This is a genomic window from Anaerostipes stercorihominis (assembly GCF_057535655.1).
Genome location: NZ_BAAJCL010000009.1, coordinates 57,672 through 98,991, shown reverse-complemented (window position 1 = coordinate 98,991; position 41,320 = coordinate 57,672). Strand labels below are relative to the sequence as shown.

The 41,320-nt window shown below is 39.8% G+C and carries 36 protein-coding genes and 2 pseudogenes (1 of these 38 running past the window's edge); 34 read left to right on the top strand and 4 right to left on the bottom strand.

Translation table 11 applies throughout. The features are described from left to right. Positions 1-274: 274 nt before the first annotated feature. Entirely contained in the window at positions 275-859 is a 585-nt protein-coding gene (locus tag AC27EF_RS09610) for a xanthine phosphoribosyltransferase (RefSeq protein ID WP_487110535.1), read from the top strand. 76 nt (positions 860-935) lie between these two features. Here AC27EF_RS09610 and AC27EF_RS09605 read toward each other — a convergent pair whose 3' ends face one another. Further along, positions 936-1,235: a TetR-like C-terminal domain-containing protein gene (locus tag AC27EF_RS09605; RefSeq protein WP_487110534.1), complete on the bottom strand. Its 300-nt coding sequence runs from the start codon at positions 1,233-1,235 to the stop codon at positions 936-938. Positions 1,236-1,371: 136 nt separating this feature from the next. On the opposite strand from AC27EF_RS09605, the gene AC27EF_RS09600 reads away from it, so the two are divergent. Beyond that, a complete protein-coding gene (locus tag AC27EF_RS09600) occupies positions 1,372-2,025 on the top strand; it encodes a Crp/Fnr family transcriptional regulator (RefSeq protein WP_487110533.1) in 654 nt (217 codons plus the stop codon). A 14-nt stretch (positions 2,026-2,039) separates the two neighbouring features. On the opposite strand, the gene AC27EF_RS09595 is transcribed toward AC27EF_RS09600, so the two are convergent. Further along, positions 2,040-3,143 carry an iron-containing alcohol dehydrogenase family protein gene (locus tag AC27EF_RS09595; RefSeq protein WP_487110532.1) on the bottom strand — a complete coding sequence of 368 codons (1,104 nt, stop codon included), beginning with the start codon at positions 3,141-3,143 and terminating at the stop codon, positions 2,040-2,042. Positions 3,144-3,336: 193 nt separating this feature from the next. Between AC27EF_RS09595 and AC27EF_RS09590 the strand changes: the two genes are divergently transcribed. From AC27EF_RS09590 to AC27EF_RS09560, 7 genes are all read left to right on the top strand, one after another. Then, positions 3,337-5,976 carry an NYN domain-containing protein gene (locus tag AC27EF_RS09590; RefSeq protein WP_487110531.1) on the top strand — a complete coding sequence of 880 codons (2,640 nt, stop codon included), beginning with the start codon at positions 3,337-3,339 and terminating at the stop codon, positions 5,974-5,976. Between the two features lie 376 nt (positions 5,977-6,352). Beyond that, entirely contained in the window at positions 6,353-7,012 is a 660-nt protein-coding gene (locus AC27EF_RS09585) for an amino acid ABC transporter permease (protein ID WP_487110530.1), read from the top strand. Then, positions 6,993-7,670, top strand: a complete 678-nt coding sequence (locus AC27EF_RS09580) for an amino acid ABC transporter permease (protein WP_487110529.1) — start codon at positions 6,993-6,995, stop codon at positions 7,668-7,670. The genes AC27EF_RS09585 and AC27EF_RS09580 overlap by 20 nt, the downstream gene beginning before the upstream one ends. A 15-nt stretch (positions 7,671-7,685) precedes the next feature. Next, a complete protein-coding gene (locus AC27EF_RS09575) occupies positions 7,686-8,426 on the top strand; it encodes an amino acid ABC transporter ATP-binding protein (RefSeq protein ID WP_487110528.1) in 741 nt (246 codons plus the stop codon). A 50-nt stretch (positions 8,427-8,476) separates the two neighbouring features. Next, positions 8,477-9,358: a cysteine ABC transporter substrate-binding protein gene (locus tag AC27EF_RS09570; RefSeq protein ID WP_487110527.1), complete on the top strand. Its 882-nt coding sequence runs from the start codon at positions 8,477-8,479 to the stop codon at positions 9,356-9,358. 141 nt (positions 9,359-9,499) lie between these two features. After that, on the top strand, positions 9,500-10,144 hold the full coding sequence (locus AC27EF_RS09565; RefSeq protein WP_487110526.1) for a GPP34 family phosphoprotein: 645 nt from the start codon (positions 9,500-9,502) through the stop codon (positions 10,142-10,144). Positions 10,145-10,160: 16 nt separating this feature from the next. Further along, positions 10,161-10,721 (top strand): SGNH/GDSL hydrolase family protein, encoded by a 561-nt coding sequence (locus AC27EF_RS09560; protein ID WP_487110525.1) that lies wholly within the window; start codon positions 10,161-10,163, stop codon positions 10,719-10,721. 8 nt (positions 10,722-10,729) lie between these two features. Here the strand turns inward: AC27EF_RS09560 and AC27EF_RS09555 are convergent, their stop codons facing one another. Further along, positions 10,730-12,427: an ABC-ATPase domain-containing protein gene (locus tag AC27EF_RS09555; RefSeq protein ID WP_487110524.1), complete on the bottom strand. Its 1,698-nt coding sequence runs from the start codon at positions 12,425-12,427 to the stop codon at positions 10,730-10,732. 295 nt (positions 12,428-12,722) lie between these two features. On the opposite strand from AC27EF_RS09555, the gene AC27EF_RS09550 reads away from it, so the two are divergent. The 22 genes and pseudogenes from AC27EF_RS09550 to AC27EF_RS09445 all read left to right on the top strand — a co-directional run. Next, positions 12,723-13,115 (top strand): NifB/NifX family molybdenum-iron cluster-binding protein, encoded by a 393-nt coding sequence (locus AC27EF_RS09550; RefSeq protein WP_487110523.1) that lies wholly within the window; start codon positions 12,723-12,725, stop codon positions 13,113-13,115. Positions 13,116-13,343: 228 nt separating this feature from the next. Further along, the gene (locus AC27EF_RS09545; protein WP_487110522.1) at positions 13,344-14,027 is read left to right on the top strand and encodes an HAD family hydrolase; all 684 of its coding nucleotides are present in this window, start codon (positions 13,344-13,346) and stop codon (positions 14,025-14,027) included. Positions 14,028-14,030: 3 nt separating this feature from the next. After that, positions 14,031-14,222 (top strand): DUF6472 family protein, encoded by a 192-nt coding sequence (locus AC27EF_RS09540; RefSeq protein ID WP_487110521.1) that lies wholly within the window; start codon positions 14,031-14,033, stop codon positions 14,220-14,222. Positions 14,223-14,315: 93 nt separating this feature from the next. After that, the gene (locus AC27EF_RS09535) at positions 14,316-14,927 is read left to right on the top strand and encodes a cytidylate kinase-like family protein (protein ID WP_487110520.1); all 612 of its coding nucleotides are present in this window, start codon (positions 14,316-14,318) and stop codon (positions 14,925-14,927) included. Positions 14,928-15,025: 98 nt separating this feature from the next. After that, positions 15,026-16,375: pseudogene (locus AC27EF_RS09530) on the top strand (MATE family efflux transporter). Between the two features lie 104 nt (positions 16,376-16,479). After that, positions 16,480-18,531, top strand: a complete 2,052-nt coding sequence (locus AC27EF_RS09525; protein ID WP_487110519.1) for a metallophosphoesterase — start codon at positions 16,480-16,482, stop codon at positions 18,529-18,531. 52 nt (positions 18,532-18,583) lie between these two features. After that, positions 18,584-19,672, top strand: a complete 1,089-nt coding sequence (locus AC27EF_RS09520; RefSeq protein ID WP_487110518.1) for a YibE/F family protein — start codon at positions 18,584-18,586, stop codon at positions 19,670-19,672. Positions 19,673-20,015: 343 nt separating this feature from the next. Then, the gene (aroF, locus tag AC27EF_RS09515; protein ID WP_487110517.1) at positions 20,016-21,023 is read left to right on the top strand and encodes a 3-deoxy-7-phosphoheptulonate synthase; all 1,008 of its coding nucleotides are present in this window, start codon (positions 20,016-20,018) and stop codon (positions 21,021-21,023) included. Positions 21,024-21,164: 141 nt separating this feature from the next. After that, the gene (pth, locus tag AC27EF_RS09510; RefSeq protein WP_487110516.1) at positions 21,165-21,731 is read left to right on the top strand and encodes an aminoacyl-tRNA hydrolase; all 567 of its coding nucleotides are present in this window, start codon (positions 21,165-21,167) and stop codon (positions 21,729-21,731) included. Between the two features lie 10 nt (positions 21,732-21,741). Then, positions 21,742-25,260 carry a transcription-repair coupling factor gene (gene mfd / locus AC27EF_RS09505; protein ID WP_487110515.1) on the top strand — a complete coding sequence of 1,173 codons (3,519 nt, stop codon included), beginning with the start codon at positions 21,742-21,744 and terminating at the stop codon, positions 25,258-25,260. 331 nt (positions 25,261-25,591) lie between these two features. After that, the gene (gene licT, locus AC27EF_RS09500; protein WP_487110514.1) at positions 25,592-26,434 is read left to right on the top strand and encodes a BglG family transcription antiterminator LicT; all 843 of its coding nucleotides are present in this window, start codon (positions 25,592-25,594) and stop codon (positions 26,432-26,434) included. A gap of 87 nt (positions 26,435-26,521) precedes the next feature. Further along, positions 26,522-28,426 carry a beta-glucoside-specific PTS transporter subunit IIABC gene (locus tag AC27EF_RS09495; RefSeq protein ID WP_487110513.1) on the top strand — a complete coding sequence of 635 codons (1,905 nt, stop codon included), beginning with the start codon at positions 26,522-26,524 and terminating at the stop codon, positions 28,424-28,426. Further along, a complete protein-coding gene (locus AC27EF_RS09490) occupies positions 28,427-29,494 on the top strand; it encodes an alpha/beta hydrolase (protein WP_487110512.1) in 1,068 nt (355 codons plus the stop codon). Between the two features lie 253 nt (positions 29,495-29,747). Next, positions 29,748-30,845 (top strand): peptidylprolyl isomerase, encoded by a 1,098-nt coding sequence (locus tag AC27EF_RS09485; protein ID WP_487110511.1) that lies wholly within the window; start codon positions 29,748-29,750, stop codon positions 30,843-30,845. 184 nt (positions 30,846-31,029) lie between these two features. Beyond that, positions 31,030-33,117, top strand: a complete 2,088-nt coding sequence (locus AC27EF_RS09480; RefSeq protein WP_487110510.1) for a BglG family transcription antiterminator — start codon at positions 31,030-31,032, stop codon at positions 33,115-33,117. 4 nt (positions 33,118-33,121) lie between these two features. Then, positions 33,122-33,589: a PTS sugar transporter subunit IIA gene (locus AC27EF_RS09475; RefSeq protein ID WP_487110509.1), complete on the top strand. Its 468-nt coding sequence runs from the start codon at positions 33,122-33,124 to the stop codon at positions 33,587-33,589. Positions 33,590-33,610: 21 nt separating this feature from the next. Further along, positions 33,611-33,913 (top strand): PTS sugar transporter subunit IIB, encoded by a 303-nt coding sequence (locus tag AC27EF_RS09470; protein ID WP_487110508.1) that lies wholly within the window; start codon positions 33,611-33,613, stop codon positions 33,911-33,913. A gap of 60 nt (positions 33,914-33,973) precedes the next feature. Beyond that, entirely contained in the window at positions 33,974-35,401 is a 1,428-nt protein-coding gene (locus AC27EF_RS09465; RefSeq protein WP_487110507.1) for a PTS galactitol transporter subunit IIC, read from the top strand. Positions 35,402-35,404: 3 nt separating this feature from the next. Continuing rightward, a complete protein-coding gene (locus tag AC27EF_RS09460; protein ID WP_487110506.1) occupies positions 35,405-36,697 on the top strand; it encodes a sn-glycerol-1-phosphate dehydrogenase in 1,293 nt (430 codons plus the stop codon). Beyond that, on the top strand, positions 36,691-37,377 hold the full coding sequence (locus tag AC27EF_RS09455) for an L-ribulose-5-phosphate 4-epimerase (protein WP_487110505.1): 687 nt from the start codon (positions 36,691-36,693) through the stop codon (positions 37,375-37,377). The genes AC27EF_RS09460 and AC27EF_RS09455 overlap by 7 nt, the downstream gene beginning before the upstream one ends. A gap of 99 nt (positions 37,378-37,476) precedes the next feature. Beyond that, the gene (locus tag AC27EF_RS09450; RefSeq protein ID WP_487110504.1) at positions 37,477-38,268 is read left to right on the top strand and encodes an HAD-IIA family hydrolase; all 792 of its coding nucleotides are present in this window, start codon (positions 37,477-37,479) and stop codon (positions 38,266-38,268) included. Between the two features lie 267 nt (positions 38,269-38,535). Continuing rightward, a pseudogene (locus AC27EF_RS09445) lies at positions 38,536-39,072 on the top strand (HAD family hydrolase); the annotation flags it as partial. Between the two features lie 228 nt (positions 39,073-39,300). Here AC27EF_RS09445 and AC27EF_RS09440 read toward each other — a convergent pair. After that, positions 39,301-40,236 carry a DDE-type integrase/transposase/recombinase gene (locus AC27EF_RS09440; RefSeq protein ID WP_487110503.1) on the bottom strand — a complete coding sequence of 312 codons (936 nt, stop codon included), beginning with the start codon at positions 40,234-40,236 and terminating at the stop codon, positions 39,301-39,303. A 281-nt stretch (positions 40,237-40,517) separates the two neighbouring features. Between AC27EF_RS09440 and rpmG the strand changes: the two genes are divergently transcribed. The 3 genes in view from rpmG to nusG are tightly spaced (at most 30 nt apart) and all read left to right on the top strand, a layout consistent with a single transcriptional unit that may run on beyond the window. Next, positions 40,518-40,682 (top strand): 50S ribosomal protein L33, encoded by a 165-nt coding sequence (gene rpmG, locus AC27EF_RS09435; RefSeq protein WP_274954264.1) that lies wholly within the window; start codon positions 40,518-40,520, stop codon positions 40,680-40,682. 30 nt (positions 40,683-40,712) lie between these two features. Beyond that, on the top strand, positions 40,713-40,910 hold the full coding sequence (secE, locus tag AC27EF_RS09430; protein WP_487110502.1) for a preprotein translocase subunit SecE: 198 nt from the start codon (positions 40,713-40,715) through the stop codon (positions 40,908-40,910). 24 nt (positions 40,911-40,934) lie between these two features. Further along, positions 40,935-41,320 carry the 5' portion of a transcription termination/antitermination protein NusG gene (gene nusG / locus AC27EF_RS09425; protein WP_487110501.1) on the top strand. 160 nt of this gene lie beyond the right edge of the window, so the window shows 386 of its 546 coding nt (coding positions 1-386); it begins with the start codon at positions 40,935-40,937; its stop codon lies beyond the right edge, outside the window.

The following is a 41,320-nucleotide window of genomic DNA, read 5'->3' as shown; positions in this document are numbered from 1 at the left end:
GGGACCGAAAAGAGTTACCTGCCAGCCTGAGCGGATAAAAAAACGAGAAAAATCAAGAAAAACTAAGAACTGGATAGAATCCTTTCGTTTTGGGTGTCTATGCTAGCGGGGACGTTTCAAAATGCTCCGCAGGATGCACACGGTGTGCAGAGGAAGGCTGCGAAAGCAGCTGCACATTGATCGCCAAAGAAAGAAGAAATGCAGGAACGACTTGCAAAGGTGGGAAAAAGCCGTTACAATAATATCTAAATACAAAAGATCGCGGAGGCAAAGGATGAAGTTATTAAAAGAAAGAATTCAAAAAGATGGGGTTGTAAAAGAAGGCAATGTACTGAAAGTCGACCGGTTTTTAAATCATCAGATGGACGTTAAATTATTTCGTGAAATCGGAAAAGAATTTCGGAAGCGTTTTGAAGGAGAAGAGATCAATAAAATTTTGACGATTGAGGCGTCCGGTATTGGAATTGCCTGTATTGCAGCAGAGATTTTTGACGTTCCTGTTGTCTTTGCAAAAAAAACGCAGACAAAAAATATTGCAGGAGATGTGTATACAACGAAAGTGGAATCTTTCACCCATGGAAGAGTCTATGACATTATTGTATCCAAAGAGTTTTTGGGAGAAGGAGATAAGGTACTTCTGATTGATGATTTCCTTGCCAACGGAAAAGCACTGGAAGGGCTGGCGCAGCTGGTGAAGGATTCAGGCGCGCAGCTCGTAGGGGCAGGTGTTGTTATTGAGAAAGGATTTCAACCGGGAGGGGATTTCCTGAGAAAGCAAACTCATTTGGAGTCTTTGGCAATTGTAGAGTATATGGATGAAAAGACCGGAGAGATTACATTCCGGGAAGATGAAAATTAGGATGAAAAAGCTGAACCAGACAGAAGGATGATCATAGGAAGATGCCTTCTGTCTGGTTTTTTATAACGAGTATGGATTATGAAAAAATTTCAATTCCCTGTTCAATCATTTCCGAAGAAAGCTCTGCCATTTGAGCAGGTGATTCTAAGAATTTATTTTGGATCCAAGTTTCAATCATTCCAAGGCAGCCGGAAATCACAAAAGCAGAATAATATTCAAAGTGCTCTGTTCGGAAGGAGTTTTCTTTCCAAATATGATGCATTCTGGAATGAATGATTTGTTTGACCCGGTTCACGAACGCAAGATCTCCATGAGGTCCAAGAAGTGAAGAGAGGACCATTTGATGTTCTTTCATATAGGTAAAAAATTGGAGCATAAACGGGTAGGGCCTTGGCTTTTCTTCTGTTTCTGTGCAGGAATCAAGAATCTCATTTAAATCAAAAATCAGTTCCTTTTCAGACGGAAGAAATTAGGGTATGATAGGTAAAGAATCACGATTGGGAGGTGACAGGATGAAAATACCCGATTCCAGCCTGTTTGACGGAATTCAACAGGCGGATTATGAAGCTATGATGAAATGTCTTCTTACAAAGCAGCGCAGCTATCAAAAAGGTGAATTTATCTTTCACAGTGGAAACCGAGTCGAACATATTGGGATGGTAATCAAAGGGAAAGTCCATATTATGAAAGAAGATTTCTGGGGAAACCGGATGATTCTCGGGGAAGCTCTTCCCGGAGAATTATTTGGAGAAGTGTATGTCTGTGCTCAGGCAAAGCAATTGGAAGTCAGCGTTGTGGCCAAGATGGACACCGAGGTTTTATTTTTAGATGTTCAGAGAATTTTGACAACCTGTCCGATCGCATGCAAATTTCATGTCAAGATGATTCAAAATTTGCTGTTTTCCATCGCTGAGAGAACACTGGCTATGACGCGGAAAATAGAGCATATGTCCAAAAAGTCTCTCAGAGGTAAAATTTTATCCTATTTATCATCTGAGGCTATGAGAACGGGAGAAAAAGAATTTTGTATTCCCTATAATCGGCAGCAACTGGCAGAATACTTGTCAGTGGACCGCAGTGCCTTGTCCGCAGAACTTTCAAAAATGCAGAAAGAAGGAATTTTAGAATATCGAAAAAATTGGTTTCACCTGTCGAAAGAATCATGAAAAGAAGGCCTGCTTTACAAGCCTTCTTTTAATTTTCTTCCATAGGCATTCGTGTCTTTCATACATTGGATGAAACGTTCCCGTGTTATTTCAGAATTTTTCGGACGAAATTCCCATTCGGTTGTAGTCATGGCTTTCTCTGCCATAGCATTAAATTCGTCTTCTGTGATTTCAATATCATCAAAGCAGACAGGAAGTTTTATACTCTGGTTAAATCTGGCAATGCGTTCCCTTTCCTCCCAATCCTCCTGGAAGGTCAGCAGACACAGAACTCCAAGAGCAACAATTTCTCCGTGAAGATGGGATTCGCCATTTTTAGTTACTGTAGAACCGTAATAAACGCAGTGCGCAAGACTGGAGTTATAATAATAATCCGGTGATCCACTCACCATATTGGATACCAGCCCTGTGCTGATAATAATGTCCAAAGCTACCTGCTCCAATTCGTAGGATGCTTTCTTCTGCTGCAGATCCTCCAAAGCCCTTTTCCCATGTTCTATGAGAGGGCTCGTACAAATCTTACTTAACTGAACGCCCATCATTGGCGTATGTGAGAGACGATCTTCCTTGGATGCAAAAACAGCCTCACATTCCTTGCTCAGTGCATCTCCGATTCCTGCCCATAACAATTTTTCCGGGGAATCTGCCAGAATGGAGGTCTCAATAAATGTGTGATCGGCATTTTTGGGATAATAATATTCCCGAAAAGAGCCATCCGGGTGATAAATTACAGAAATTGCCGTAACTGCTGCACAATTGGAAGCTACAGTGGGAAAACAAAATAACGGTTTATCCATTTCATTTGCCACATATTTTCCGGTATCACAGGCACGTCCGCCGCCCACAGCAAAAATCATATCTGCTTCTCTCACCACATCCATTGCAATTAAAGCATCACCATTTTCATAAGTAGAATTTCCTCCATACCAGACAAAATCAAGAATTTCCAGTTGGGAGTTTTCAATTCCCTGCAAAAGTTTTTCTTTGGATTTTTCCATGGCGGTTTTCCCTCCGATGACAACCGCCTTTTTTCCATAAAATCTGGCCTCGTGAGGAATGGATTGATAACATCCTTCACCGATCGTATAGCTTGGTAAATTTACACTATAAAAATTCATTCTTTTTTCCTTCCTTCTATATATTGTAAATATTATATTACTGAAAAAAGAAGAATACAACCCCCTCTCTGCTGGATCAGGGATATGATTTTGCCCATGACGAATCCTTCTTTCTGTGTTATGATAATCAATATATTATGATAAACAACAGAAAGGGGCATTTTCTATGGAGGGAACCTCAGAAAATAAACCAATGAAACATAAAAAACATCTTAACATGGGGCTGCTTGCCCATGTGGATGCCGGGAAAACGACATTGTCGGAAGCGCTGCTTTTTACTGCGGGAAATTTGCGTAAAATCGGTCGTGTGGATAACGGAGATGCATTTTTGGATACAAATCAGCTGGAACGTGCCAGAGGAATTACCATTTTTTCTAAGCAGGCGGAAATGTCTTTGGGAGAAATGGAAATTACATTTTTAGATACCCCTGGTCATGTGGATTTTTCTGCGGAAATGGAGCGGACACTGCAGGTGCTGGACTATGCCATTTTAGTCATCAGCGGAGCAGACGGAGTTCAGGGACACACGCTGACATTATGGAATTTGTTGGAGAGGTATCAAATTCCTGTTTTTTTATTTGTCAATAAGATGGATCAGAATGGGACCGATCGTGGACAGCTTATGAAGGAGATGAAAAAGCAGTTAAGTGAAGGATGCGTCGATTTTAATCAGGAGGACCGAGAACTTTTTTATGAAGAGATTGCCGCCGAAGATGAGAAATTGCTGGATTTCTATCTGGATTACGGGAGGCTGGAAGGAAAGGATATTTGTCAGGCAGCTGCGCAGAGAAAAATCTTCCCTTGTTTTTTCGGATCTGCATTAAAGCTGGAAGGTGTGAAAGAACTTTTAAGCGGGATTGAGCGCTATACTTTGGAGAGAAGCTATTCAGAGAAATTCGGCGCCAGAGTTTTTAAAATTACAAGAGACGATCAGGGAAATCGTCTCACACACTTGAAAATTACCGGAGGGAGACTGAAAGTAAAAGAGGTCATTTCAGGGGAAGAAAAGGGAGAAAAAATTAATCAGATTCGTATTTATTCCGGAGAGAAATATGAGACGGTAAATGAGATTGAGGCGGGAAGAATTTGTGCAGTGACAGGTCTGAGCCGGACAAAGCCGGGACAGGGATTCGGTTTTGAACAAAGCGGATATGAGCCGATGTTGGAACCCATTCTTACCTATCAGATGATATTCCCGGAACAGGTCAGCGCGGATATGATGCTGCCCAAGCTGCGTCAGCTGGAAGAAGAAGAGCCGGAGCTTCATATTTTGTGGAGAGAAGAACTTCAGGAAATTCAGGTACAGATTATGGGAGAGGTTCAAATTGAGATTTTAAGAAGTCTGATTTTGGAGCGGTTTGGCGTCGCGGTAGAGTTTGGAGAAGGAAATATTGTATACAAAGAAAGCATTCTAGATACGGCAGAAGGGGTGGGGCATTTTGAACCACTGCGCCATTATGCGGAAGTCCACTTGATTCTGGCTCCGGGAGAAAGAGGCAGCGGCATTGTCGTAGACAGTCAGTGCAGTGAGGATATGCTGGATAAGAACTGGCAGCGTCTGATCTTGACACATCTTTTGGAAAAAGAACACAAGGGGGTTCTGACAGGGGCAGCAATAACGGATATGAAAATAACTCTGGCTGCTGGCAAAGCCCATCAAAAGCATACCGAGGGAGGAGACTTCCGGCAGGCAACATACCGGGCAGTGCGGCAGGGACTGCGGACGGCAAAGTCAGTGCTGCTGGAACCATATTACGAATTTCGACTGGAAGTGCCGCAGCAGATGGTTGGACGAGCCATGACAGATCTTGAAAAGATGGCGGGGATTTTCAAGCCCCCGGAGACGGACGGTGAATATTCAATTCTAACCGGCAGTGTTCCGGTATCTGCAATGGAGGGATATCAAAAAGAAGTGATTGCGTATTCCAAAGGAAGAGGGCGTCTGTTTTGCAGGTTCAAAGGATATGAGCTGTGTCATAATGAGCAGGAAGTGATTGCGGCATCGGGGTATGATCCGGATCGTGATCTGGAAAATCCCTGCGGATCGGTTTTCTGTGCCCATGGCGCAGGATATCAGGTTTCTTGGGATCAAGTGTCAGAGCATATGCATCTGGAAAGCGTTTTAAAGTCTCCGGAACGGCTGTCACAGAATCATAATGTTGAGCAGAGACGGGCAGACCTTGAAGATCAATGGATCGATACCGATGAGATCGACCAGATTTTAGAAGAGACGTTTTATGCCAATCAGCATCATAAAAGCAAGTGGAAAAAAAAGAAGGTCTCACGCATTGCTCAGGATTATCAGGCTTCTGCCCGAAGGAACTCAGGAACAAGAGATTTGTCCAAAAAATATCTTTTGGTGGATGGATATAATATTATTTATGCATGGGAAGCGTTAAAAGAACTGGCAGAGGAAAATATGGATGCAGCCAGAGGGAAGCTTTTGGATGATATGTGTAATTATCAGGCAATCAAGGGGTGTGAAGTGATCGTTGTGTTTGACGCCTATCGGGTGAAGGGACATACTACAGAGGTTATGGATTATATGAATATTCATGTAGTCTACACGAAAGAGGCAGAAACTGCCGATCAGTACATTGAGAAATTTGCTCATGAACATGGAAGAAAATATGACGTTACAGTGGCAACTTCGGATGGAATGGAGCAGATTATTATTCGAGGACAGGGCTGTACGCTTCGGTCGGCAAGAGAACTGAAAAAAGATTTAGAGGCAGCAAAACAGTTGATTCGGGAGGAGTACTTAGAGAGACAGGAGCAAAGTAAAAGCTATCTTCTGGATGGAATTGCGGCAGAAGAGCTCAATAAAAAGTGAAATGAATGCATGACATAAGCACAAAAAAGCAAAAAGGAAGGAATGTTTCGGAGGAAAAAGCATACGCTGTAAAAGTGTATGCTTTTTTATAATATGGGAAAGTTTTGACTTTCCCATATTATAAAACGCTTTGCGAGATGCACACGATGTGCAGAGGAAAGCTGCTTTCGCAGCCGCACATCGGCGCGCAAAGCGGAGCAAGTCTCTCAGGAACTGAGGGATTCAGGGAGTTCGAGGGGGACTTGTCCGCTTTGCTCTGATATTAGGAAAGTTTTCACGTTTTGAAGAAAAAATGCTGCGGGACTTGACAAATGAAAGTTTGCATAATATACTATTATTCATATCAGAAAAATAGGAAATAAAAAGAGGTGAGAGGATGGACTGGAATTTTATTGAGCAGTACAGCGATTTGTATATAGAAGCGGCGAAGCTGACAGTAAAGATTGCCGTGATTGGAATTCTTGGATCGCTGATCTTAGGATTGATTTGCGGCGTGATTCGCTATTATAAAATACCGTTTCTTTATAACATAACAGGAATCTATATTGAGTTCTCAAGAAACACTCCGCTGCTGATCCAGTTGTTTTTTCTATATTTTGGACTTCCAAAGATTGGAATTGTATGGGATTCGGAAACATGCGCTGTCATTGGACTGGTATTTCTTGGCGGGAGTTATATGGCGGAGGCGTTTCGAAGCGGCATCGAGGCCGTGGATTTGATACAAAAGGAGTCGGCCTTAAGTCTTGGAATGAACGAGGTTCAGGTGTTTTGGCATGTGGTATTTCCTCAGGCAGCAGCCGTTGCTGTACCGGCGATCGGAGCCAATGTGATTTTTCTAATGAAAGAGACTTCGGTGTTCAGTGTTGTGGCGCTGGCAGACCTGATGCATGTGGCAAAAGATTTGATTGGTTTGTATTATCAGACGGATGAGGCTTTGTTTATGCTGGTGACTGCCTATTTTGTGATTTTGCTTCCGGTCTCTATCGTATTTACTCTGTTGGAAAGGAGACTTCGTTATGCAGGATTTGGGCATTAATGTGTTGTTTCAGGGGGATAACTTTCTAAGATTAATGGGCGGACTGTGGATAACCATAAGAATTTCTTTCATATCTGTGCTGCTGTCTGTTATTTTGGGAGGGATTCTCGGCATGGTTATGTTGATAAAAAATCCGGTGATTCACTGGTTTACAAAGAGTTATCTTGAATTTGTCCGTATCATGCCTCAGCTTGTGCTGCTGTTTTTGGTCTATTTTGGATCAGCGAAACATTTTGGATGGAACCTCAGCGGAGAAATGGCATCCGTGATGGTTTTTGTTATCTGGGGAGCAGCGGAAATGGGAGATTTAGTGAGAGCTGCATTATTATCCATTCCCAAGCATCAAAAAGACAGCGCAAAGGCGTTGGGGTTTACAGCGGGTCAGATTTATCGCTATGTATTGCTTCCTCAGGCTGGAAAGCGTCTGCTTCCCCAGATAATGAATCTGGTAACTCGAATGGTGAAAACGACATCGTTGGTGGTATTGATCGGTGTTGTGGAGGTTGTTAAGGTAGGACAGCAGATCATCGAGGCAGCGAGATTGACAACCGCGAATGCGGCAGTATGGATTTATGGAGTGATTTTCTTTTTATATTTTATAATTTGTTATCCGGTATCCAGACTGGCAGCATATCTGGAAAAAAGATGGAAAGAATAAGGAAGGAGGAAGAAAATGTCAGAAAATGTTCTTGAGGTACAGCATATTCAAAAGGCATACGATCAACAGTTGATTTTGAAGGATGTATCATTTTCCATCAAAAAAGGAGAGGTCCTGGTAGTTTTAGGTCCGTCTGGATGTGGAAAGAGTACCATGCTTCGATGTTTAAACGGACTTGAAACAATTCAAAAGGGTGCGGTCTATCTGAATGGAGAAAATATTTCTGAAAACAGGAAAAACCTTCCCGACGTTCGCCAGAAAATCGGCATGGTATTTCAGAGTTATGATTTGTTTCCTCACATGGATATTTTAAAAAATATGACTTTGGCTCCGAAAAAGGTACAGCATCGCAAAAAAGAAGACGTGGAGGAAGAGGCCAGACAGCTGTTGACAAGGATCGGACTTGGCGGCAAGGAACATGCCTATCCGAGGCAGTTGTCCGGCGGGCAGAAACAGAGGGCTGCAATTGTCCGTGCACTTCTTATGCATCCTGAAATTCTTTTGTTTGATGAGGTTACGGCGTCTCTGGACCCTGAAATGGTCCATGAAGTTTTAGAAGTAATGCTGGAACTTGCGAAAAGAGGCAGTACGATGATCATTGTAACCCATGAGTTGGGATTTGCGAGAGCGGTGGCAGACAGAATCTTATTTATGGATCAGGGAATGATTTTGGAAGAGGCAGCTCCGCAAGCGTTTTTTCGTCAGCCGAAGACAGAGAGGGCAAAACAATTTTTATCTCATCGAAATCAAATTTGAGATGTGAGGGGAACCATTGGTAATTTTAAAGAATCGAAAAATAGGAGGACATGAAAATGAAGAAGTTATGGATTTTGGCATTGACAATAGTTTTGGCAGGAGTGATTTTTACCGGATGCCAGAAAAAAGATCAGGAAAATGGGGCGACTTCTCAGAATAGTGAGAGTACTGGCAAAGCCAAAGCAAGATCGCTCAAAGAGATAAAGGAGAGCGGCGAGATTGTGATTGGAGTATTCAGTGATAAGAAGCCATTTGGTTACGTAGATGAAAAAGGCAAATATCAAGGATATGATGTTTACTTCGGAAATCGTCTTGCCAAAGATTTGGGGGTAAAGGTGAAATATGTTCCGGTGGAGGCGGCAAGCCGCGTAGAATATTTAACAACGGGAAAAGTTGATGTCATCCTTGCAAACTTTACGGTAACGGATGAAAGGAAGGAACAGGTGGATTTCGCACTTCCATATATGAAGGTAGCTCTTGGCGTTGTATCACCGAAGAAAGAGCTGATTGTCAAACCGGAGCAGTTAAATGGGAAGACGCTGATTATCAGTAAGGGGACTACCGCAGAGACCTACTTTACAAAAAAATATCCAAAGGTAAATCAATTGAAATTCGATCAGTACAGTGAGGCATTTAATGCACTGCTGGACGGCAGAGGAGATGCTCTTTCCACAGATAACACTGAGGTTCTTGCATGGGCGCTGGAGAATAAAGAATTTGAAGTGGGAATCCAGTCTCTTGGAAATACAGATACCATTGCGCCAGCCGTTCAAAAAGGCAACGAAGAACTGCTCCATTGGATCAATCAGGAAATAAAAAAACTAGGAAAAGAAGACTTCTTCCACAAAGATTATGAGAAAACTTTGAAGCCGGTTTATGGAGATGCGGCAAATCCTGAAAATTTAGTGGTAGAAGGCGGAGAAGTGAAGTAAAAGCAGCATAGGATCTTGTATTTTTATCTGCCTCTTTGGTATACTCGACATAGTAACCGGTGTTGTTGGGAGCATGGGGATATCTTTTGCTCCCAACATTGATCTCATAAAAACATATGGATTTTTTAGGAGGAGTTTATTATGGAGAGAAAGCTGATGGTACAGGAATATTATGCTTTGACGGTAGACCAAAATGGGAATATGCCGTCAATGCGTGCTGATGAGGCAAATGCAGGGCTTGTGGCAGCAGGTTTTATGGATTTGCTTTTCAATGAGATCATAGCAGTTGAAAAAAAGAAAATTATGGTAAAGAAAGATCTTTCAGAAGAATTTTTATGCCTTACATCTTTGTATGAGTATTTAGAAGAAAAGCCTCGTTCTGTAGAAAAGCTAATGTCAGATTATTATACCGGAAGAAAAATCAAACAGCTGACAGCGGAAGTCGGAAGTTCCTTGTATGAAATGCAGCTGGCACAGAAGGGAAAGGGCGGACTCTTCGGATCAAAAATAACCTATATTCCAGAGAAGAATTATAAAGATGATCTGGTACAAATCTTACATACACTTATAAAGATGGAAAATGCAATGACACCTCATGATATTGCGCTGCTTTTTATCTTGAATAAGACAAAGAATTTAAAGCAATATTTTTCAAAATATGAAAACGATCAATTAAAAAGAAGTCTGAAAGAAATAAAGAAACATCCTCAAAACAAGAAGCTGGAAGAAATGATAGATTATATGAACGATTTAATCACGGTGTTAATGTGCGCAGTGATAATGTAAGAATGGGCAGGGCGTGATGAAGGATAAAACAATCGTAATGTTTGGAGATTCTCTGACGGATTATTTTCCAATGGAAAAACTCAAAGACCTTGATGCAAGAATTATAAATAGCGGACAGGCGGGAGATACCGTTGCCGAAATGAAAGCAAGAGTATTTCGTGATGTTGTTGCTTATGCACCGGATGTTGTAATTATGCAGGGCGGAGCCAATGATTTTCTCATGTCTTTGTATCCCGGGTATAAGGTTCTTGCCGATCGTATTTTTCGTCTGGCAGAGATAATAAAAGGAAATTTGCCGGATGCAAAGATTTATGTGGAATCTCTGTATCCGGCGTATACAAAACAAATTGGTCTAATGCCCTCATGGGCAGATGGAAAGTCCAACGAGGAGATTGAGCGGATCAACCGAGCACTGAAAATGTTATGCAAAGAGGGTGAAATGAGGTATATGGATATTTATGGGCACTTAATCGGTGAGGATGGGCAGCTTCCGAGAGATTACACAATTGATGGAATCCATCTCAGGGAGCCTGCATATGAGATTGTCAGCCAATGCATCCTGCAAAGTGTTTTGTGATGATTTTTCTATAACTTTCGATAGCGGTTCAAACATCCGAAGACTTCCTGCTTTCTCGGAAGTGCCAGATTTGCGTTTACATAGCGGCTGTCCAAGATAATGGACAGTCCTTTTTGTTCTATTCTTTCAAAAAGGGCGTCCACAGTTTCTCTCAGCGTTCTTTTGCCGTTCATGAGATGCAATTGTGCATACAAGAGTGCATAGCCAAGGGCAGCGGTTTGTTCAGCATCGACCAATTGTTCCAGATATCTTAAGTCCACAGTTTCTTTGTTCAAAGAAAAAGCATCCTTCCCAAGAGGTTTAAGTTTGACTCTTCGATTGTTCTTTAATTCTTTGCTGCCGATAAAACACCGGTGAAACGCAGGGATTTCCAAAGTTTCTGCCGGGAGAGAAACAGCAGGAAAAGCTTTTGCCTCATCTTTTGCAAACGAAGTAATGTCTTTTGGGATATATCGGTCCATCTGCAGGATATGATCCGCTACGTGGAAGTAAGAGCCGGAGCTTCCGGCAACAATGATAGAAGAAATTCCCTGACTCTCATACAGATGGCGGACGCGTTCAATGAATGGGGTAATCGGCTCATTTTCACGGTGAACGACTCTCTGCATTAATTCATCTCGGATCATAAAGTTTGTAGCGCTGGTATCTTCGTCAATTAGAAACAGAGAAGTGTCTGCTTCCATAGCTTCTATCACATTGGCTGCCTGTGAGGTACTTCCGCTGGCATCTTCTGTAGAAAAAGAACAGGTATCTTTTCCGTTGGGAAGATGATTGATAAACATGGAAATATCTGTATTTTGAATACTTCTTCCGTCTTCTGCACGTATTTTCACAGCAGAAGCATCCGTAACGACATACTCTCGCCCATCACCGGCGATATGATTATAGACGCCCAGTTCCAGAGCCTTTAGCAGTGTGGATTTGCCATGATATCCTCCGCCGACAATTAAAGTAATGCCTTTTGGGATTCCCATACCGGTTATCGTGCCGTGATGAGGAAGCGTCAAATTCACTCGAAAGGCTTCCGGCGAAACAAAAGGAACGGCACTTTTTAACGGTTTTTGAGAAATGCCGCTCTGTCTTGGAAGAATGGAACCGTCTGCCACAAAGGCAGTCAGTCCGAGGATCGGCAGCTGTGTCCGGAGAAAATGCTGATCTTCCGCCAGAAAAATAGTTTGCTCTAAGGCTTTGGTGTGAATATTTCTATAAAAAAGAGAAGCTTTGACACATTCCGGCAGAAATTCAAATAGGATTTTTTCTAATTCTCTGGAATTGATGGAGCGTCCATTGGCAGGAAATCCCACGTCAAAATGCACGGTAAGATCTCCGGTGCTGGCATGGATTTGGCACGCAGTTCGCTCTAATATCTGCTGATTGCAGCGACTGACAGAAATTAATCCGCTTTTTCCGGAGCCCTTGGCTTTAAAACTGAACCGCTCCAAAGATTTTCCAAACAATCTGAGGAGATGATCCTGCAATGCAATCCGCTTATATGGAGTGTTGTAATATTCCTTTGGAAACCCGGCAGTTGCTCCGCTGATTTCGACTTTTAATCTGGAAGGAGCCGCAAAGGGATCGCCCTGAACGTGGTCGATGCCTAAAACATAGGACTGAAAATGGTAATCACCCTGGACACTTTTGTAGGCAGGGTAGCTTTTGCGGTCGATACTTTTTAATTGTGATCTTAAATTGGAAGATGGTTTCATCGTTATAATATCCTTTCACTTCAATCATTCTATTGTTTAGTATGGGTTGTTTTATCTGCGCTGTCAACTCCAAAAGCTTTTTGATACGGTATTTATAAAGAGCAATTTCAATTGGGCAAATCTTAAATTTCCGGTTAATATGAGATGAACATGACAGCCGTTGAAATTTTTGTAAATGCAAAGCAGGTAAGAATGGGGGCATAGGAGGTGAGCAGGTTGACACAAAGGAAGAAAATGAGGTACAGTAGTACTTATAGGAGAAAATAATGATAAGGTTGAAAAGGAGATGATCGGAATGAGAATTGCAGTAACTTATGACGACGGAAAAGTATTTCAGCATTTTGGGCATACAAAACAATTTAAAGTGTATGAGGCAGATGGGGGTAAAATTTTATCTTCCAATATTATTGATACCAGCGGAAGCGGTCATGGAGCGCTGGCAGGATTTTTGAAAAAGGAAGGAATTGATGTTTTGATCTGCGGCGGAATCGGAGCGGGGGCGATACAGGCTCTGGAAGAGAGCGGAATTCAGATGATTGGAGGAGCCGCAGGAGATGCAGATGCGCAGGCAGAGGCGTTTCTGGCGGGAGATCTGACCAATGATCCATCTGCAAAATGCAGTCATCATGAAGAAGGTCATGAATGCAGCAGCCATCATGATCATGAATGTGGAAATCATTGTCATTAGACGGGGAATACCGATCAAAGAGTAAGCAGACAGAATCCTTTGGATTTTGTCTGCTTTTTGTGATAGAGGCAAAGACCGGACCTGATCGAGATCTTAGCGACCGCTTACAATTCCGGAATGTGCCTTTTGGCATTCCCGGTGATGAACAGCATTGAGATTTTTTTTACTTTGGCTTATAATAAGGGCAGTCTGAAACGTACAGAAAGAGAGAGCAGAAGGAAAACAGAAATGGACAGAGAAGTAATAGAAAATCTTCAGGCAGTTGTGTTCGATATGGATGGATTAATGTTTGACAGCGAACGGTATGTACAAAAATCGTGGGACCGCGCAGGTATGATTCTTGGGTACGGACCGTTGGGATATCATATTACGAATACTTTGGGAACCAACCGGATCAACCGTGAAAGATATTTTAAGAAGCAGTACGGACCGGATTTCCCTTTTGAAAGGTTTCTGGATGTTTACCGTGATGCATACCGGGAAATGCTAGAAGGAAAAGGAGTGCCGGCAAAGAAAGGACTTCACGAACTATTGGAAGTATTAAAAAAGCATCATATAAAAATGGGCGTTGCCACATCGTCCAGTGCAGAACATGCATGGGGAAATCTAGAGAGAGAGGGAATTTCCCATTACTTTCAGACCGTAATTACCGGGGATATGATAAAACATGGGAAGCCGGAGCCAGATATTTATATGGAGGCCTGCCAAAAACTTTGTGTAAAGCCAGAGGATTCCATTGCACTGGAGGACGCTGTCAACGGAATCTGGGCAGCCCATCGCGCAGGAATGCTTCCTGTGATGATACCGGACATCGTGAAGGATACCAGTGAAGTAAATGGAATTTTATTTGGAGTTTATGAATCGCTTCTGGATTTCTCGAAAGTATTGGATAAAAATCTAAGGGGGAAATAGAAAGTGAGAAAGAAAAGGAAAAGTGCGGGCTGTGAATATTGCAGCAATTATGTATACGATGATGATTATGAATACTATGTTTGTGAAGTCAATTTAGATGAGGATGAGATGGCAAGATTTATGAGCAGCAGTGATTGGGATTGTCCATATTTTCAGATGGATGATGAATACGCGGTTGTTCGCAAACAAATGTAAAAATTTTTTGAAAGTTACGGTAACTTGAGGCTGTTTCTGATATAATAAAGAAACCCATGGATGCAATGCAGTAGACGGAAAGGGGTGCGGCATATGAAACAGAATACGATTATTTGTATTTCAAGAAGGTTTGGAAGCGGTGGAAGAGAGGTTGGAAACGTATTATCGCAAAAGCTGGGTATCCCGGTATTTGATAAAGAGGTCATTGCAAAAGTTGCGAAAGAAAGTGATATGTCAGAGGCGTTTGTAGAAAGTCATGAAGGAAATCCCACATACAGTCATATTATTAATATTCCCATTGGGCGTGGATTGGGAGGAGCCGAAGATGAAAGAATTATGACGCCAGAAAAATTATTCATGTTTCAATCCCAAGTCATAAAAGAGATTGTGGAAGAAAACGGCTCCTGTATCTTTGTGGGCCGATGTGCCGACGTGATTTTAGAGGACTATGAAAACTGTTTCAAATTTTTTATTCACAGCCCCAAAGAAGAGCGTGCAAAGAAAATCATGGAGGCGGAAGATCTTTCATGGAAGGAAGCAAGAAAGAAAATCAAGCAGATGGATTGGGAACGCTCATCCTATCACAACTACTATACAAAAAGAAAATGGGGGGATCCCGATCATTATGATATGATATTAAACACAGCAAAGATGGGAATTGAAAAGGCGGCGGAAACGATTATAAAATATATCGGGGAAGTTTGATCTAAAAAAACAGTGTGCAAAAATACAAGCTGCAAGTCGACAGCTTGTATTTTTTCGGCAAAAAAATGAGATAATAAAAAAGGAAGAAAGAAAACAATATGAAAAACAAAGAAAATCAGCAAGAAATGTTTTCAAATCGAGATTTGGCAAAGTTAATTTTTCCATTGATTATGGAGCAGCTTCTGAATGTGACAATGGGATTGACGGATTCCATCATGACCGCAAGTATTGGCGAGACGGCGGTATCAGGAGTTTCCCTGGTGGACAGTGTTATGGTGCTTTTAATCAATATGTTTTCAGCATTGGCAACCGGAGGAGCTGTCGTAGCAGGTCAGTATCTGGGTGTGAAAAAACGAAGGATGGCATGTAAAACGGCAGATCAGCTGATTTTATTTATTACATGTTTATCGGTGATTATTATGGCGATTATTTATCTTTGCAGTCACCTGATCCTCCATGGAGTCTTTGGGCAAATTGAGCCGGAGGTTATGAAAAACGCAAGAATTTATCTGTTGATTGTGACAGCATCCATTCCGTTTATTGCTGTTTATAATGGCTGCGCAGCTTTGTTTCGGATTATGGGAAATTCAAAAATCGCTATGAATATGTCTTTGATGATGAATGGAATTAACATTGTGGGAAATTCTGTTTTGATTTATGGTTTGAAGATCGGGGTAGCCGGGGCCGCAATTCCGACTTTGTGTTCAAGAATCGCGGCGGCGGCAATTATGTTGGGAATGTTAAAAAAGCAGAATCAACTGGTTCACTTAAGCAAACATTTTCATATTCGTTTTAAAGGGTATTTAATTCGGAAAATTTTACATATCGGCGTGCCAAACGGAATTGAGAATAGTATGTTTCAGCTTGGAAAAATCATGGTACTAAGCCTCGTAGCCAGCTTTGGTACTTCTGCAATCACTGCCAATGCGGTGTGCAATGTGCTGGCATTGTTTGAAATCATACCGGGGATGGCCATTGGATTTGCTGTATTGACGGTTATTTCCCGCTGCGTCGGAGCCGGGGATTACTCTCTGGCAAAATATTATACAAAGAAGCTGTTGAAAATCGCATAGGGGTCTTTGATTGCATTGAATGCGGCGGTTGTTCTTTTGCTTCCGCTGATTCTCAGAATTTATCATTTGTCTCCGGAGACCGCCGTCTTAACTCAAAAGATTATGATTTATCATACAATCTGCTGTGTTACGATTTGGCCGGCATCCTTTACAATTCCAAATACTTTAAGAGCATCCAACGACGTAAAATATTGTATGGTTGTCGCAACTATCTCTATGTGGATTTTTCGGATTCTCTTCAGTTACATTTTAGGAAAATGGATGGGATCGGGAGTTTTCGGTGTATGGATTGCGATGACATTGGATTGGGTTGTTCGTGGCATTCTATTTATTGCAAGGTATGTTAGGGGGGCATGGCAGCATCAGGTTATTTGAATAAATTTAACAAAATGTTTTCATAAACGCGATAGAGGTTCTCTTTTTTTAGGAATATAGTTAAAACAGTAAAGAAAACAAGGACTTAAAAGGAGGATACGATTTTGTTAAGAAAACATTTAAAACGGGCAACAACAGCAGCCTTAGCCTCTCTGATCCTGATCAGCGGATCTTCAGCAATTGTTCCGAACCATCAGGTAAAGGCGGCAACGGAAAATTGGTCTGATGCATCCGATGACAATACAACAGCATCCGGCTGGAAATCCGGCTGGTCAGAGTGGAAGGCAAACTGGGACAGTTACAGTACCAATTATGAGAATGTATCCCTGACTCCGGGAGAGGATGAAACAGAGCTTAACTTTGCATGGTATAGCCATACTGCAGAGACACCGAAAGTTCGCATCGCGACAAGTAAAGATATGAAAAGCGCCAAAGAATCTGAAGGTACGCAGACTTCTTCTTCCGATACAACGATTGATCATACACAGTATTATTCAAACAAAGTAACTGTAGAGGGATTAAAAGCCAATACAACTTATTACTATCAGGTTTTTCAAAACGGAAAATGGCAGGAAGCACAGAAATATTCTACAAAATCATTTCAAAATTATTCTTTTATGTATGTGGGGGATCCTCAGATCGGGGCATCTTCAGGACAGACAAGTTCTGAGGGAGAAGCCATGTCATCCAATGACATGGCAGCAAGAAATGACAGTTATAACTGGAATAAAGTACTCAATCGCGCAGTGTCTGCCCATACCAATTTAAGTTTCATTGCTTCAGCAGGTGATCAGGTAAATACTTCAACCAATGAAAAACAGTATGCCGGGTATCTCGGAGCAGATGCACTGAAATCACTTCCGGTAGCCACAACGATTGGAAATCATGATTCAACATCTGCAAAATATTCTTCTCATTACAATAATCCCAATGCATTTACAACAGAAGGAATGAAGAATAAGACTCAGTATACAGACGGACAAACGAAGGCAGGAACTGATTATTACTATACCTATGGAAACACACTGTTTATCGTTCTGGATACGAATAATTACAACTGTGCCACCCACGAAAATGTCATGAGAAAGGCAGTGAAAGAAAATCCGGATGCCAAATGGCGTGTGGTTATGTTCCATCAGGATATCTATGGTTCAGGATATGATCATTCAGATTCTGACGGAATTGTTTTGAGAACTCAGCTGACACCATTGATGGATCAGTTCGATATTGACGTGGTACTTCAAGGACATGATCACACATATTCCAGAACTTACCAGCTTCAGGGAGACGGAAAACAGCATGCAGCCTATAGCAGCACCAAGCAGGGTTCAGAGTATGCAGCTCAGAACAACTGCTATGAAATTGTAAATAATACAAAAAGCGGAACGGTTGTAAATCCAAAAGGAACTGTTTATCTGGAAGCAAACTCAGCAACCGGATCTAAATTTTACAACCTGATTACAGCACAGCAGGATTATATTTCTGAAAGAAGTCAGTCATGGAAACCAAGCTATTCTGTGATTGATGTTACAGATGATTCCTTTACAGTTACAGCATACGATGCCACAACAGGAAAAGAATTAGATGGATCTTCCAAGTATCGGATTGTAAAGAAAGATGAACCGAGAAATCAGGTAATTACAGCGGCATCTTCTTATACAAAAGCCTATGGCTCAAAAGCATTTAAGTTAAATGCAAAGAACAGCGGTAATGGAAAACTGACGTATTCCACATCAAATTCTAAAGTGGCGACTGTAAGCAGCAGCGGAACCGTATCTGTGAAAGGGCCGGGAAAAGCAATCATCACAGTAAAGGCAGCAGCAACCGATGATTACAGAGCAGCAACAAAGAGAGTTACGATTACAGTTACACCGAAAAAGCAGAGCGTTACAGTTTCTAAAAAGAAAAAGAGACAGTTAACCATCAGATGGAAAAAAGGCAGTAAGGCATCCGGATATCAGGTGGTTTATGCTTCAAACAAAAAGTTTACAAAGAATGTGACAGTTGTAGGAAAGAGCGTATCTAAAACAAGCTTAACTCTGAAAAAACTGAAAAAAGGAAAAACTTATTATGTAAAAGTGCGCTCTTATAAAACGGTAAACGGAAAACGAATCTATGGAGCATACAGCACAGTAAGAAAGGCAACGGTCAGATAAGTAACAAGTGAAGGATAAAAGGACAGGAAATTGGGAAAGAATAGGAATCGCGGTGATCGCAGGAATTATTTTTCTTGTAATACTGGTAAAATGCAATCAATTTAAAAAAACGGAACTGATTTCTGCGAAGGGGCAAACTTACGAAAAAGCTGTGGTTACTAAAATCACACGAGACAATCGTGCAGAAGACGGAAAGCGTTACGGAACGCAGGAAGTAAAAGTGAAGATCAAATCCGGCACCCTGAAGGGCAGAGTTGTTGCGGCAGTAAATCCGGATGGATCTCTTTTCGGAGCAGAGTGCAAAGTCGGAACAAAAGTTATCGTAATTGTGAATCAATCGGGTAAAAATATATCGGCAACCGTGTATGGTCAGGATCGGACAATGGCGATTTATGGATTTGTATTGATTTTTGCGGCAGTAGTTTGTGTAATTGGAGGGAAAAAAGGGATTCAGGCAATTGCCAGTTTGGTCTTTGCATTTGTCTGTATCATATATCTGATGTTTCCTCTTATTTATCAGGGTTATTCTGCCATCTGGCTTGCAGTCATTGTGTCGGTCCTCACAACAATCATCACACTGGGATTGTTGGGAGGATTTACCTCCAAAACGGTGTCAGCAATCATCGGAACGACTTGCGGCGTGGCCATTGCCGCCATTGCGGCGATATTATTTGGAAAGGCTGCGGGGATTACCGGTTATAATGTATCTGACATCGAAACATTAAACTTTGTAGGGCAAAATACACAGATTAAAATTGGACAGCTTTTATTTGCGGGGATTATCATATCCGCTCTGGGGGCGGTAATGGATGTCGGAATGTCCATTGCCTCGACCATACAGGAAATACATGAGACAGACCCGACCCTTAGCAAAGAAAGATTGTTTTTATCGGGAATTCATGTGGGACGGGATATGATGGGGACGATGACGAATACGTTGATTTTTGCGTATGTAGGCGGTTCTATGACGACACTGATTACAAACTATGCCTATAATTTGCCTTATCAACAGCTGGCGAATTCTTATGTGATGGGAGTTGAGATTATGCAGGGGCTGTCAGGAAGCCTTGGAGTTGTATTGACCGTTCCGATTACAGCGTTTGCAGCAGTGTTTCTCGTTAAACAAAAACAGAAAGATTGATAAATTCATATTGACTTTTTCTGAAAAATAAAGTATGTTAAGAACATAACAAAAAAGGAGCTATTATCATGATTACAGAAAAGATGACAAATAATGCATATTATTTTTACTTTCGGGGTTATTATTTTAAGTCCGGCTGTTTGCATTGCAATGAATCATCCTCTGTAAAATGAGTAGAACCTGATAGAAGGAAGCTATCCAAAGGATTTGTATTCTTGCAATGGAATATAAATCCTTTTTCTTTTCCTTTTTTATTTTCATACGTTGAAGTGCAACACTTTAATGTGTGAAAATAAAAAGGGAAACACATGCTGAAGTAAAATAATTGGTGGAGGAAGAGACTATGATTATTATTTTAAAAAAACGGGCACAGGAAGCACAGGTGGAAGCACTGAAAAAGGAAATGCAGGAGCAGGGTCTGCAGATTCATGAATCAGAGGGAGAGAATACAAAAATTCTTGGCTTGGTAGGAGATACGTCGGTGGTGGATCTTCGGCACATTATGGCAAATGATATTGTGGAGAATGTACAGAGAATTCAGGAGCCGTATAAGAAAGCCAATCGTAAGTTTCATCCTGAAGATACCATCGTAGAGATTGGGAATGTAAAAGTGGGAGGCGGGCATTTTCAGGTAATTGCGGGTCCTTGCTCCATTGAGACGAAGGAACAGATGACAGAAGTTGCGCAGGATGTGAAACATGCCGGAGCCGGTCTGCTGCGCGGAGGGGCATTTAAGCCGCGGACGTCTCCTTACTCTTTCCAGGGACTTCACGGAGATGGGCTGAAACTGTTGTTAGAAGCGAAAAAGGCAACGGGACTTCCGATTGTAACAGAAATCATGGACGCCAGTCATCTCCCGCTGTTTGAGGACGTTGATTTGATCCAGGTGGGAACGAGAAATATGCAGAATTTTGAACTGTTAAAAGAACTGGGGAAAATTGACAAACCGATTCTTTTAAAACGAGGGATGGCAAGTACGCTGGAAGAATGGCTGATGAGCGCTGAGTACATTATGGCGGGCGGGAACGAAAGAGTGATTCTTTGTGAGAGAGGAATTCGGACTTATGAAACCGCCATGAGAAACACATTGGATTTATCTGCCATTCCGATGATAAAGAAAAAATCTCATCTTCCGGTTCTTGTAGATCCGTCACATGCTACGGGAATTCGTGAAATGGTAGAACCGATGTCACTGGCAGCCGTGGCGGCAGGAGCCGACGGACTTATGGTTGAGGTGCACAATGACCCGGCGAGAGCCTTGTGCGACGGACCACAGTCTCTGACGCCGGAAGCGTTTGAGAGATTAATGACAAAAGTAACAAAAACAAGAGAATTTTTTCAGATGTTATGATATACTAAAAAAGATATCAGAGTCAGACGTTCCATGAAATTTGGGGCCTTTGACTCCAATATAGAAAATGATATAAAAAGTGAGAACCCGGGAATCGAGAGATTTCCGGGCGTTTGTCAGTGAACAAAAAGGAGAGTTGGCATGAAAGTAATTGTGGGACTTGGAAATCCGGGGAAAAAATATGAGAATACAAGACATAATATCGGATTTGAAGCTCTGGATTATATTGCGGATCAGGAAAGCATAAGTATAAATACAGGAAAACATAAGGCGCTGATCGGAACCGGGTATATGGAGGGAGAAAAAATTCTTTTAGTAAAACCCCAGACCTTTATGAACTTAAGCGGAGAAAGCTTGCGGCCGATTATGAACTTTTATAAACTGGAGCCCCGGGATTTTATTATAATACAAGATGATATTGATCTGGATGTGGGCAGACTTAGAATTCGACGCAAAGGAAGCGCCGGAGGACATAATGGGTTAAAAAGTATTATTCGTCATCTCGGAAGTACGGAATTTCCCAGAGTGAAAATTGGAGTAGGACAAAAACCAAAAGGTTATGATTTGGCAGATTATGTTCTTGGACATTTTACAAAGGAAGAACTTGCAGTGTTCGATGAGCGGATGGAAGAAATTTATGATGCAGTAAAATTAATCGTGGCAGATGACATCACAGAAGCGATGAATCGCCATAATCAAAAAAAGTAGGGAAAGAAAAGTGTTAGAACAAGTATTAAAAGATGATTCATGTTTTCAGCAGATCCAGGCAGGCCTTGAGGAAAACCAAGGTCCTGTTTTCGTGTCTGGATGTACGGATACAGCGAAACATCATCTGATGAGTCTGATCGGAAATCAAAAGGATGCAGATTATAAAATTGTGATTGTGCCGGATGAAAATAAGGCAAAACAATGGATCGAAGGAAGTGGTTTTTTCGGAGAAAAAATACATTTGATTCCGGCAAAAGATCCGCTGTTTTACAGTGCGGATGTCCATGGAAATGCCATTGCCAGAGAGCGCATGTTTGCCATTGAAAAGATGATCAGCGGGCAGGGCGGAACCTTTGTGATGTCGGTGGATGCTGTGATGGACCGGGTAGTTCCCTTAGACCATATCAGGAAAAACCGAATTACAATTCAGACAGGGGATCACGTGGAAGAAGCGGAACTTTCAAAAAAATTTGTGGCGCTGGGATATGAAAAAACGGCATTTGTGGAGGCGGCAGGAGAGTTTGCGGTTCGCGGCGGAATTTTAGATATTTTTCCATATACAGAAGATTGTCCTTACCGGGTGGAGCTATGGGGAGACGAGATTGACTCTATCCGAAGTTTTGATAAGGAAAGTCAAAGATCTATGGAGGAGGTCTCCCAATTAATGATTTATCCTGCCACGGAAATTATTTTAGAGGAAGAACGAATCCAGCTGGGACTTGACCGGATAAAAGAAGATTATAAGAAACTTTCCGAACAATTTCACGAAACTTTCCAGACGGATCAGGAAGTTCGCTTAAAAAAAGAGATGAAGAGGATTCAGGAAGAACTGGAAGAACTTCATATGCTTCTTGGGGCGGAGGGATATCTCCCCTATTTTTATCAGCATACAGAAGGAATTTTAGATTATTTTCCAGGGAATTGTATGATTTTTCTGGATGAACCGAGACATATCAGAGAACGTGCCGATGCATTTTATCTGGAATTCTCAGAGAGCATGAAAAGTCGTCTGGAGGCCGGCTATCTTTTCCCAAAACAGGCAGAGACAGTGGCGAAATACGATCAGATCATCCATCAACTGGAACAGCATCCGATGCTGTGTTTTTCGACGTTGTCTGCAGATGCGCCGGATTTCACACTTGGGCGAACTGTCATGATGGAGACAAAATCGATACAATCTTATAACAATAGTTTTGAACAGCTTGTCAAACAGCTGAAAATTTATCAGAAAAAAGAATATCGAATTATAGTGGCATCACCGTCGGTAACAAGGGCAAAACGACTGGCGGAAGATATGCGGGGACATGACCTGTCAGTATCTTATGATAAGGAATTATCCGGTGAGGTGCAGCCGGGACAGATTGTGATTACAGCCGGGAAATTAACGACCGGAATTGAATATCCGAAGATCAGTTGGGTTATGATTTCAGAAGGAGATATTTTTAAAGGAAGAAAAGAAAAAAAGAGAAAAAAAGTTTCCAAGAAAAAGGGAGAAAAAATCCGCAGTTTTGCAGATATCAACATTGGAGATTATGTGGTCCATGAGAAGCATGGCGTCGGTATTTATCGGGGAATTGAAAAAATCACAACCAAAGAAGCAGAGAAAGATTATATTAATATCGAGTATCAGGGAGGGGATCACCTGTTTATTCTTGCCTCCGCATTGGATCAGATTGCGAAGTACGCCAGCGCCAACGCAAAACGACCTAAACTTCATAAATTAGGCGGGAATGAATGGAAGAAAACAAAAAACCGTGTCAAAGGTCAGGTCAAAGATATTGCAAAGGAATTGGTAGAACTTTATGCTTTGCGTCAGGCGAAGGAAGGGTATGTCTGTGAGAAAGACACCGTCTGGCAAAAAGAGTTTGAAGAATTATTTCCATATGAGGAAACACAGGATCAGTTAAATGCCATTGAAGATACAAAACGCGACATGGAAAGCAAAAAGATTATGGATCGTTTGATCTGCGGAGATGTGGGCTATGGCAAGACGGAGGTTGCGATTCGGGCAGCATTTAAGGCAGTCGATAACGGAAAACAGGTAGCATATCTTGTGCCAACAACGATTCTTGCCCAGCAGCATTTTCATACGTTTGCCGAGCGTTTTCGTCAATATCCTATTTCAGTTCGCGTAATGTCAAGATTTTGTACTCCAAAAGAGCAAAGAGAAACGATAGAAGGCCTGAAAAATGGTACGGTAGACATTGTCATTGGCACGCACCGTCTGCTTTCAAAAGATATGCAGTATAAGAATCTTGGGCTGCTGATCATTGATGAGGAACAAAGATTTGGAGTGAATCATAAGGAAAAAATCAAGACAATGAAAAAAGATGTGGATGTGCTGTCTTTATCTGCAACACCGATTCCAAGAACGCTTCATATGAGTCTGATAGGGATTCGAGATATGAGTTTGTTGGAAGAACCGCCGCATGACCGAAGAGCCATTCAAACCTATGTTATGGAATACAATGAAGAATTGGTAAAAGAAGCAGTTTACCGGGAAATGAACCGAGGAGGACAGGTGTATTATGTCTATAACCGCGTAAATAATATTGCGGAGATTACGGCAGAGCTGCAAAAACTACTTCCTAACGCAAAGGTAGCGTTTGCTCATGGGCAGATGAAAGAGCGAGAGCTGGAACAGATTATGATGCAGTTTATGAATCGGGAACTGGATGTGCTGGTTTCTACAACTATTATTGAGACGGGACTGGATATTCCAAATGTAAATACCATGATTATTCACGATGCCAATCAGCTGGGGCTTTCTCAGCTTTATCAGTTGAGAGGGCGTGTGGGACGGTCCAATCGAAATGCATTTGCCTTTTTGATGTACAAAAAGAATACGCTGTTAAAAGAGACGGCAGAAAAACGGCTGCAGGCAATTCGTGAATTTACAGACCTTGGATCCGGATACAAGATTGCAATGAGAGATTTAGAAATTCGCGGGGCAGGAAATCTTCTGGGGCAGGCGCAGTCCGGACATATGGAGGCTGTCGGTTATGATTTATATTGTAAAATGCTAAATGAAGCTGTACTGCATCTGAAGGGTGAGCTGCAGGAGGAAGATGAATTTGATACAGCTCTGGATCTGGATATGAATGCATTTATTCCGTCTTCTTATGTTAGGAATGAGTATCAAAAACTGGAACTCTATAAGAGAATATCGTCCATTGAATCAAAAGATGAAATGGAAGATATGACAGATGAATTAATTGACCGGTTTGGAGAGATGCCAAGAGCTGTTTATCATTTGTTGTATGCTGCATATTTGAAAGCTCTTGCACATCGTGCATATATTACCGATGTAAAACAAAAAGATACGAAGGTCAGCTTTCTGATGAAAGCAGATGCCCAAGTTGATGTGGATCATATTTTTGAACTTCTGGAAGAGTGGAAAGGAGAGCTTGCATTTCAGGCGGGAAAGATTCCGACATTTGTATTAGAACTCTCAAAAACAAAGAAAGCAAAACAGCTTGAAAAAATTGAACATTGTGTGAACTCATTGGATTCATTGATAATTCGATAGCTTTCTTTGCGAAACTCGCTTCGTTCAAATATCGTACTAAGCTGGCTGCGAACCGTTTAAAACGACAGCAAAATTTATGCTGTTGACAATTGCCATGGAAGTGGATATAATGGAAACATATAGAGATTGTGACCGTTTTAAGTAATGGGCGATACTCTGTTTTTATTAGACATTTAAATTGGATTGCGATTGTGAAGCCAAGCATGACCTTTATAGTATATGTTATTACATAAATTATAGGGTCATTTTTTATTTTGGCATGAATTTGCTGAAACGGATATAAGAAAAGATGAGGCCAGTCTTGGAATATATCATTTGGAAAGGGACATACATGAAAATTAAGAAAAAACTTAATAATAATGTAGCTGTCGTAACAGATAAAACTGGAAACGAAATCATTGTCATGGGGAAAGGAATTACTTATGACAAGAAAGCAGGAGACTGCATTGATGCAGAACAAGTGGAGAAACAATTTGTTCCATCGAATAAAGATTTTTCAATGAAATTTCAAGAAATATTATTGGATATTCCTGCAAAATATTTAGAAGCCAGTAATTGTATTATTGAACGGGCGAAGAAATATTTGGATGCAGAAATAGATGATAATATCTACATTTCATTGACAGATCATATTTATATGGCGGTAAAGCGTTATCTGGATGGAATGCAGGTTCCAAATCCATTATTATTGGATATTAAACGATTTTATAACAGGGAATATGAGATTGGATGCCAGGCATTGGAGATTATTAAAAATCAGCTGAAAGTAGAACTGCCAGTAGACGAAGCAGGCTTTATAGCATTTCATTTTGTAAATGCACAGCAGAACATGGAGTCTTCCAAAATGGTTGGTATCATGAAGCTTGTAAAAGAGATTACGAACATTGTAAAATATCAGATGGGATTGGACTTTGATGAGGAATCAGTGTATTATTATCGATTTATCACACATTTGAAGTTTTTTGCCCAGAGGCTGTTTTTAGAAAACAAGCAATATACAGATGATAACAATCCATTATATCATATTGTAAAAGAACAATATAAAAAGGCGTTTAATTGTACCCAGTCAGTTGTGAAATTTGTGGATAATAAGTACAATTATAAGATATCCAAAGAAGAACAGTTATATTTAACAGTACATATTGAAAATATTATAACGAAAAGTAAAAAATAATTGGATTGTAACGATTAATTAATTCAAATCGGCGAAACCAAGAGTCTTTGTGGACCCTTGGTTTCTTATTTTTTAAGGAGAAATAATATGAGCGATAATAAAACTTTAGGAAGAAAAATCATAGAGGCAGCGGGAGGTGCCGAAAATATCAAGTTAATTACAAACTGTGCGACGAGATTAAGAATGTATATTAAAAATGTATCAAAATATGATGAAGAGACAATTAAGAAAATTGATGGTGTTATGGGAACATCAATTGTTGGAGATCAGTATCAGGTTATTGTAGGACCTAAAGCGATTCATTTATGCAAAGCAATACAGGATGAATATGGAATTGCAGGAGCAGGAAAGAAACAGGAGAAAGCCAAAGGAAATATTGTAAACAGATTTTTGGAAACGGTTTCTGGTTGTATCGCACCGTTAGTTCCAGCATTAGCAGCATCAGGTCTGATCAAGGTATTATTGACAATTTGTTCTATGCTGAATCTGCTTCCAGAACAAAGTCAGACATATGCGTTATTAAGTACAGCATCAGATGCAGTCTTTTATTTCATGCCAATTATTCTTGCATATACATCTGCCAAACGCTTTCAATGCAATGAAGTATTGGCGATTGTAATTGCTGGAGTGTTATTGCATCCTGATTTTGTAAGTATGGTAACGCAGACACAGGAACAACATATGGCGATTCATTTTTTAGGACTGCCAGTGACACAGACAAGTTATAATGGAACTGTTGTACCAATTATCCTGACGGTATGGGTGATGTCATATATTGAGAAATTTATCGATAAGATCCTGCCAGAAGTTGTGGTACATTTATTCAGACCATTATTAATTGTTTTATTTATGACACCGATCGCATTAATTGTAACAGGACCCGCAGGAGCAATCTTTGGACAGGGATTAGCAGTCGTATTACAGGCAATTTTTGCAAAAGCAGGATGGGTTGCACTTGCATTAACATTACTTGTAACAAGTTTCTTATGTATGACAGGTATGCATCTTGCATTGATTCCAGTAGCAATGACATCCATAGCAGAAGTTGGATATGATGAATTTGTATTAGTTGTATTTTTATGTTTCACATTATCTCAGGGAGCAGCTGCACTAGCAGTTTTATTAAAAACAAAGAATTCTAAATTACGCCAGTTAGCAATTCCGGCAGCGATTTCTGGATTATTTGGTGGTACATCAGAACCAGCATTATATGGAATCAGTGTTAAAATGAAAAAACCATTATATGCTACGATCATTGGATCAACAATTGCAGGAATTTATGCAGGAATTGTACATTTAAAAGTTTTCGCATTTGGATTGTTTTCAGTAGTAGGAATTCCAGGATATTATAGTGCAAAATATTCAAGCAATTTACAGCATGCGATCATCACGTCAGTACTTACGATTGGTATTACAATGATTGCTGTCTGGATCTTAGGATTTGATGACAGTGTTTATGATGATTATGATGAAGATTTTGTGGAAGATACAGATTCAGCACAAATTATATTAAATGGAAATGTCAATGACTCAGAAATTGTCAGTGTGACATCAGGAAAGATTGTAAAACAAGAAGATATTAAGGACGAAGTATTTTCAACAGGAGTGATCGGAAAAACTATAGGAATTGTATCAAATGATGGAGTTTGTTATTCTCCAGTCGATGGCAAAGTCGCATCTGTATTTCAGACAAAACATGCAATGGCATTTAAAAGCAAAGAAGGAACAGAAGTTTTAATGCATGTTGGAATTGATTCTGTGAATTTAGAAGGCGAGGGATTTAAAGTTTTTGTAAAAGAAGGAGATACTGTAAAAAAAGGACAGAAAGTATTAACATATGATAAGACAGTATTTGAAAAAAATAATATCGATGAAACAACTATTATGGCAATTTCAAATACACAGGATTATGAAGATATACAAATGTTAGCGAAAGGAGAAGAAACTATAGCAGGAGATCTGATTTTTATAACATTAGCAAAGGAGAATTAGATGCGGAAGTATAAAGAAGAATTAGTGACGAGATTACAGAATGATTCTAAAACTGTAACGGAAAATGGCGTAGATTTCATCATAAAACCTATTCCAGAAATCGAAAAGACATCAGGAATGGATCCAAGAATGTTGAAAGCGGCGAAAGATAAAATTAAAAAGCTAGCAACAGAATTTTCTATTGATACGTTTCAATTATACGAGGAACGTTACAGACCGGATAAAAAGAATTATGATCTGACAGAAGGTGCAATTAATACAAAGCAGAAATTAATTCAAGTAAATGAACATTATATTAATACATTTTTTTATTATCCTAAGAATAAAGAAAATATGCCGGTTGTTCTATACATTCATGGTGGAGCATTTATGACAGGCGATCATACACAGTTTGAGAATCAATGTAAATTCATAGCGGAGAAAGCTCAGGCATGTGTTATTTTTCCAGAATATCGGTTAGCACCAGAAAATCCATTTCCAGCAGGAATTGAAGATGTATCTGAGATTTTAAATTGGATTTATGAATATGCGGACGAATTGAACGGAGATAAAAACAAAATAGTGGTTGCTGGAGACAGTGCAGGTGCCAGTATTGCAAATGCATGCGCCTTGATAGATAAAGAACATAAAATTCGTTTGTTGTTCGAGATTTATCCATGTTGTGATATTAACAACTCAAACAATTCAGAAAATCCATGGGATGTGAGTTATTATGATATTCCAGAAGATGAAGAAATATATGTTATTGGACGAATGAAGAGATTAGATAATTCCGGGAAAATGATGAGGGAATTGTATTTGGGGAAAGAAGAATTTGAGAATCCATATGCATCAATTATTTACCAGAAAGATTTATCTGATTTTCCACCAATCATTACGGTAGTAGGCGAGTATGATTTTTTAAGATTCAGTACAGATATATTTACTAAAAGATGTGCAGAAAGTGGCAAGCTAAAAAGAACAATAAGATATCAGGGATGTGATCATGGCTTTTTTGATATGATTGGAGTTATGCCGCAGGCAGAAGATGTGATTTTGGAAATGGCGAAAGATATTAAGGATCTGTAGATTTGTAGATTATAAAAATAAAATTATTGTAAATCAGACAATATACCCTCCCCTTTGGTTACAAAGTTGTGCCAGAGGGGATTGTTTTTATATTTTATCCAGTTATAATTGAAAAAATTGAACATTGTGTGAACTCCCTGAATTCATTGATAATTCGATAGCTTTGTGGTATAATAAGCGCCGGATATTATATCTGTATCGTATTGGCAGATATGTAAAATGTAACTATGTATTTTATGAAGGAGATAATGAAATGAAGAAATTAGCAAAGAGACTGCTTTGTCTAACCGCGGTTCTTGCTTTCACTGCTTCTCTTCTTACAGGATGCAAAAGCAAGAATGAAAAGACTTTATTTGAGTATGCGGGACAAGAAGTTACGTTTCAGGAGGCTCATGTGTATGCAAGAATCATGCAGTATCAGGCAGAAGCCCAATATGGATCTTACTTTGGAGACGACATGTGGTCTGTTCAAGTGGGAACGGACAGCAAAGGTAAGAAAATTACCATGCAGCAGTCCATTAAGAGCAGCGTTATTAATCAGTTAAAACAGATTAAGGTGCTGGTGGCTCATGCAGATGATTATAAAGTAAAACTTACAAAAGATGAAAAATCACAGGTGAAAGAAAATGTCGATGCGTTTGTGAAAGATGAGACCGGAAAGAAAGTCATGAAAAAGACAGAGGCAGACAAAGACACGATTACAAAGCTATATGAAGAAAGCACGATTGCAAGCAAAGTGATGCAGGCAATTATTGATAAAGCCAAGGTCTCTGTTACAGACGAAGAAGCAAAGACTGTGAAAGTATATAAACTGGTGTTTACAAAGAAAACAACAGATAGTAAGACCGGAAAAGAAAAAGACATGACAGCCAAAGAAAAGAAAAATCAGCTAACAAAGGCAAAATCTGCATTGAAAATGATTAGAAACGGCGAGAGTGTCAGCTCTGTGGCGAAAAAATTCAGTGTCAATACAGATAATGAAGAATCCTACACAAAGGGAAAATCTCAGTTAGGAGATCAGTTTGAAGCGGCAGCAGCAAAACTGAAGAAGAATCAGGTGAGCGGTGTTGTTGAGACAGACGATGCTTATGTGATTATTAAGATGCTGAATCCAAATGACAAGTCAGCGATGGCAACCAATAAATCTACATTGCTCCAGGAAAAACAGCAGGCGGCATATGAGAAAGTCTATAAGAAATGGACCAAAGACGCGGATAAGCAATGGGATGATGAAAAGTCTGTTGATCAGGATTTGTGGGATGAGGTTACATTTAAATATAAAGCAACAACCACAACTTCTACAACGACGACAACAACAGCAAAATCTAAAACAACAACAGAAGGTAAATAGAAAAATCCGTAGGATTTTCTATAAAATTATATAAAATGGCACAGAATATTCTGTCGTACAATTTTCTGCATATTTTTTGCAGAAATTTATCGGCAGAATATTTTTTTGCATTTTTTTTGAAATATATCAAACTGTTTTTTTGAATAAGGCAATGTTATACTTCAATTACAGGTGAGGTGAAAAAATGAATAAGAGATCTCGAGAAATATTATCTCAGCTAATTACAAAAACTGAATATAACCAGACTCTATCAATCCAAGATTTAGCAAATATGTTTAAAGTATCCAGCAGGACAATTCGATATGATATCAATCAAATTAACGAATTTTTAATGGAGAATTGTCTGGAACCGCTGAATTTAGGACACCGGGGAGTGATTGAGACAAGGAGGGATATTAAAAAGGCAAGGGAAATACTTCAGGAGGAAGGCTTTTATTCTTTTAAGCTTTCCAGAGAAGAACGCAATATCTTTACGGCAGTTTTGCTGATTTGTACAGATGATTATATCACGTTATCTGAGATTGCAGACTGGCAGTTTGTAAGTCGTTCCACTGTCATTCAAGATCTGGACTATGTTAAAACATTTTTCAGAGAACATCATTTGTATGTTCTCTCCCATTCCAACAAAGGGTTGCTGTTAGAAGGAAGAGAAATAGATCGAAGAAATCTTTTAATGGATATGATCCAATCAGGTAGCAACATTTTTAAAGAACAGCCGATTATACAGCATTTAACAGATTGTCTTTCTAAAAATATGGAGATCAATTTAGAGGATATTTCCAGAATTGAAAAGATAATTAACGAGGCAGAGCATATTTATGGCAGAATTCTGACAGATCAATCTTTTGTGCAGCTCCGAAATTATTTTGAATTTTCTCTGTACCGTATAAAAAAGGGACATTATGTAGAAGGAAGTATGGAGGAGAAGAATAGTAAGTGGGCGATGGCAGAAGGGTTAATCCATCAAATTGAGAGATTTATTGTCAAAGAAGTACCGGAAACGGAAATATATTTTGTGGCAGATATATTAAATCGTGTAAAGTACATTAGGAAAGTAACCAGCAATCAGGAAATTGTGAAGATGCAGGTAATTACACGAACGTTTATTGAACAGATTTCCAAGGATATTAAGATAAATCTTCAGGGAGATTACATTTTCTATGAAAATCTCATTAATCATTTAGAATCTACATTTCAGACTATGGGGGATGGGGTTGCTCTCAGTGGTGTTGTAGATGAAGTGCTGCAGCGATATCCGGAAGTGAAGGAAGCTACAGAGCGAAATGTAAATGTATTTGAAGAATACATTGGAAGGACTCTTTCAGAGGAAGAAATTGCATATATCGTTGTTCACATTTGTGCAGCGATTGAACGCAATAAAAATGAAACCATCCGCTATTCTGTGATTTTAGTTTGCAATGGAGGAATCGGGACATCACAGCTTCTTCTGGCAAGGCTTGAGAAATTTTTCCATCTGGATGTGTTGGATGTTATTCCTGCCCATGATATTAAAAATATGAACATGGAAAATGTCGATGTAGTTATTTCCACGATAGCGTTGGAAGAATATGAAGCTGAATATATCCAGGTGGATCCGCTTCTGACAGATGAGGACTGCATTCGAGTGGGAGAAAGACTTTCAAAGATTAAGCCTAAGATGTCGGCGAGGGATACAATGTTAGAACAGCATTCAGGATCGTTAAAGTCCATGGAATGTATTCGGGATATTTTGGAAACATCCGATACCAGTGAGAAAACAATTGAAAAAATACAGATGATTGTAGATGCTTTTTTTCAGAAAAAAGAGGAAACGATGCTTTCAGATCTTCTTCCGGCACAGGCCATTGAGGTTGGAGTGGAGTGCAGTGACTGGGAGGAAGCGATTCGGGCTTCGGCAAAATATCTGTTAAAATGCCATGCAATTAATGAACATTATGTAGAAGCAATGATCCAAAATGTAATAGAGAATGGACCTTATATTGTTTTGGCACCGGGATTTGCACTTCCCCATGAGGCATTAAATGCAGGTGCTTTTGAAGTCGGAATGAGTTTGATTCGATTAAAAACCCCGATTCCGTTTGGGAAAGAAGAGATGGATCCAATTGAATGGGTATGTTGTTTAAGTGCTATTAATAAGGAGACCCATTTAAAAGCAATGTTTCATCTGGTGAATTTATTTTACAATCCATCGTTTCGGGACAGGATTCAAAAATGCAGTACGGGGGATGAAATTTATAAAATAATTGAACAATTTGAGTATGAAATGAGGTAAGACAATGATTTGGGAAGATTTAGATGAAAATTTAATTGTGCCGGATCTGAATGCCGGAAATTCGGAAGAGGTATTTCGGATCATGGGCGGAAAGATGATATCGGAAGGCTACTGTAAAGAAAGTTATGTGGATGCCTTAATTGCGAGAGAGAAGGATTTTCCTACCGGAATTAACATGGGGAAAATCGGGATTGCGATTCCTCATACGGATAAGGATCATGTAAGAAGGGGAGGTGTGGCCATCGGCGTGTTGAAACAGCCGGTACAGTTCTTTCAGATGGGCACCACAGACGAACCGGTCAATGCAAAGCTGATTTTTATGTTGGCGGTGGAAGACCCCAAAGAACATTTGGTGTTTTTGCAAAGGATTCTTATGGTACTTCAGGATCAGAAGGTTCTTGCGAAAATTATAGAAACAGAGGACAAAAAACAAATTATTCAGATTATCAAAGAAAAGGAAAACAGTTTGTAACTGTGAGAAAGGAGTTTATTTATGTCAATGGTTAATATTTTATCTGTATGCGGTTCAGGAACTGTAACATCATCTATGGTAGCGGCAAAATTAAAAGAAAAATTAGGTGAAAGAGGCTATTCGGTATCAACAACAGAAGCAAGACCTACGGAAGCACTGAATCTGGCACAGTCCGGAAGGTTTGATATTATTACGCACACAAGCCCTCTGCCGGACGGAGATTATGGAATTCCGGCAGTTAATGCGTTTGCATGCATCACGGGAATGGGGGAGGATCAGTTCTTTGATGATGTTGTGGAAGCGCTGAAATCTGTTGGAAAATAAGGTGCGCATAAAAAAAGAGTGAAAATTATATAAGTGTTAAAAACAGAAAGGGAGGAACTTATGGTTGTATTAGAAACATTAAAAGCAGTGATTGATAATTTCGGATCAGCAATTGTTGTACCGTTTATCATCTTTATTATTGCCTTGATTTTTCGCGTAAAACCGGCAAAAGCATTTTTATCTGCTTTGTATGCGGGAGTATCTTTGGAAGGCTTCTCGCTGATTATCGGGGCGTATACACCGATTATTACACCGTTGGTACAAAATATGTCGGATGTTATGTCTAAGATTACGGGAGTAGAGTTGAATACTTTTGACGTAGGATGGCAGGCAACTTCTGTGGTGGCTTTTGCTACCAGTGCCGGTATGATTTATCTGGGACTTGGAATTGCATTGCAGACCATACTTTTCCTTGTAAAATGGACAAATATTTTCCAACCATCAGATTTGTGGAACAATTATTCTTACATTGTCTGGGGAGCTATGGTGATTTTTAAAACCCATAATTTTGTGTTGGGAATTGCATGTATGATTGTTTTAAATCTCTATAGTTTACTGATTTCTGAATTGGTAGCAAAACGGTGGTCTAAATATTACAATTATCCAAACTGTACAATTATCGCGATGCATAATGTGGAACCTGCCATTTTTGCCATAGCGATTGATCCTTTGCTGAATCTTTTGGGATTAAATAAAGTAAAATTAAATCCAAAATCCATAGAAAAGAAATTAGGTTTTATTGGCGAACCGATGACTCTGGGATTTATTTTAGGAGGTCTCATTGGAATTCTTGGAAGTGTTAATAAATTGGGATCTCTTGCGGGATGGGGTGATGTACTAACTGCTGCAATTGCTACTGCAGCGATTATGGCAATCTTTCCGAAAATTGCAAGTATGTTTGCGCAGGCATTTGCACCAATTACAGAAGCCGCCAGAGTTTTTATGGGAAAATCCGGGGACAGAGAATGGTATATTGCAGTAAACGATGCGGTTGGATATGGAGAACCTGCCACATTAACCAGTGGATTATTATTAATTCCGATTATGGTAATGGTTGCAACAATTCTTCCGGGAAATCAGGTACTTCCGGTTGTGGATCTTCTTGCCATTCCATATATGGTACAGGGATTGGTAGCCGTGTTTAAAGGAAATATGTCTAAAATTTTGGTAGCGGGAGTCATTTGGTTTAGTCTTGGATTATTAATGTGTACATATACAGCACCATTGTTTACCGAAGTAGCGAGAGATGCCGGATTTGCAATACCGGCAGGAGCTGCGATGATTACAAGCTTCAATATTCTAGGGAAGCCAATGCTTGGCTTTGTGTTCTTGGCATTCTTATCTGGAAGTCCGATATTTATTGGCATTGCGGTTGCCGTATATGCAGTTGGATTTTTTGTTTATAAAACGAAAAAAGCACAGATTATTGAATATTTAGACCGTCAGGCAGATAAAAATGATATGGCGAATGAAGGAAAAGGAGCGTAACAGATGAAGATTGATGTAAATGAATTTTTAAAGCCATGCAGCTGCGGAAGGAAACATGAAATCGTTGTCGATGATATTATCATCGACAGCGGTGCTATCAATAGGCTACCGGAAATCTTAAAGAGACCTGATTATAGAGAAAAAAAATCTTTGGTTATGATTTGTGATGAAAATACTTATGAAGCGGCAGGAAAGCGGGTAGAAAAATTAGTACCGGAAGTGAAAAAAATTATTCTAAAATCTGAAAATTTGCATGCGGATGAGCATGGAGTTGAGGCGGCAAAAAAAGAGTTAGATGGTATCGGAAATATTGATTTAATGATTGCAGTGGGTTCGGGAACGATCCATGATATTACCAGATATCATGCTTATGAAATGAAGATTCCATTTTTTTCTGTGCCAACGGCTGCCAGTGTTGATGGATTTGTATCAACAGTAGCGGCTATGACATGGCATGGGTTTAAAAAAAGTTTTACGGCAGTATCTCCGATTGTAGTCATTGCCGATACGGATATTTTTAAAAAAGCACCTTTGCGTCTGACAGCATCGGGAGTATCAGATCTACTGGGGAAATATACTGCGTTGGCAGATTGGAAGATTACACATCTTTTGACGGGAGAGTATATTTGTGAGGAAATCTGTGATATGGAGTATAAAGCATTGGACAGTCTAATTGCCAGCTTAGATGGTTTGACTGCCGGAGACACGAAAGCTTATGAAGATTTGATGTATGGTCTGCTTTTGTCAGGACTTGCCATGCAGATGACTGGGAATTCAAGACCAGCTTCCGGAGCTGAGCATCATATGTCTCATCTGTGGGAAATGGAAGTTATCAATGATTTTATCGATTTCTATCATGGAGAAAAAGTTGGAGTTGGTTTAGTTCTGGCCTCTAAAATTTATCATGAAGCAGCACAGAAGTTGATATCATCTGATGTTCAAGTAAAAGATCAGATGCCAGTAGAAAAAGAACTCATAAAAGAAAAATTTTCAAAACCGGGTATGTATGAAATAATTATGGAAGAAAATACACCGAATCTACTGGATGAAGTAAATTCTAAAAAATTAATACAATATAAAGAAGAAATTGCGGCGATTATTAACGAGATTCCAACAGCAGAAGAATTAGCTGCTATGATTGATAAAGTAAAAGGTGTAAAATCTTTGAAGGATCTTGGATTTGATCAGAGTTATCAAGAGAAAACAGCAATCCTTTCTCCGTATGTAAGAGCAAGAATTACTTTTATGCGCTTATTAAAGTTTTATGATTTCTATGAGGAGGTCATTTTATGTTAGAAGAGTTAAAACAAAAAGTTTATAAAGCAAACATGGAGCTTCCGGCAAAAGGATTAATTACTTATACATGGGGAAACGTTAGTGGAATTGATCGGGAACAGGGATTATTTGTCATTAAACCCAGTGGTGTTCCCTATGAAGAATTAAAAGTTTCGGATATGGTTGTTATGAATTTGGAGGGGGAGAAAATAGAAGGATCTTTAAATCCTTCTTCAGATACTCCGACTCATATAGAGTTATATAAGGCTTTTAAGAATTTAGGCGGAATTGTTCATACCCATTCTCCCTGGGCAACTTCATGGGCGCAGGCAGGGCGTTCCATTCCGTGCTATGGAACAACCCATGCAGATTATTTTTACGGAGAAATTCCATGTGCAAGAAGTTTGACAGAGGAAGAGGTAAACGGGGATTATGAAAAGAATACGGGACTTGTCATTGTTCAGACTTTTCAGGAGAAGGACCCGATCGATGTGCCGGGAGTGTTATGCGCCAATCATGGACCGTTTACATGGGGAAAGGATGCAGCTCAGGCGGTACACAATGCAGTGGTTTTAGAGGAAGTTTCAAAAATGGCGTATAGAACCGAGCATTTAACAAGACCGTTGCAATCGGCACCAAAGTATTTACAAGACAAACATTTTTTTCGCAAACATGGAGAAAATGCGTATTACGGTCAGTAATAACTGCCGTTTTACAATAAATGTTATAACGCAAAAGAAGGGAAAGGAACTTTGTGCACTACAACAAGGTTCCTTTTCCGGCAGAAAAGGAGAAAATGCATGAAAATTGAAGATAAGATAAAATCAATCAAAGGTTTTATTTTAGATATGGACGGAACCATTTATCTGGGGAATGAGTTGTTTGATTTTACGAAAGACTTTTTAAGTAAAGTACATCAAACCGGACGAGATTATTATTTTTTTACCAATAATTCTTCAAAAAGCCAACAGGTATACATTGATAAGCTGGAACATATGGGAATTGAGATCGAACCACGTCAGATGATGATTTCCAGTCATGTTATGATTCAATATCTAAAAAAGAATCATCCCGGAGAGAGTATCTATGTGGTTGGGACGCCGTCTCTTATTCATGAATTTAAAATATTTGATATGCCTCTGGTAGAACAAAATCCGGATATTGTAATTTTAGGATTCGATACAACCTTAACCTATGAAAAAATATCTAAGGCATGTCATTATGTGAGAAACGGTTGTACTTATTATGGCATTAATCCAGATTGGAACTGTCCTGTCGAGGGTGGAAATTTTATTCCGGATTGTGGGTCGATGGCAAAGATGATAGAAGCATCTACGGGGCATTTGCCAGAGTTTTTTGGGAAACCTTCAAAACATACTTTAGATTATATAATAGAAGAAACAGGATACTTGCCGGAAGAAATCGCAATTGTGGGGGACCGTTTATATACAGATATTGCTGTTGCAGATGGAAGTCCAGTGACTTCTATTTTGGTATTAACCGGTGAAAGTACCAGAGAAGATACAAAGAGAAGTACAATCAAACCAAATTTTATCATAGATTCCCTAGAGGAGCTCACGAATATTTTGTAGGAAAGGAGAATGGATGAAAGATTTTATCTTTCTTTATAATTTGTTTATAAAATTTTAGATTTCATATATTGATTATACGAAAGCTTTTGAATATACTAAGAACATAGTTTTTCATATATTTTTTAATCCTCTCTTTTTGAAATATAGCTGCCACACAAACTCTGAAAAGGTTTTGTGTGGCAGTTGCTTTATGTCAAAAGGTCACAGAAAATGATTGACAAAAAGATAAAAAAGTTTTAGCGTGTAGATACATGAAAGGAGAACGTGATGAAAGAGGCGGTGATTTTTGATATGGATGGGGTTATTTCGGATTCTGAGTATGTGAATGTAATGGCAAAGCACCGTCTTTTGCAGAGATTTGGCATTGATGTGGATTGGCATTATCATGATCAGTTTTTGGGAACTACTTATGAATTTATGTGGGAAAAGATGAAAGAAGAGTTTGGTCTGTCGGAGAGTGTTTCATATTACGTGTGTGAAGCCAAAAAAGAGAGAGATCAGTTAATTTTAAAAGAAGGGCTCCAGCCGATTCCGGGGGCAACGGAGTTGATTCATCGGATTCATAAGGTGGGAATTCCTATGGCAGTGGCGTCCTCATCTTCCAAAAAAACATTCTATCAAATTTATCAATGTTGAAAGTTCGCCAATATTTTCAGGGGGTAGTCAGTAGAGAAGAGTGTCAAAATGGGAAACCGGCGCCGGAAATATTTCTGAAAGCAGCATCCCTGCTGAAAAGCAAACCGGAAAATTGTGTTGTGATAGAAGATTCTGTCAACGGAATTTGTGCAGGGAAAGCAGCTGGGATGAAATGCATAGGATTTGCAAACCCGGAAGCTGTGAAGCAGGATTTGAGTTTGGCAGACCTCATTGTTTCCGATTTCAATCAACTAACCGCAGAGAAAGTGATTGCAGATTGATAAGGAAAAGATATTATAATTTATAAAAAGCGGCAAATGGATGATATGCAAAAAGATATTTCTGCTCTGGAAAAAATTGTGAAGCAAGAGAATATGTAGGTTTGTCAAACATTTGTTACACTGACTGCAGATAATTCTTCAAGACTTCGCGAGGTGATTTCCATCCAAGAGGTCGCATCGGAAAATTGTTATAATCCTTTCGGTTATACACTTTCAACTGTTTTGCAAAGTCATCGAAAGAGTGAAAAGTATGGGTAGCATAAAAGCGTTCATTATCTTTTCGGTGACTTCTTTCCACCTTGCCGTTATGCCTTGGCGTATAAGGGCGTATCAGCTTATGATGGATGCCGTGTTCTGAGAGGCGAACCTGAAAAAGAGTCGGCTTGTCTGAACCACCATGTGGTCCGAACCGCTTGGTGAATTCCTGTCCGTTATCGGTCTGAACACATTCGATTGGACAAGGAAATGCTCTGATCAGATGTTCCAGAAACTGTGCAGAGGAATAAGAACTGTGCTCTTCAAAAGCTTCCACGAAGCGCCATCTGGAATACTCGTCGATCGCAGTATATTGATAAAATTTCTGTCCTTTTGCTTCGTTTACAAGGCATACGGATGGTACGAATTTCACATCGATCTGGATGCGCTGACCAGGATAAGTCATCTGTTCATAAGGTTTTGCGATGTACTTAGGATTGGCAGGTTTGACTGCCATGATGCCCTGTTTACGCAGAAAACGGTATAAACCGGTAATGGAGCGGGAATAGCCGCGCTGCATGAGTTTTACCCAGAAGATGACCAGACCGGCATCGGGATTGCGTCTGCGCATATCCGTAATGAGTTTGATCTCTTGTGGAGTATGCTGGTTAGGATGATGGTGCGGTCTGCGGGAGCGGTTACGCAGAGATTCGATAGAGCCGTCATAACGGCGTTTCCACCGGTAGATATATTGCCGGTTGATCTTGTATTTGATGGCAGCTTTGGTGACTCCATATTTCTCAGCGTATTTAATAAGAGATAGACGATACCTCATATCTTGTGTTATACTTGCCATGCGAGGATGCTCCTTTCTGTATTTTTGTTTTGTGGTGATTCAAATATAACACAAAAAGAGCCTGTCCTCGCTTTTTAATTATTCAGTTGTAACATATGTATTGTAATCCTACAAAAAAAATTGTGAAGCAAGAGAATAACCATTGACGAATCTCAGAAACCGTGCTATAATCAGTACGCTAGACTTTAGCGTTGGAAGAAGGTCTTTTTTTTATGCCTTATTTTGCAGCTGTTTGAGAGTGGGAGAACTCAAGAACAATTGCAAATGAACAAACAAACAAAATGGAGGTGGAAGTTGTGCGCACAAGAGTAACATTAGAATGTACAGAATGTAAACAGCGTAATTACAACATGACAAAGGATAAGAAAACTCATCCGGAACGCATGGAAACAAAAAAATACTGTAAATTCTGTAAAAAACACACATTACACAAAGAAACAAAATAATTTCCGATAGTCTTTTAAGGAAGTGAAGTCATGGAGAAAACGAACAAAGCAAAGAAGACAAGTTGGTTTAAGGAAATGAAAGCTGAATTCAGCAGAATTATCTGGCCGACAAAAGAAAGACTTGCGAAAGAAACAGTCGTTGTATTGATCTGTGCTATTATTATCGGAATCATTGTTGCAGTTCTGGATGTTGGAATCCAGTATGGAATTCAAGCATTGGTTGGATAGAAAAGTAAGAAGTAAGGAGAGTTTATGGCAGAGGCAAATTGGTATGTTGTTCACACTTACTCAGGATACGAAAATAAGGTAAAAGCGAATATTGAAAAAACCATTGAGAACCGAAAACTTCAAGATGAGATTTTAGAAGTTCGCGTACCGCTTGAGGATGTGGTAGAAATGAGAAATGGTGTGAAAAAGCAAGTTTCAAGGAAAATGTTTCCGGGATATGTTCTGATTCATATGATTATGAATGACGATACCTGGTATGTTGTGAGAAATACCAGAGGTGTCACAGGATTTGTAGGTCCCGGATCAAAACCGGTGCCGCTGACTCCTGCGGAGATGAAACCATTGGGAATTCAGATTGGAGCAACACCAGATGAGACAGAGAAGAGAGAAAAAGTTGAAATCGATGTCGA

What these genes read in the sequence shown, in the direction of transcription:
- AC27EF_RS09595 (WP_487110532.1), bottom strand. Translation starts at nt 3,143, where the DNA reads ATGAATTTTTATAGTGTAAATTTACCAAGCTATACGATCGGTGAAGGA.
- AC27EF_RS09535 (WP_487110520.1), top strand. Translation starts at nt 14,316, where the DNA reads ATGAAACAGAATACGATTATTTGTATTTCAAGAAGGTTTGGAAGCGGT.
- rpmG (WP_274954264.1), top strand. Translation starts at nt 40,518, where the DNA reads ATGGAGGTGGAAGTTGTGCGCACAAGAGTAACATTAGAATGTACAGAA.
- AC27EF_RS09470 (WP_487110508.1), top strand. Translation starts at nt 33,611, where the DNA reads ATGTCAATGGTTAATATTTTATCTGTATGCGGTTCAGGAACTGTAACA.
- AC27EF_RS09580 (WP_487110529.1), top strand. Translation starts at nt 6,993, where the DNA reads ATGCAGGATTTGGGCATTAATGTGTTGTTTCAGGGGGATAACTTTCTA.
- AC27EF_RS09490 (WP_487110512.1), top strand. Translation starts at nt 28,427, where the DNA reads ATGCGGAAGTATAAAGAAGAATTAGTGACGAGATTACAGAATGATTCT.
- AC27EF_RS09450 (WP_487110504.1), top strand. Translation starts at nt 37,477, where the DNA reads ATGAAAATTGAAGATAAGATAAAATCAATCAAAGGTTTTATTTTAGAT.
- AC27EF_RS09570 (WP_487110527.1), top strand. Translation starts at nt 8,477, where the DNA reads ATGAAAATGAAGAAGTTATGGATTTTGGCATTGACAATAGTTTTGGCA.
- AC27EF_RS09555 (WP_487110524.1), bottom strand. Translation starts at nt 12,427, where the DNA reads ATGAAACCATCTTCCAATTTAAGATCACAATTAAAAAGTATCGACCGC.
- AC27EF_RS09590 (WP_487110531.1), top strand. Translation starts at nt 3,337, where the DNA reads ATGAAACATAAAAAACATCTTAACATGGGGCTGCTTGCCCATGTGGAT.
- AC27EF_RS09605 (WP_487110534.1), bottom strand. Translation starts at nt 1,235, where the DNA reads ATGCTCCAATTTTTTACCTATATGAAAGAACATCAAATGGTCCTCTCT.
- AC27EF_RS09475 (WP_487110509.1), top strand. Translation starts at nt 33,122, where the DNA reads ATGATTTGGGAAGATTTAGATGAAAATTTAATTGTGCCGGATCTGAAT.
- AC27EF_RS09455 (WP_487110505.1), top strand. Translation starts at nt 36,691, where the DNA reads ATGTTAGAAGAGTTAAAACAAAAAGTTTATAAAGCAAACATGGAGCTT.
- AC27EF_RS09440 (WP_487110503.1), bottom strand. Translation starts at nt 40,236, where the DNA reads ATGGCAAGTATAACACAAGATATGAGGTATCGTCTATCTCTTATTAAA.
- AC27EF_RS09565 (WP_487110526.1), top strand. Translation starts at nt 9,500, where the DNA reads ATGGAGAGAAAGCTGATGGTACAGGAATATTATGCTTTGACGGTAGAC.
- AC27EF_RS09460 (WP_487110506.1), top strand. Translation starts at nt 35,405, where the DNA reads ATGAAGATTGATGTAAATGAATTTTTAAAGCCATGCAGCTGCGGAAGG.
- pth (WP_487110516.1), top strand. Translation starts at nt 21,165, where the DNA reads ATGAAAGTAATTGTGGGACTTGGAAATCCGGGGAAAAAATATGAGAAT.
- AC27EF_RS09465 (WP_487110507.1), top strand. Translation starts at nt 33,974, where the DNA reads ATGGTTGTATTAGAAACATTAAAAGCAGTGATTGATAATTTCGGATCA.
- AC27EF_RS09545 (WP_487110522.1), top strand. Translation starts at nt 13,344, where the DNA reads ATGGACAGAGAAGTAATAGAAAATCTTCAGGCAGTTGTGTTCGATATG.
- AC27EF_RS09600 (WP_487110533.1), top strand. Translation starts at nt 1,372, where the DNA reads ATGAAAATACCCGATTCCAGCCTGTTTGACGGAATTCAACAGGCGGAT.
- aroF (WP_487110517.1), top strand. Translation starts at nt 20,016, where the DNA reads ATGATTATTATTTTAAAAAAACGGGCACAGGAAGCACAGGTGGAAGCA.
- AC27EF_RS09575 (WP_487110528.1), top strand. Translation starts at nt 7,686, where the DNA reads ATGTCAGAAAATGTTCTTGAGGTACAGCATATTCAAAAGGCATACGAT.
- AC27EF_RS09585 (WP_487110530.1), top strand. Translation starts at nt 6,353, where the DNA reads ATGGACTGGAATTTTATTGAGCAGTACAGCGATTTGTATATAGAAGCG.
- AC27EF_RS09560 (WP_487110525.1), top strand. Translation starts at nt 10,161, where the DNA reads ATGAAGGATAAAACAATCGTAATGTTTGGAGATTCTCTGACGGATTAT.
- secE (WP_487110502.1), top strand. Translation starts at nt 40,713, where the DNA reads ATGGAGAAAACGAACAAAGCAAAGAAGACAAGTTGGTTTAAGGAAATG.
- AC27EF_RS09610 (WP_487110535.1), top strand. Translation starts at nt 275, where the DNA reads ATGAAGTTATTAAAAGAAAGAATTCAAAAAGATGGGGTTGTAAAAGAA.
- AC27EF_RS09485 (WP_487110511.1), top strand. Translation starts at nt 29,748, where the DNA reads ATGAAGAAATTAGCAAAGAGACTGCTTTGTCTAACCGCGGTTCTTGCT.
- AC27EF_RS09495 (WP_487110513.1), top strand. Translation starts at nt 26,522, where the DNA reads ATGAGCGATAATAAAACTTTAGGAAGAAAAATCATAGAGGCAGCGGGA.
- AC27EF_RS09480 (WP_487110510.1), top strand. Translation starts at nt 31,030, where the DNA reads ATGAATAAGAGATCTCGAGAAATATTATCTCAGCTAATTACAAAAACT.
- licT (WP_487110514.1), top strand. Translation starts at nt 25,592, where the DNA reads ATGAAAATTAAGAAAAAACTTAATAATAATGTAGCTGTCGTAACAGAT.
- AC27EF_RS09550 (WP_487110523.1), top strand. Translation starts at nt 12,723, where the DNA reads ATGAGAATTGCAGTAACTTATGACGACGGAAAAGTATTTCAGCATTTT.